General features: G+C 50.7%; 35 protein-coding genes, 3 tRNA genes and 2 pseudogenes. 30 read left to right on the forward strand and 10 right to left on the reverse strand.

What is annotated here, in order from left to right; genetic code table 11:
- Positions 1-338 precede the first annotated feature (338 nt).
- The 3 genes from L3J94_09150 to L3J94_09160 are packed head-to-tail and all read left to right on the forward strand — an operon-like array spanning position 339 to position 5,183.
- Positions 339-1,400: an efflux RND transporter periplasmic adaptor subunit gene (locus L3J94_09150; GenBank protein ID MCF6218904.1), complete on the forward strand. Its 1,062-nt coding sequence runs from the start codon at positions 339-341 to the stop codon at positions 1,398-1,400.
- A complete protein-coding gene (locus tag L3J94_09155; protein MCF6218905.1) occupies positions 1,397-4,444 on the forward strand; it encodes an efflux RND transporter permease subunit in 3,048 nt (1,015 codons plus the stop codon). Before L3J94_09150 ends, L3J94_09155 begins: the two co-directional genes overlap by 4 nt.
- Positions 4,445-4,454: 10 nt before the next feature.
- Positions 4,455-5,183 (forward strand): phosphoadenosine phosphosulfate reductase, encoded by a 729-nt coding sequence (locus L3J94_09160; protein ID MCF6218906.1) that lies wholly within the window; start codon positions 4,455-4,457, stop codon positions 5,181-5,183.
- 34 nt (positions 5,184-5,217) lie between these two features.
- Here L3J94_09160 and L3J94_09165 read toward each other — a convergent pair whose 3' ends face one another.
- Positions 5,218-5,445 carry a SlyX family protein gene (locus L3J94_09165; protein MCF6218907.1) on the reverse strand — a complete coding sequence of 76 codons (228 nt, stop codon included), beginning with the start codon at positions 5,443-5,445 and terminating at the stop codon, positions 5,218-5,220.
- A complete protein-coding gene (rlmKL, locus tag L3J94_09170) occupies positions 5,445-7,595 on the reverse strand; it encodes a bifunctional 23S rRNA (guanine(2069)-N(7))-methyltransferase RlmK/23S rRNA (guanine(2445)-N(2))-methyltransferase RlmL (GenBank protein ID MCF6218908.1) in 2,151 nt (716 codons plus the stop codon). The genes L3J94_09165 and rlmKL overlap by 1 nt, the downstream gene beginning before the upstream one ends.
- 338 nt (positions 7,596-7,933) lie before the next feature.
- Between rlmKL and L3J94_09175 the strand changes: the two genes are divergently transcribed.
- From L3J94_09175 to L3J94_09200, 6 genes are all read left to right on the forward strand, one after another.
- A tRNA-Gly gene (locus L3J94_09175) sits at positions 7,934-8,009 on the forward strand.
- Positions 8,010-8,073: 64 nt separating this feature from the next.
- Positions 8,074-8,147, forward strand: a tRNA-Cys gene (locus tag L3J94_09180).
- A 43-nt stretch (positions 8,148-8,190) separates the two neighbouring features.
- A tRNA-Leu gene (locus tag L3J94_09185) sits at positions 8,191-8,277 on the forward strand.
- Positions 8,278-8,545: 268 nt separating this feature from the next.
- Positions 8,546-9,502 (forward strand): 23S rRNA pseudouridine(1911/1915/1917) synthase RluD, encoded by a 957-nt coding sequence (rluD, locus tag L3J94_09190; protein MCF6218909.1) that lies wholly within the window; start codon positions 8,546-8,548, stop codon positions 9,500-9,502.
- 4 nt (positions 9,503-9,506) lie between these two features.
- Positions 9,507-10,250, forward strand: a complete 744-nt coding sequence (gene pgeF / locus L3J94_09195) for a peptidoglycan editing factor PgeF (protein MCF6218910.1) — start codon at positions 9,507-9,509, stop codon at positions 10,248-10,250.
- 80 nt (positions 10,251-10,330) lie between these two features.
- Positions 10,331-11,113 (forward strand): ZIP family metal transporter, encoded by a 783-nt coding sequence (locus L3J94_09200; GenBank protein MCF6218911.1) that lies wholly within the window; start codon positions 10,331-10,333, stop codon positions 11,111-11,113.
- A gap of 12 nt (positions 11,114-11,125) precedes the next feature.
- Here L3J94_09200 and trmB read toward each other — a convergent pair whose 3' ends face one another.
- The 4 genes from trmB to L3J94_09220 form a co-directional block, all read right to left on the reverse strand.
- Positions 11,126-11,812, reverse strand: coding sequence for a tRNA (guanosine(46)-N7)-methyltransferase TrmB (gene trmB, locus L3J94_09205; protein MCF6218912.1), 687 nt, complete (start codon positions 11,810-11,812; stop codon positions 11,126-11,128).
- 69 nt (positions 11,813-11,881) lie between these two features.
- Positions 11,882-12,673, reverse strand: a complete 792-nt coding sequence (locus L3J94_09210; GenBank protein ID MCF6218913.1) for a thiazole synthase — start codon at positions 12,671-12,673, stop codon at positions 11,882-11,884.
- Positions 12,674-12,789: 116 nt separating this feature from the next.
- On the reverse strand, positions 12,790-13,911 hold the full coding sequence (mnmA, locus tag L3J94_09215; GenBank protein ID MCF6218914.1) for a tRNA 2-thiouridine(34) synthase MnmA: 1,122 nt from the start codon (positions 13,909-13,911) through the stop codon (positions 12,790-12,792).
- Positions 13,895-14,533 (reverse strand): pseudouridine synthase, encoded by a 639-nt coding sequence (locus L3J94_09220; GenBank protein ID MCF6218915.1) that lies wholly within the window; start codon positions 14,531-14,533, stop codon positions 13,895-13,897. Before L3J94_09220 ends, mnmA begins: the two co-directional genes overlap by 17 nt.
- A 305-nt stretch (positions 14,534-14,838) precedes the next feature.
- Here L3J94_09220 and fliJ point away from each other — a divergent pair, with 305 nt between their 5' ends.
- From fliJ to L3J94_09320, 20 genes and pseudogenes are all read left to right on the forward strand, one after another.
- Complete coding sequence (gene fliJ, locus L3J94_09225; protein ID MCF6218916.1) at positions 14,839-15,288, forward strand: flagellar export protein FliJ; 450 nt, start codon at positions 14,839-14,841, stop codon at positions 15,286-15,288.
- A gap of 129 nt (positions 15,289-15,417) precedes the next feature.
- On the forward strand, positions 15,418-16,773 hold the full coding sequence (locus tag L3J94_09230) for a flagellar hook-length control protein FliK (GenBank protein ID MCF6218917.1): 1,356 nt from the start codon (positions 15,418-15,420) through the stop codon (positions 16,771-16,773).
- Positions 16,774-16,815: 42 nt separating this feature from the next.
- Positions 16,816-17,160, forward strand: coding sequence for an STAS domain-containing protein (locus L3J94_09235; GenBank protein ID MCF6218918.1), 345 nt, complete (start codon positions 16,816-16,818; stop codon positions 17,158-17,160).
- Positions 17,161-17,208: 48 nt separating this feature from the next.
- Positions 17,209-17,571: a response regulator gene (locus L3J94_09240; GenBank protein MCF6218919.1), complete on the forward strand. Its 363-nt coding sequence runs from the start codon at positions 17,209-17,211 to the stop codon at positions 17,569-17,571.
- A gap of 7 nt (positions 17,572-17,578) precedes the next feature.
- Complete coding sequence (locus L3J94_09245) at positions 17,579-19,633, forward strand: chemotaxis protein CheA (protein MCF6218920.1); 2,055 nt, start codon at positions 17,579-17,581, stop codon at positions 19,631-19,633.
- A 10-nt stretch (positions 19,634-19,643) separates the two neighbouring features.
- Positions 19,644-20,165 carry a chemotaxis protein CheW gene (locus tag L3J94_09250; protein ID MCF6218921.1) on the forward strand — a complete coding sequence of 174 codons (522 nt, stop codon included), beginning with the start codon at positions 19,644-19,646 and terminating at the stop codon, positions 20,163-20,165.
- A gap of 21 nt (positions 20,166-20,186) precedes the next feature.
- Complete coding sequence (locus L3J94_09255) at positions 20,187-20,924, forward strand: ParA family protein (GenBank protein MCF6218922.1); 738 nt, start codon at positions 20,187-20,189, stop codon at positions 20,922-20,924.
- Between the two features lie 47 nt (positions 20,925-20,971).
- Positions 20,972-22,957: pseudogene (locus L3J94_09260) on the forward strand (PAS domain-containing protein).
- A 66-nt stretch (positions 22,958-23,023) separates the two neighbouring features.
- Positions 23,024-23,779: pseudogene (locus tag L3J94_09265) on the forward strand (methyl-accepting chemotaxis protein).
- Between the two features lie 136 nt (positions 23,780-23,915).
- A complete protein-coding gene (locus L3J94_09270; GenBank protein MCF6218923.1) occupies positions 23,916-24,779 on the forward strand; it encodes a protein-glutamate O-methyltransferase in 864 nt (287 codons plus the stop codon).
- A 38-nt stretch (positions 24,780-24,817) separates the two neighbouring features.
- Positions 24,818-25,423 carry a chemoreceptor glutamine deamidase CheD gene (gene cheD, locus L3J94_09275; GenBank protein MCF6218924.1) on the forward strand — a complete coding sequence of 202 codons (606 nt, stop codon included), beginning with the start codon at positions 24,818-24,820 and terminating at the stop codon, positions 25,421-25,423.
- Positions 25,424-26,485 carry a chemotaxis response regulator protein-glutamate methylesterase gene (locus L3J94_09280; GenBank protein MCF6218925.1) on the forward strand — a complete coding sequence of 354 codons (1,062 nt, stop codon included), beginning with the start codon at positions 25,424-25,426 and terminating at the stop codon, positions 26,483-26,485. It abuts the gene before it with no gap.
- Between the two features lie 111 nt (positions 26,486-26,596).
- The gene (locus tag L3J94_09285; protein MCF6218926.1) at positions 26,597-27,478 is read left to right on the forward strand and encodes a PHP domain-containing protein; all 882 of its coding nucleotides are present in this window, start codon (positions 26,597-26,599) and stop codon (positions 27,476-27,478) included.
- Positions 27,479-27,533: 55 nt separating this feature from the next.
- Positions 27,534-28,157, forward strand: coding sequence for a threonylcarbamoyl-AMP synthase (locus L3J94_09290; protein MCF6218927.1), 624 nt, complete (start codon positions 27,534-27,536; stop codon positions 28,155-28,157).
- A gap of 63 nt (positions 28,158-28,220) precedes the next feature.
- On the forward strand, positions 28,221-28,874 hold the full coding sequence (locus L3J94_09295) for a site-2 protease family protein (protein ID MCF6218928.1): 654 nt from the start codon (positions 28,221-28,223) through the stop codon (positions 28,872-28,874).
- A 97-nt stretch (positions 28,875-28,971) separates the two neighbouring features.
- Positions 28,972-30,171 (forward strand): tryptophan--tRNA ligase, encoded by a 1,200-nt coding sequence (locus L3J94_09300; GenBank protein MCF6218929.1) that lies wholly within the window; start codon positions 28,972-28,974, stop codon positions 30,169-30,171.
- Between the two features lie 15 nt (positions 30,172-30,186).
- Positions 30,187-30,987: a segregation/condensation protein A gene (locus L3J94_09305; GenBank protein ID MCF6218930.1), complete on the forward strand. Its 801-nt coding sequence runs from the start codon at positions 30,187-30,189 to the stop codon at positions 30,985-30,987.
- Positions 30,987-31,541 carry an SMC-Scp complex subunit ScpB gene (gene scpB, locus L3J94_09310; GenBank protein MCF6218931.1) on the forward strand — a complete coding sequence of 185 codons (555 nt, stop codon included), beginning with the start codon at positions 30,987-30,989 and terminating at the stop codon, positions 31,539-31,541. Before L3J94_09305 ends, scpB begins: the two co-directional genes overlap by 1 nt.
- 42 nt (positions 31,542-31,583) lie before the next feature.
- Positions 31,584-32,477 carry a pseudouridine synthase gene (locus tag L3J94_09315; GenBank protein ID MCF6218932.1) on the forward strand — a complete coding sequence of 298 codons (894 nt, stop codon included), beginning with the start codon at positions 31,584-31,586 and terminating at the stop codon, positions 32,475-32,477.
- Between the two features lie 189 nt (positions 32,478-32,666).
- Complete coding sequence (locus L3J94_09320) at positions 32,667-33,863, forward strand: hypothetical protein (GenBank protein ID MCF6218933.1); 1,197 nt, start codon at positions 32,667-32,669, stop codon at positions 33,861-33,863.
- A gap of 20 nt (positions 33,864-33,883) precedes the next feature.
- Here L3J94_09320 and ppsA read toward each other — a convergent pair whose 3' ends face one another.
- From ppsA to L3J94_09340, 4 genes are read right to left on the reverse strand one after another with little or no spacing between them, the layout of a single operon-like run.
- Positions 33,884-36,337, reverse strand: coding sequence for a phosphoenolpyruvate synthase (gene ppsA / locus L3J94_09325; GenBank protein MCF6218934.1), 2,454 nt, complete (start codon positions 36,335-36,337; stop codon positions 33,884-33,886).
- A gap of 9 nt (positions 36,338-36,346) precedes the next feature.
- Positions 36,347-37,117, reverse strand: coding sequence for a zinc-dependent peptidase (locus L3J94_09330; GenBank protein MCF6218935.1), 771 nt, complete (start codon positions 37,115-37,117; stop codon positions 36,347-36,349).
- On the reverse strand, positions 37,114-38,511 hold the full coding sequence (locus L3J94_09335; GenBank protein ID MCF6218936.1) for an MBL fold metallo-hydrolase: 1,398 nt from the start codon (positions 38,509-38,511) through the stop codon (positions 37,114-37,116). Before L3J94_09335 ends, L3J94_09330 begins: the two co-directional genes overlap by 4 nt.
- Positions 38,512-38,514: 3 nt before the next feature.
- Positions 38,515-39,507 carry a TIGR00730 family Rossman fold protein gene (locus L3J94_09340; GenBank protein MCF6218937.1) on the reverse strand — a complete coding sequence of 331 codons (993 nt, stop codon included), beginning with the start codon at positions 39,505-39,507 and terminating at the stop codon, positions 38,515-38,517.
- A gap of 119 nt (positions 39,508-39,626) precedes the next feature.
- Here L3J94_09340 and L3J94_09345 point away from each other — a divergent pair, with 119 nt between their 5' ends.
- On the forward strand, positions 39,627-40,493 hold the full coding sequence (locus tag L3J94_09345; GenBank protein ID MCF6218938.1) for a sulfotransferase domain-containing protein: 867 nt from the start codon (positions 39,627-39,629) through the stop codon (positions 40,491-40,493).
- Positions 40,494-40,733 lie beyond the last annotated feature (240 nt).

A 40,733-nucleotide genomic window follows, 5' to 3' on the forward strand; every position in this document is an offset into this window, starting at 1 on the left:
CTCATTGGGACGGCATCTGGTACGCGTTATTTTTAAAATGCTCAAAGAAAATAGAGATTATTATCTTTGAGGTTTAAAAAAACGGGTGAGTTTGCTGGAAATTTAGAGCGGGATGTTCAAGTCTGTACATAGTGTATTTAGTCGTTTATTGCTTTCTATATGGCTAGACTTTTAAGAATAGGGCAGATTCAACCTCGAAGTGCATCGTTACGCTGGGGCGGAAGGTATCGGCCGTGCAAAGGTCTCTCTCTATAGTGCTTGCATCTGGGGTATTAGTGCAACAAAATGCCGATCTAATGGACTAAAGTCTGAATCCACTCAACTACCATGAGTCCCCGATGATCACACGATACGCCTACTTGCCTCTGCTACTGCTGTTTTTTTCTCTGTCATTAAATGCTGCGCCGCAGGGAGGATACGCCTCGCCTGTGGTGGTTGCCGATGCACAACTGCGAATGATGGCACCACAGGTGTGGGTGAATGGTGAGGTAATTAGCCGTTACGACTCGCGTATTGCGATTGAAATGAGCGGGCGACTTTTGTGGGCGGCCGAGGTCGGTACCCATGTTGCCAAAGGCGAATTGTTGGCACAGGTAGAGACCACTCTGTTACAGCAACAGCTGGATGAGCAGTTGGCGGTGGTCGCAAGGGAAGAGGCCCGCCTCGAATTTCTTGACCAAGAGGTTCAGCGTCTTAACTCGTTGGTTAAACAGCGCAATGTATCACAAAGCAACCTTGATCAGACCCTTGCTGATCGTGCCGTGGTGCGTGGTGATCTGGCGGTGGCCAAATTACGTGTTAACCAAGCGATAGAGCGTCTCGAACGAAGTGAAATTCACGCTCCTTACAGCGGTGTGGTGAGTGAGCAGCTTTTGCAGCTTGGTGAGTGGGCGGATAGTGGTAAGCCTATTTTGCGCCTGGTTAATATTGACAACAGCGAGATTCGTGCGTGGATAACTGCCCAAATGCTCCCTTTTGTTAATAAAGGTGACCGTCTTACTGTCGAACTGGCAGGTGAAAAAACAGTGGCCACGGTTCGCTCAGTTGTTCCTGTGGGTATGGCGGTTTCACGGCTCTATGAGTTACGCCTGAAAGCGCCTGATGGCGAGTGGAATATTGGTCAGGCACTGCGCGTTGCAGTGCCTACGGCAGAGCCGAAATTGCGTCTTAGTGTGCCCAGAGATGCCTTGGTGTTACGTCGCGATGGCCGTTTTATATACCGACTTGCACAAGATGGTACGGCTGAGCGTATAGAGGTGAGCACCGGTGTTGCTATGGGTGAGTTTATTCAAGTAAGTGGCACACTGCAAAGTGGTGACCAGGTTATTGTCAATGGAGGAGAGCGACTGCGCCCCGGCCAGTCGGTGAAAGTGATAAACCCTGCGGGAACGGATAAGTGAGTCTGATTCGCGCCGCACTCAGCAATCCGGTGGCCACGTTAGTGGCTGTTTTGCTCGCGCTGCTGTTTGGTTTGCTGAGCTTAAACCGCTTGCCAGTTCAGCTTACCCCTGAAGTTGAAGTGCCCAAAATCAGCATCACTACCCAGTGGCGCACCGCCTCACCACAAGAGATAGAAGCCAATATTATCGAGCCGCAAGAGAAGGTGTTGCGCGGTATGCCAGGCATGACTGAGATGCTCTCCAGTGCAGAGCGTGGGCGAGGCAGCGTTACCATCACATTGGCGGTTGGGACAAATCTTGACCGAAGTTTGTTGGAGGTCTTAAACCGGCTAAATCGCGTCTCTAGTTACCCGGAAGATGCCAATGAGCCTATTTTGAGCACTGTTGGCGGCAGCAGTCGCCCCATCGCCTGGTTTATTGTTAAAACCCTGCCGGGTAATGATAAGCCGATTGCTCATTATCAAGGTTATGTTGAAGAGGTGATACAGACACGCTTTGAGCGGGTCAGCGGAGTTGCGCTCTCTGAGGTGAGGGGAGGGCGCGAGCAGGAGCTGCGCATCACCTTCGACCCTTATAAGGCCGCCAGCCTGGGAATAGAGCTGCCGGTTGTTGCTGGCATGGCAAGGGGCAATGAAGATGTTACCGCCGGTATAGCTGATGTAGGAAAGCGGCGTTATACCATTCGATTCAGTGGTGCTATGTCTCCCACAGAGTTAAGTGAAATGATACTGGAGTGGCGTGATGGTGCGCCGATCCGCCTGCGCGATGTTGCACAGGTTGAGCTGCTTGCAAAAGAGCGTCAGAGCTTTGTGATCAACAGTGGTGATGATGCCATTGCGGTTAACGCACATCGCGAAGTGGGGGTTAATGTCCTCAACGTGATGCAAGGGCTGCAACAGGCGGCAGATGAGCTGCGTAACGGTTCATTGAAAAATGCTCAGCTCTCATTAGAGCAGGTCTATGATGAAACGCTCTATATCGACCGCTCCATCCAGATGCTGGCCAGTAACCTGCTGATTGGGATAATATTAGCAGTGGGGGTGCTCTGGTGGTTCCTGCGCCGTTTTCGTGCCACGATGATGGTGGCGGTTGCCATTCCGCTCTGTATGACCGTTTCATTTTTTGTTATCGATATTACGGCTCACACGCTCAATGTCATCTCACTGGCGGGTCTCGCTTTCGCGGTAGGGATGGTGTTGGATGCCGCAATTGTGGTATTGGAAAATATTGTCCGATTGCGCGAAAAAGGGTTGCCTGTCTATCAAGCCGCCTCTCAAGGGGCGGCGCAGGTAAGTGGTGCGCTGTTTGCCTCAACCGTTACAACCGTCGCTATTTTTCTACCGATTATTTTTCTCGAAGATGAAGCGGGGCAGCTGTTTGCCGACTTGGCGCTGACCATTGCCGCTGCGGTTTCAGTTTCGCTACTGGTTGCGTTAACGGTGATTCCAGCCTCGGCCCACCAATGGTTTAAAACACTCGATATGAAAGATCGGCACAGCCACTGGTGGGATAACACCACGGCTTTTATTATGCGTATAACGGATAGTAAAAAGCGCCGCACCACCTGGATCATTGCACTCATATCGATCCCGTTACTGGTTAGCTTCTGGCTAAAACCGGATGCGGATTATCTGCCTGAGGGGAATCGGAATCTGGTATTTGCGTTTATTATGCCGCCACCGGGCAGTAATATCGATTTTATAAAAACAGAGATGGGCGACGTGATTGCCGAACGCATGGCACCCTACCTATCTGGCGATAAACAGCCACAAGTGAGCGACTATTTCTTTGTCGCTTATCCATCCGGAGCTTTTATGGGGGCACGTACCGTTGATGAAAATCAGGTGGATGCGCTGGTGCCGGTATTAAATGGCGCTATTCAGGGCTTCCCCGACACCCTGGCCTTTGCCAAACGAACGTCACTGTTTGGGGGCTTTGGTGCGGGTAATACCATTGACCTCAATATTCAAGGCCGCGATATAGACGCGCTGCTAAATGCAGCGGGTGCCGGTTATGGCTTGGTGCAGAAAGCGCTGCCAGGGGCGCGTATCCGCCCCTTACCTGGCTTAGCGCTGGCAGAGCCGGAGCTACTGCTGACACCGGATGAACAGCGCCTTGCAGAGGCGGGGTGGGACCGTAATACCATGGCCCAGGTACTGATGGCCATGGGGAGTGGCCTCTATGTGGGCGACTATTTTGATGGCGAGCAGCGCCTCGACATCATGTTGCGCGCTACACCGTGGCAAAAACCCGAAGAGATGATGGCGATGCCGGTGATGACCGCAGAGGGTGGTGTACTGCCGCTGAGTGAGTTGTTATCGCTTGAGCGCACGGCCGGGCCAGACAAAATTCGCCGCTTGGATCGGCGGCGCACCGTGACACTGCAAATTACCCCACCCGAAGGGGTCTCTCTGGAGCATGCCGTGACCATACTCAAGGAGCAGGTCGAACCCGAGTTACGCATGTTACTGCCCGAGGATGGTGAAATTCGTTATGGCGGCAGTGCTGATAAACTCGATATAGCACTGGCCAACATGGCGGCAACCTTTGCACTGGCAGTGATTATTCTCTACCTCCTGATATCGGCACTGTTTCGCTCTTTCAAAGATAGCCTGCTGGTGTTAATGGCACTGCCGCTGGCCACCGTGGGTGGGATTGCGGCACTCAACCTGATGCCACTTTTTGGGGTGCTACAACCGATGGATCTTTTGACCATGATCGGCTTTATCATCCTGCTTGGTTTGGTGGTGAATAATGCCATCTTACTGGTTCATCAGACCCGCGTAGCAGAGCGGGAGGGCACTGCTCGGCGTGATGCAGTGGAGCAAGCTGTTCGTATGCGCCTGCGTCCCATTCTTATGAGCACACTCACCAGTATTTTTGGTATGTTGCCGCTGCTGTTGATGCCGGGAGCGGGCACCGAGTTGTATCGTGGCATGGCAGCGGTGATTGTTGGTGGTATGCTGGTCAGCACCTTTTTCACCCTGATTTTGCTACCCAGCTTATTACGCTTGGGTGAGGCGAAGCGAGCTCAGCAGCTTTGATGGAATGGGTATGTATATAATTCGCAGTAATTACAGTAACAACGCCATCGCCTTAGTGCAGTGGGCACACCAGCAAGGGCTACAAGATGTGGTGGTTTGTTATGTGGATACCGGCTGGGCAGCCGAAGGGTGGCTTGATTATGTGGCGCAGTGTGAGCGCTATGTCGAAGAGCTTGGCTTTAGGGTTAAACACCTTAAATCACGGCTCCCTTTTGATGAGCTGATGAGTGTTAAAAATGGATTTCCAACAGCACGTTTTCAGTGGTGCAGCCTGCACCTCAAAGGGATTCCGTTACTACAGTGGCTGGAAGAGGAAGACCCCGAAGAGCAAGCCACTATCCTGATTGGCAAGCGCCGTACAGAACATGAAAATGTACCTGAATTCATCGACTGCTGCGAATTTCATGGAGAGCGTAAAGTCTGGCACCCACTGCTTAACCACTCAGATAGTGAGCGTAACGCATTAATTGCACAGACCGGTTTTGAACCACTCTCCACACTGAGCGGAGAGTGCTCCCCCTGCATCAACAGCCGCGTGCCGGATCTATCAAACCTCTCTAAAAGTGACATAGCCAAAGTCGAAGAGCTGGAAGAAGATCTCGACGCCCTTCTGTTCAACCCAGAACAGTGTGCGGGCAACAGGGGTATTGTCAATGTAGTCTCTTGGGCAAAACAGGCGGATAAAGCGGCGCTTGATGCTAAATTTGGGTGCAGTTTTTCATTTGGGTGTGGTGTTTAAGGCGGCCTTGATTAAGTCGGGCTGCAAACGGCTTCTAGTAGTGGGGCGGGGGACTCTCTTCGCTCTGCGCTGCGATATTGGATGATGCTAGGTTTTTTAGCATGTGACGTAAAGTCTGAGTTTCACGCAACAGTGCGCTGATGGTCTGTGACTGTTCGGCAACAATATCATTGAGTTCATGTAGTAGGTCGTCTTGGAATGCCTGCTTGGTTTCTAACTCAATAATGCGGGCCTCTACCTCTAATGCACTCTCTTGGACCATTATTCTTCCCCCTTGCGCGTTATGCGCCAGCAGTTATGAATTTTTTGGTTGCGTTTGAAGTCCTCAGGAATGGTTTGTGCGCTCATGTCGATAATCTCCAGTGCGGGGAGTGCGTCATGGTCCATTTTGAACTTTCGATTGTTGTTTGAGAATATCAGGGTGCCGCCATCACTCAATAGTTGACTTACTTCATCGATCAGTGCCACGTGGTCGCGTAGTACATCGAAGGTCTGCTCCATGCGTTTCGAGTTGGAAAATGAGGGGGGATCGAGGAATATTAGATCATATTGGCCGCCCTGCTTGAACTCTTGCTTGATCCACTCAAGGCAGTCTGCTTTGAGCAGATTGTGCTCTGCTCCTGTGAAGCCATTCAGTTCCATATTGCGTTGTGCCCATGCGATGTAGGTGTTAGACATGTCAATGGTGCGTGTTTCGCTGGCTCCGCCCGCTGCGGCATACAGGGTGGCGACACCGGTATAGGCAAACAAGTTAAGAAAACGCTTTCCTCTGCTCATCTCACCGATCATGCGGCGGGTGAGTCGGTGGTCTAGAAAAAGCCCGCTATCCAGGTAGTCGCTCAGGTTGACCAGGCATTTAATCGGCCCTTCGGTGACCGTATGGAACTGCTCTTTTTGGTCATAGCGTTCATATTGGCTACTCCCTTTCTGTTTGCGGCGCTGCTTGAGAAAGAGCTGAGAATTGCTGATGTCGAGAACCTCTTTAATACTGTGCAGTGCATCTCGCAGGCGTTGTGCAGCTTTGGCCGGATCGATGGAGGCGGGTGCCTGATACTCCTGAACATTGACCCAGAGTCTATCGCCCTGGTAGAGGTCGATGGCCAGTGCGTACTCAGGCAGGTCGGCATCGTAGAGCCGGTAGCAGCTAATCTCTTCACGGCGAAGCCAGTTGGCCAAGCGGCGGCGGTTTTTATTTAATCGATTGGCCAACATCGGTGCGCCTTCACTTTTACCGTCCAACGCTTTACTCAGCTCGCTCTTTCTTGCGCCATAGCAGAGCAAAACACACTGCAAGGTGCCGTTAAACAGCGTCTCTTTTGTCTCGGGGTAGAGCCCGGTATAGCTGGCCATTTTGGGCAGGCCGGTAAAGATGGCGCTGCGCCAGTCAGAGAAAGCTTTGTTGAGTGTGCTGCCCAGCTGGCGATAGAGCTGGGAAAGGTCTTTATTACCACCCAGCCGTTCGCCATAAGGGGGGTTGGTGACGACCAGGCCAGGTGGGAGGTCTGCGGGCACTGCTTGGGTGATGTCTGCTCCAGTGACGTTGATCTGCTGCTGTAGCCCGGCACGCTCAATATTAGCTCGTGCAATACTGATCATTTTTCCATCAATATCGAAGCCTTGAATGGCGGGCAGTGTGGCAAGGCCCAGCTCACGGCGTTGCTCCGCCTCTGCAAGTAGTGAGGCCCACAGGATCGGGTCGTGCTGTTTCCAGAATGTGAAGCCAAAGTGGCTGCGTAGCAAGCCGGGTGCAATATCAGCAGCCATCATGGCGCCCTCTATTAAGAGTGTGGCGGAACCGCACATCGGGTCAACCAGTGAGCCACCTTCTGCTGCAATGGCGGGCCAACCGGCCAGCAGTAGGATGGCTGCCGCCAAGTTCTCCTTGAGGGGTGCGCCGCCACCTTCTAATCGGTAACCACGACGATGTAAGCTGTCACCGGAGAGGTCGATACTGAGGCGACAGATATTTTTTGCCAGATAACAGTTGATGCGTAGGTCGGGGTATTCGGTATCGACTGAGGGGCGTAAGTCATACTTGTCGCGGAATTGATCGACCACGGCATCTTTTACTTTGAGTGCCGCATAGTGGCTATGGTTGATCTTGGAGCGGCTAATGTTGAAGTCGACTGCCAGGGTGCCTTCGGGTGACATCTGCTTAGACCAGTCGGTTCGCTGTATCCCCTCGTAGAGTGCTTCGGGTGTTTTGGCTTCGAAGCTGGGGAGCGAGAGCAGAACACGGTTGGCAACGCGAGACCAGAGGCAGAGTTTGTATGCGGTCTCGAGGGTGCCTGTGAATTCAACACCTGCCCGCACCGGATTCATATGAAAGCCACCAAGCTGCTTGATCTCATCGGCGAGCAGTTGCTCCATCCCTTTGGGTGTGGATGCAAACAGTTTCAGTGCTTCTGGCATAGTGGTTGTCCGGTCAAAAGGGAGGATTTTAACATGCAAACATTCCACCTACAGCCCTAATCCTCGGATAGAAGTGTAAGATGTTGGTTTCACAGTGAAATAAAAAATATAAGCCGCACCCGTTGGCACGGCTATTTTTTGTTTTTCTGTGGGATCAAGCGCTTAAGCTTAATGCGCAGTGTGATTTGGTAATGTCCTGTTTTGTTCGCAAGGGGTGAAATTAGCGTGCTCCATCGTACTTTTATCGGAACAACGGTATCAATTCTGCCAACTATTTTTATGGTTCTTTATAACGGTTGACAACAATAATCCCGGCTATATAATACGCAGCAAATCAGGCGGGAATAGCTCAGTTGGTAGAGCACGACCTTGCCAAGGTCGGGGTCGCGAGTTCGAATCTCGTTTCCCGCTCCATTTTTTATCTTTAAGTCACCACGATAGTATTACGGACTTAAAGCACTACTTAAATATATTATACGGCTGGGTAGCAAAGTGGTTATGCTGCGGATTGCAAATCCGCCGACGGCGGTTCGATTCCGCCCTCAGCCTCCATTTTATCTCCTTTATGGATGATCTTACTGATCAATACCCCTCTGCCCGGGTGGCGAAATTGGTAGACGCAAGGGACTTAAAATCCCTCGGTGGCAACACCGTGCCGGTTCGATTCCGGCCCCGGGCACCACTTTTCAGTTACTTTAAAGTCGGTTGATTTCACTTAAGCCGTTCAAAGTGATGAGTTGCGACCCTCTGTTATTATTCAATAACAGATCTCTCGATAATCTTCTCCACAATCTCCGGGATCAATGCAAGGCGATCTGTAAGGGTGTATTATTGCATCTTCCGGTCACTGCCTCGCCTCTCTACGCGCCGTATTGCCCTTCACTGAGGCTGTTGAAGGTGCGTTTTTCTCTGTCTGGATTTGCAAGCAGATTATTCACAGGATTTATTTGATGTCAGAACATATACAGTTAGATGCCACGCTTCCTGATGCATTGGCAGGTCGGCGCCTTGATCAGGCGCTTGCAGAGGTTTTTCCGGACTATTCACGTTCGCGCCTTAAGCAGTGGCTGGAGGCGGGGAATATCTTGGTCGATGGCCAAAAGCACCGCCCTAAGGATAAGATATGGGGCGGGGAGAAGGTGGTGCTGGATGTGGTGCTGGAACCCCAGCGTGAGTATGTGGCGCAGGCGATTCCGCTCGATATTGTTTATGAAGATGAGCAGCTGCTGGTTATTAATAAGCCTTCGGGGCTGGTTGTTCATCCTGGTAGCGGTAACCCTGATGGGACGATGTTGAATGCGTTGCTTCATCATGCGCCCGAGCTGGAGAATATCCCCCGTGCCGGTATTGTTCACCGCCTGGATAAAGAGACAACGGGACTGCTGGTAGTGGCCAAAACATTGCCTGCGCAAACGGCATTGGTTGAACAGCTACAGGAGCGCGCCTTCGAGCGTGAATATGATGCCATTTCGGTGGGTAAAATGACGGCAGGTGGGCGTATTGAGGCGCCTATTGGTCGCCATCCTGTGGATCGGGTCCGTATGGCGGTGATTAGTAGTGGAAAAGATGCGGTGACCCACTATCGTGTGGCTGAGCGTTTTCGGGGTCATGTCCACATCAAGGTGAAACTTGAGACCGGGCGCACACATCAAATTCGGGTACATATGTCCCATCGTCAATATCCGCTGGTAGGGGACCCGGTTTACGGTGGCCGGTTACGTTTCCCTCGGGGTTGCAGTGATGATCTGCGTCAAGTATTGCGTGCATTTAAGCGCCAGGCACTGCATGCGAGTAGGCTGGGGTTGGTACACCCCGAAACAGGCGAGCATATTGAGTGGCACGCAAAACTGCCGGATGATATTGAGCAGTTGATGGCCGCTTTGCGACTGGATGCAAAGGGAGCGTAATGGTATGGGGTTGGCCTCCTCTTTTATTATCCCCGACTGGCCAGCACCTGAATGTGTGCGGGCCGTTAGCACGACTCGACAGGGGGGTGGCAGCCAGCCACCCTATGCAACCTTCAACTTAGCCACGCATGTAGGAGATGATCCGCAGCAGGTGGTTGAAAATCGTGATCACTTACAAAAGCAACTCAATTTCCCATCCTCACCAGCCTGGATGAGGCAGGTGCACGGTATCGATATTCACACCTTGGCTGATCCGCCGCTGGCTTCGCTTCAAGGGGATGGGGCTGTTAGCTTTAAGGCGGGTTTGGTGTGTGCGGTAATGACCGCAGATTGCCTTCCTGTGCTGCTTTGTGACCGTTCGGGGCAAGTGGTTGCTGCCATTCATGCCGGATGGCGGGGGCTTTGCTCGGGGGTTATTGAGCGCTGTATTCAGCAGATGCAGCGACCGGGTGATCAGCTATTAGCGTGGCTCGGCCCGGCGATTGGCCCGGATGCTTTTCAGGTGGGAGCTGAAGTGCTTGATCGCTTTGTAGCCCATGACCAGGCAGCGGTGAAGGCTTTTGTGCGCCAGGATGAAAGCCACTGGTTGGCTGACATCTATCAGCTTGCCCGGCTGCGGTTGTTGTCTCAGGGGGTTACGGCTATTTACGGCGGTCAGTACTGTACATTTCAGCAAAATGATCTATTTTTCTCCTATCGCCGAGAGGGTGAGACAGGGCGTATGGCCAGTTTGATCTGGTTGCAGTGAGTTTATTGCTGGATATTCCCTGACACTCTTCGACCTTTCGCGTATCATTCGGCTCTCAAAAAAATCTCTTCTAGGCTGCTATGACCCTGCTATACATCATTCTTTTTTGTCTGTTAGGCGGCTTGCTGAGTGTGGCGGCTGCGGCCACCTTTTTGCTGATAAACGAAAAAATCCGTATCCGTATTTTGCCCCATTTAGTCAGTTTTGCGATTGGTTCGCTGCTGGGTGCGGCATTTTTAGGTTTGCTTCCCCATGCGTTGGAGTCTGCCCATGTGACAGATGTTCACGATATAACGCTGGCGGTATTGGTGGGTTTATTAAGTTTCTTTATTTTGGAGAAAATGGTGTTGTGGCGGCACTGCCACTCTCACGAATGTGAAGTGCATGGGGATGCTGAGCACAGCACAGAGCACGCAGCCCCTGCGGCAACATTGGTGATTGTGGGTGACTCTATCCATAATTTTGTGGATGGTGTACTGATTGCGGCGGCATTTTTAACGGATATTAAATTGGGTATTGTGACTGCGTTAGCGGTCGCGGCGCATGAGATTCCACAAGAAGTTGGGGATTTTGTGATACTGCTTAATAGCGGCTATAGCCGTTCAAAAGCGCTGTTATTTAACATGCTGACCACGCTGGGCACCGTGGCGGGTGGCGTGCTGGCTTACTTTACACTACAGCAAATAGAGCCGCTTATTCCCTATGTATTGGCGGTTGCGGCATCCAGTTTTATCTATATTGCAGTGGCTGATCTGATTCCTAGCTTGCACAAGCGAACCCATTTAAGTGCCACTTTTCAGCAGGTGGCGCTCATTGTTTCTGGGGTACTCTTGATCTATTTTGCCCACACCCTGTTGCACTGACCGTTCTTTGGATTACTTCCGGTAGAATATGAGATCCCATACACCATGTCCCAAACGGTGCCCGCGCTGTTCAAAGTGGGTAAGGGGGCGGTAATCGGGGCGTGGTGCAAACTGATTATCTTCTTGGCTGTTTTCAAAATCCGGGTGTTTGTTTAGCTGCGCCATCATCTGCTTGGCGTAGTTTTCCCAGTCGGTTGCCATGTGAATGGTGCCACTTTTTTTCAGTTTTTTGGCGAGCAGATCCAGCAGTGGTGGCTGTACAATACGCCTCTTATGGTGGCGATTTTTTTGCCACGGATCAGGGAAAAAGAGTTGAAACTGATCCAGGCTGTTATCGGGGATCTGCTGCTGTAATACCTCCATGGCATCGTGATAACAGAGCCGAATATTGGTGATCTCCTGAGTTTCAATTTGTAATAACAGGTTTCCGATGCCGGGTCGGTGTACTTCAATGCCAATAAAGTCACTCTCCGGCTGGCTTTTTGCCATTGCAGCCAGTGAGCTGCCATTGCCAAAGCCCACTTCAAGTACGCGCCGTGCCTGACGCTTGAAAAGTGTCTCAAGATCAAGCAGCTGCTCGCTATACTCGACGCCATACACGGGCCAAATTTCATCCAATGCACGCAGCTGGCCTTTGGTTAGCCTGCCTTGGCGGCGCACAAAGCTGCGAACCTTGCGAAGGTGTTTGAGGGTACTCATGGGAGTGTCTCGATATAAAAAAACGGGCTGCCGGGCGAGAGTGCCCAGCACCTGAGTATCTGCTCTGCTTTAGAAAAAGGCACCATCAATCGGTGAGGAGGCACTGGCATACTGTTTGCGGGGCATACGGCCCGCCAGGAATCCTTCGCGCCCCGCCTCTATCGCTTTTTTCATGGCGGAGGCCATCAGTACGGGCTTTTTTGCACACGCAATGGCGCTGTTCATCAATACACCATCACAGCCCAGCTCCATGGCAAAGGTGGCATCGGAGGGAGTGCCAACACCGGCATCAACCAGGATGGGTACGGTTGCATTTTCGATGATTAGTTTGATGTTATAAGGGTTGCAGACCCCCAGTCCGGAGCCGATAAGTCCTGCCAGTGGCATCACCGCAACACACCCCATCTCTTCAAGACGCTTGGCGATAATGGGATCATCATTGGTGTAAACCATCACCTCAAAACCATCGTTTATTAAAACTTCGGCGGCCACCAGTGTCTCGGTTATGTTGGGATATAGGGTTTTTTCATCACCTAATACTTCAAGTTTCACCAAGTTGTGGCCATCGAGCAGCTCGCGCCCCAAGCGACAAGTGCGAATGGCATCATCAGCGGTATAGCAACCTGCGGTATTGGGTAAAATGGTGTATTGGCTAGGGGGAACAACATCCAGCAGGTTAGGCTCCCCAGGGTTTTGACCAATATTGGTGCGGCGAATGGCGACGGTAATAATTTCAGCGCCACTGGCTTCCGTTGCCTGGCGAGTCTCTTCGAGGTCTTGATATTTCCCACTGCCAACCAGCAGGCGGGAGCGATACTCTTTTCCGGCAATAATAAGGGGGGTATCTACCGTATGTGACATCTGATTAACCTAATGTTTGTTGATGATGGATAGCGCCTGATTATATCACTGTGGCAGCTGACTGTGCGACTTTTACAGGGAACCCTAATCCCCGGATAGAGATACCTATTGTGTTCCTATCCGGGAGTGAGGGCTGGGGCATCGGAGTTTTCGATGATGCCACCACCAAGGCACTCTTCACCCTGGTAGAGAACAATGGACTGTCCCGGGGTGACGGCACGTTGCGGCTCATCGAACTCAACGGTCATGCGCCCCTCTTTCAGTGAAATGATGGTGCATGCTTGATCGGGCTGGCGATAGCGGGTTTTTGCATAGCAGCGCAGCGGTATGCTCGGTGTGATACCGGTGCACCAGTGCAGCTGGTTTGCTTCAAGTCGACGGCTGAAGAGCCACGGATGATCGTGGCCCTGGGCAACGATGAGGCTATTATTTTCCATATCTTTACCCACCACAAACCACGGCTCACCACTGTTGTCATGAGATCCACCGATGCCTAATCCTTGTCGTTGGCCTAGGGTGTAGTACATCAACCCTTGGTGCTCTCCCATCGAAACACCTTCGGGAGTGAGCATTTCACCGGGCTGGGCGGGTAAATAACGACTGAGGAACTCACGAAAATTGCGCTCACCAATAAAGCAGATGCCGGTGCTATCTTTTTTGCGGGCGTTGATGAAACGGTGTTTTTCAGCAATACGACGTACTTCTGGCTTATCAATATCATTGAGTGGAAAGAGGGTGCGTGAGAGAGCCTCTTGCCCCAGTGTATACAGAAAATAGGTTTGATCTTTGTTCTTATCAAAGGCTTTCATGAGACGAAAGTAGCCGTCACGCTCTTCAATGCCGGCGTAATGGCCTGTTGCAATGTAGTCGGCTCCCAGTTCGAGGGCGTGCTGCAAGAAGAGTTTGAATTTAATCTCTTTGTTACACATTACATCGGGGTTGGGGGTTCGACCGGCACGGTACTCTTCAAGAAAATAACTAAACACCTTATCCCAGTACTCTTTTACAAAGTTGCGTGGAAAGAGGGGGATATCAAGTTGTTGGCAAATCTTTTTGACATCAATTAAATCTTGCGCGGAGTCACAATAGTCACCCTCATCGTCTTGATCCCAATTTTTCATAAACAACCCCTGAACGCTGTAGCCTTGTTGCTGTAGCAGCAAGGCGCTCACAGAGGAGTCGACACCACCAGAGAGGCCGATAATTACGCGTTGTTGGTTATTATTGTGTTCGTTCATGTCTATTCCAGAGGTTGACTGTCGCTCTTTTTGTGCGCTGTTTTGGCGGTTTTTTATTTTGTTGCCCCTTGACTGGGGGCATTTTAATATCGAGAGTGCGGTGCTGTGCTGGTTCGATATTGTCCAGCGTCCACTCACCTACGGCGTAGCGCACCAAGCGCAGTGTGGGGTGGCCTACCGCAGCCGTCATTCGCCGCACCTGGCGATTTCGGCCTTCACGAATCTTGATCTCCAACCATTGCGTCGGGATGTTGGCGCGTTCACGGATGGGTGGGTTTCGCGGCCAAAGAGTGGGTGCATCAATCGCCTGGATTTTCGCGGGCAAGGTAATGCCATCTTTAAGTACGACACCTTTGCACAGTGTAGAGAGTGCCGCTTGTGTGGGGATTCCCTCAACCTGTACCCAGTAGGTCTTCTCTGTTTTTCTTTTCGGGTGAGAGATCTGGTGTTGCAGTGCACCACAATCGGTTAGTAACAGTAATCCCTCACTCTCTTTATCCAGTCGCCCAGCCGGATAAACATTGTCTATACTAATATATGCGGAGAGCGCAGTGCCGTGCTCACTATCAGAAAATTGGCTGAGAACACCATAAGGTTTATTAAAAAGTATCAGTTTTGCCATGGAGGGATTTTACACGGGGTTAAGTCCTTTTTTCTAATGTTTTTTGCTAGAAGAACGATGCAGTAGGGTAGATTAAAGCGTTGTTAGCAATCAAATGGAGATCTTTGCACGATTTATATTTTATGCCCCAGCCGCATTAAAAATGGCCTCAAAATCCCCATTTACTACCAGTAAACTACGGTTTTTTGATCATTTTTTCCTTGCTGGAACAAAAACTATTTTTCGTGCAAAGGTCTTAAATGGTGTGAAAATTGCTCTTGGTTTTCGGTAGCTTTCTTTAGAACTATTCGGGGTGAATGGCCACAATGAAAAAATCAGTACGCTTAGCATCGGTTGTGAAGATTGCCGAGTCTGAAGAGCATAAGGCCATTCAGGCATTCGGGCATTGCCAGCAGCAGCTGGAGATGCATAAAGGGCGGCTGCGACAGTTGATGGAGTACCGCAACGAATACCAGCAACAGTTTGATCAACGTGCCAGCAATGGAATTTCAGTCGCTCAGATGCAGAGCTACCGTGCTTTTATCTCTCAACTCGATCTCGGAATAGAAGAGCAAAACAGGGTGATTGGCTCAACGACTCTGGAGGTTGAGGCCAAGCGCCGCGAGTGGTTTACCAAGCGAACCAAAACAAAGGCGATTGATAAAGTGATCGAGCAACATATCACTAAAGAGCAGGCACAAGAGAGCAAGCGTGATCAAAAGGAGTGTGATGAACGCTCACACAGCAGTTATCGTGGCCAGATTATGTTGGATTAACGGATGTTCGACTTAACCACTAAAAAGCCCGCTAGCACGGGCTTTTTTTATGCTTGAATTCGCCTTTTTGACCAAGTGTGGCATGAATAGTGAAAGATGCTAGGCATTATCATCTGATCAGAGGTCACTATGCCAGAACAGCTCACACCAACGACGAATACCCCAGCGGCGGGTATTTTATCGGCACCTGAGCAGAAGGGTGGTCAAAGTGGATTGTTTGCACAAATCCTGGAAGAGGGTGTGGTTGCACAAAAGCAGCCTGAATCAGTTGCAGCAGTTCGTGACGCTGTAACCACGCCGGAGCAGGATGACTTTGAGCAGCTCGTGACAGAATTGCGCGCGCTTTTTTCTAACTCAGATGAGCTTGAGGGTGCAATGGAGGGTCGGCAACTTCCACTCCAAAGCGGCAATCAGTTGCCACCCTCTTCAGAGGAGCAATCAACAGCGTCACTGTTGAAAAAAGTTGATGAACTACCCCCCGAACAGTTTGATGAGCTTATGTTGCAACTGCCTGAAATGGCTGCACTGTTAAAGAGTAGCCCGACGGTAGAAGGGCATCCAACACTGTTAAATGTGACGTTGAAAAACATTACCGTAGTCAATGGGCAGCTGGTGAGTGGGCGTGCTGCTGCTAAAGAACAGGCGGTACTTACTACGGAGGGGATGGCCGCCGAGACAGCCGCTAAGAACCCCCAGCGTGAGCAGCGGGTTAATCTCCAGGCGAGTGGTCACTCTGCAACGGTATCTGCGACACAATATCGAGCGCAACAATTACACGATAGCCGCAATAATAGTGTCGATAAAGTGGCCACTAAGGGTGATAGCACCCTTGCGACTTCACTTGAGACAGGCCTCGGAAATAAAGCGCAGCAGCATGATCGCCTGATGGCCACGCTCTCCGTATTGCGCCAGGAGTTGGCAACAGACCGGCGCTCACTTGACTCTCGTGTCAGTCGCTCAACTGAGCAGTTGAGCCGCTCTCTGCTCAGTGAAGTGAGTGGGGAGGGTGATGGGTATACCACCCTATCCTCGCCGCTCACCTCGCAACAGGCGGTCACTACCCATATTAGTCTGCCGGTACCACACCCACGCTGGGGTAACGCGGTATCTGAAAAAGTGGTCTGGATGATGAATGCCCAAATAAAAGAGGCGGCGATTAAATTAAACCCGGCCAGTTTGGGTTCTATCGAAATAAAGATATCACTGGCTGATGATCAGGCAAGCGTGGCATTTAATGTGCATAACTCACAAGCAAAAGAGGCGTTAGAGAGCGCCCTGCCACGGCTGAGGGAGATGTTGGCAGAGAGTGGTATTGCGCTGAATGATACCCATGTTTCCGACCAATCAGAGCAGCAAAGCAGTGAGCAGCACGAATCAGCGAGCAATACGGCTCACTTGCAAGGTGAGCAGCTTGCCCATGATGAAACCATCGCTCGAGGTGTTATCGATATAAATACCCAGCAAGGGGTTGATATATATATCTGAATAGGGCTAAAGCTATTTCTATTTAAAACGATAAGAGAGTGAGTGATTTGTAGTGGGTCAGAAGCGTCTGAAATAACTAAGCAAAACGAGGGTGAGCAGGTGGGTGATGCCGAAATATTAACCGTTAATTGCGGCGAAATATTGGATATTTCGCGAGTCAGTGAGTTTTACACTGAGCTGGAAATGATTATCAATGAAAAAAAATCGATTGAGTTTGATGTGAGTGAAGTAGAACGTATCGATATTTCAGGTTTACAGCTATTGCTCTCGTTTTATCAGAAAATCAACAGCTCAGGCCTTGATTTTCATTGGAAAAATCCATCAGAAAATCTACTCCGTTCAGCCAGTTTAGTGGGATTAGACGGTGCGCTGGGGCTTGCGGAATAACGTTGACTATCAAGGCTGAAAAGCTGAGTTTTATGAGGAATTTAAAAAATGGCAAAAATACTCGCAGTTGATGATTCAGCATCTATGCGTCAAATGGTCGCCTTTACTCTGAAGAGTGCAGGCCACGAAGTGGTCGAAGCGGTTGATGGAAAAAATGCACTGGATATTGCCAAAAAGCAATCTTTTAACTTGGTAATAACGGATGTCAATATGCCAAACATGGATGGCTTAACCCTGACGAAAGAGTTAAGAGGACTCGCAAACTTTAAATTCACCCCAATCCTTATTTTAACAACTGAGGCGGGGGGCGATAAAAAGGTTCAGGGAAAAGCGGCAGGTGCAACCGGGTGGCTGGTCAAACCATTTAACCCTGAGCAGCTACTTTCAACGATTAAACGTGTCTTAGGTTGATATTGCCGTGAGCATTGATCTATCACAATTCAAACAGACCTTCATAGAGGAGAGCCTTGAGGGGCTCGACATTATGGAGTCCTCGCTGCTTAACCTTGATGTGGGTGAGGCAGACCCCGAAGTGATCAACACTATATTCAGGGCCGCCCACTCCATAAAAGGGGGCAGTGGAACGTTTGGGTTTAATGATATTGCATCCTTTACCCATGTGTTAGAGACACTGCTAGACCAAATGCGAGCGGGAGAGCGTGATGTCACCACGCCGGCTATTGAGGCGCTGCTGGCTTCCGTCGATTGTCTGCGAGATATGATCAATGCGCTGCAGGATGAGGGCAGTTACGACGAAGAGCGGGTTGCCAGTGTACAGAAAGAGCTGGAAAAAATGCTCGGTAGTGAGGTGGACAGCCCAGCAACAGCTGAGAGTGCAGATGCCATAACGCCCCCGGAAGATAAGCTGCCGACAGCAACCGGATGGCTGATTAAATTTTCACCCCACCCGGATATGCTGCGTACGGGCAACGACCCGGTGTTGATGTTTCGTGAGCTTGAAGGCTTAGGCTCGTTAGAGGTGAAGGTCGATATTGAGGCGCTGCCTGGTTTTGAAGACCATCTTGCAGAAGATGCCTATTTAAGCTGGGAGATCAAACTCACAACAGATGCGACAGAAGATCAGGTGCAAGAGATTTTCTCTTGGGTTGATGATGAGTGTGACCTGGAAATAACAGCGATCAGGCCAGATGCTGAACCGGTGGTTGCTGTTGCGGAAGCGCCGGTTGCGGCAGGAGTAAAAGAGGCAGCGCCCAAAAAAGAGCAGCCAGCGGCTAAAAAGCCCGCTGCAAAACGCGCGGCTAAATCAACTGAGGCAACCTCGATTCGAGTGGGCACCGATAAGGTTGATGCGTTAATCAATCTGGTTGGAGAGCTGGTTATCACGCAGTCAATGCTGAGTCAGTTGGGTGAAGATTTTGATATGAGCAAGCTGGAGAAGCTGCGTAATGGCCTCGCACAGCTTGAGCGTAATACCCGCGAAATGCAGGAGAATGTACTGCGAATTCGTATGCTGCCGATCAGTTTTTCGTTTAATCGTTTTCCGCGCCTGGTTCACGACCTTACCCAGAAAATGGGTAAAAAAGTTAGCCTTAAAATGTCAGGTGAGCAGACCGAACTTGATAAAACAGTGATGGAGAAAATAGGTGATCCTTTGGTTCACCTAGTACGAAATGCACTCGACCATGGCATTGAAAGCCCTGAAGATCGAATTGCCGCTGGCAAAGACCCGGTCGGCACACTTCAGTTAAATGCTTACCATAAAGGTGGCAATATCATTATCGAAATATCCGATGATGGTGCGGGTATTAACAAGCAACGTGTTCTCGAAAAAGCGGTGCAGAGCGGCATCATCAATTCACCCTCTGATATTACTGACGATGCGCAGATTTTCGACCTTCTTTTCGCCCCCGGCTTCTCAACTGCCGAAGTGGTCAGTGATGTCTCTGGCCGTGGTGTGGGTATGGATGTGGTCAAGAAAAACATTAAGGCGCTAGGTGGTGCTATTGAAATCGCCTCCCGCGAAGGCGTTGGTAGCACCTTCAGTATTCGCTTACCACTGACGCTGGCCATTCTCGACGGGCAGTTAGTGCGCGTGGGCGAAGAGGTCTACATTATTCCGCTTATCTCCATTGTGGAGTCGTTACAGATAACTAAACAAGCGGTTAATCGTTTGGCAGGCAGAGCAGAAGTGTATCGCTTGCGTGATGATTATATCTCCATTATTCGCCTCTACAACCTCTTTGGCTCAAAGCCTGACAGCACCGATCTTGAAAAAGGGTTGCTGGTAGTTGTGGAGGGTGATGGTCAAAAAGTGGGCCTGTTTGTGGATGATTTGCTGGGGCAACAGCAGGTTGTCATCAAGAGCCTGGAGTCGAACTTCAAACAGGTTGAAGGGGTCTCCGGTGCCACAATATTAGGCGATGGCACGGTGGCGTTGATTATGGATATTGGTGGTTTGATTGACCTCTCCAACTCTGCACAAAAGAAATTTAGCGATGGCGCAGTCGCCTGAGGAAAAGTTTATGGATACCGCACAATTACTTGATAGCGACAGTATTATTGCCGATGGCGACGGCCATGAGCAGTACCTGACTTTTATGCTTGCGGGCGAAGAGTATGGCGTTGATATCTTGAGGGTACAAGAGATCAAGGGGTGGGATAATGCCACACGCATTCCTAATACACCTGACTATGTCCAAGGGGTGATTAATTTGCGTGGCACTATCGTGCCCATTATCGATTTGCGTATGCGATTCAACCTTGAAAAGCTGGCATATGGCCCGACCACCGTGGTGGTGGTGTTGAAAGTTACATCAACCAGTAAAAACCGCACCATGGGTATCGTTGTTGATGGTGTGTCGGATGTCTACAGTATCAGTGCTGACGAATTAAAGCCTGCGCCCGAGTTTGGTGATGAAATAAATGCCGAATTTGTTAAAGGGTTGGCCACCATCGATGAAAAAATGGTGATCATGCTGGATATAGACAAACTGCTTAATTCCCGTGAATTGAGTGTTCTGGACAGTGTCGCCAGCGAGAAATAAGCGGTGCGGATTATTGCCGTAATGAACCAGAAAGGGGGGGTGGGTAAAACAACCACAACACTTAACCTGGCCCATGCACTGGCTAAGCGTGATCAACGCATACTGGTTATCGACTTGGATCCACAAGCACAGCTCGGTTTAGGTTTTGGTTACAGAGAGGGTAAACAGGGAATTGATAACGTATTTATGGAGCAGGCTACCATCCCAGAGGTGCGGGTCAATGTACGAAAAGGGATTGATTTCATTGCAGCCGGCAGGTCGCTGGCAGAGGTTGAATCACTCAAGCACGACAACCAAAGCCGCCTGGGTTGGCGACTGCATGATGCACTCAAGTTCAAAGAGGTGGATTATGATTTTATCTTGATGGACTGCCCACCGTCATCCGGTGTTTTAAGCATGAATGCGCTGTTTGCAGCAAAAGAGGTCATTATCCCTGTTTCGAGTGACTACCTGGCACTGCACGGTGTGTCGCGAATGCTCTCAATTTTTATTCGTCTGGAAGCGGCTTTAAAACGCAAATTTACCAAACACTTTGTGATGACGCGCTATCACAGTCGTCGCAAGCTTTCAAAAGAGGTTTTACTCAAATTGCAGGAGTATTTTTCAGGGCAGCTATTAGCCACGTCGATCCATGAATGTGTGGCATTGGCAGAGAGCCCCAGTTTTGGAAAAACCATTTTTGAATACAGCGCCACCAGCCGGGGCGCTGAAGATTATCGGCTTTTGGCAGATGATCTGTTGCAGGGGAGAACCCTCTAATGGCGACAAAAAAAACCAGCAAAATAGGCTTCGATCCGCTCTCCTGGATGCATGATGACGACTTTGAAGCGCTTCAGGAGAGTGTCGCCACAGCGCGTGAGCCAGGTGAAAAAAAGAGCACACAAAAAGCCGTGGCAGAGCCGAGTGCAGAGCAGCCAATATCAACCGCTGCCACGCCACCCAAACGTCGTGCCACGGCGCGAAAGCGAACCCCCGCAAACCGACGCCGCACAGCAAGAAAAAAAACCGCGCCAAACGAAGGGGAAAAGTTTGAGTTGATTGCGGCCAGTTTTGCCGCCTTGTCACAGCGGACAGACGAGCTGGTGACGCGTTTTTATGAAGCGCTGTTTGCTCGATACCCAGAAATTAAAGCGCAGCTACAAAGCGTTGCGATCGATTTACAAAAAACCGAGCTGACCACCGTACTTTCACAGCTTATCAATAATTTTAACAAACCTGACGCTAGAGTTGCGGCATTACAAGCAATGGGCGTGCAGTATCAGCAGTATGGAGTAGCCGCAGAACACTACCCAAAAGTGGCTTCTACTTTGCATGACGTAATGGGGGAGATGGCAGGCGAGTTGTGGCGTGGTGAGGTTGCCGCCGTTTGGACTGACACATTGAATGTGGTTATTAAAACCACGACTGAAGCACACAAAGAGGGGGCGGTAGAAATGGCTACCAAAAATGACAACTTAATGGCGCAGACGGGATTGATAAATGACATCCTAGAGCATTCGCCGATGAACATTATGCTGGCAGATATTGATGAAAATATCGTATTTGTTAATAAAAGAGCACGTGAAACGCTACTCGGCCTCGAGTCTGAGCTTGGAAAATACTTGCCTGGCTTCAAAGCGGACGAAGTGGTGGGTGGCAGTATTCACCGTTATCACAAAGACCCGGCCGCCATTAAGGCACTGCTGGCGGGGCTTGGCCCGGGTTCAAAGCGCAATGGTTTCATCACGCCCGGCCCCTTTATGTTTGAGCATGAAACCCGCCCACTCTATGACGAAAAGGGTGAAAAAACCGGCTACATTGTGCAGTGGCATGATGTCACCAAACAACGTGCTGAAGAGGAGCAGGCTCAACGTCTACAGCGCGCCATCGATCGTGCACAAACCGCGATGATGATGATCGATCGGGACTTGGTAATCACCTATGCCAATGACTCGACAGTGCGACTGATCTCCAAATATAAAGAGCCACTGAGTGCACTTTATCCGCGTATCGATTTTAACGACTTGGTGGGTGTCTGTATTGATGACTTCCACAAGAACCCTTCCCATCAGCGGCGAATTCTGGATGATCCAGGCAACTTACCTTTCGATACCGATATTCATGTGGGTGAGCTGGTTTTTCATATTTTAGTCAATGCGATACATAACCTTGATGGCGAATATGTTGGCTGTACACTGGAGTGGGAGGATGTCACCGAGTTGCGCGCCCGAGAGCTCGAAGTCGCTCGCCTCACCTCTGCTGTTGAAGGCTCAACCACCGCCATGATGATGTGCGATATGTCGGGGGATATTACTTATGCTAACCCGGCAGTTATTCAGCTTCTCACTCGTCATCAAGAGACACTGCGCCAGTTTTTCCCCCATTTTGATGCGCGTAGTATTGTGGGGTCGAACTTCGATCAATTTCATAAAAATCCGGCACATCAACGTGCCTTGATTACCGATCCATCAAAAATGCCGCACGCCAGTAATATTAAAGTTGGCACAGTCGAGTTCAAGCTGACATTGAGCGCTATTATCGATCCACAGGGTCAACAGATCGGTTGTGCGCTGGAGTGGGTCGACATCACAGAAGAGATGGATGCGCAGCGTCAGATCGAAAAGCTGATTAATGATGCCATTAACGGTGCGGTTGATGAGCGTATTGACACCTCAGCATACCAAGGATTTATGCAGGGCCTGGGTGAGGGTGTTAACCAGCTGCTGGATGCAGTGATAACCCCTCTGCGTGAAACCATGCGCATTGTTCAGAGCATGTCAGAAAATGATCTAACACAACTCATGGATGGAGAGTACAAAGGCGAATACGCCGTTCTTCAGGAGGCGATTAACGGCTCAATCGCAACGCTGCAATCGACGGTTTCTGAAATACGCCGCTCATCGAAAAACATCTCGACCGCCTCATCCGAGATCGCCCAGGGGAATACCGATCTAAGTCAGCGAACCGAAGAGCAGGCGGCATCACTGCAAGAGACCGCCTCATCGATGGAACAGCTGACCAGCACCGTCAAACAGAATGCAGATAATGCGCGGGAGGCTAATACATTAGCCGCAACCACACGCCAGCAGGCAGAGAAGGGTGGGGAAGTGGTTAACCACGCCATTGAAGCCATGGCCGAAATCAACGACAGCAGTAAGAAAATTTCTGACATTATTGGCGTTATCGATGAAATTGCTTTCCAGACTAACCTGTTAGCACTGAATGCGGCGGTTGAAGCGGCCAGAGCAGGTGAGCAGGGGCGAGGCTTTGCAGTGGTGGCATCCGAAGTGCGCAATCTGGCGCAGCGCAGTGCCGCCGCAGCGAAAGAGATCAAAACCTTGATCAAAGACAGTGTCTCCAAGGTTGAGGATGGTACGCGGCTGGTTGATGAATCGGGCAATACATTGCAAGAGATTGTCACCATGGTGAAGAAGGTGAGTACTATTATTGCTGAAATTGCCGCCGCAAGTCAGGAGCAATCGCAAGGTATCGAGCAGGTTAATAAAGCGGTCACACACATGGATGAGGCGACCCAGCAAAATGCAGCCCTAGTGGAAGAGGCCGCAGCAGCAAGTGAGTCTCTGGATGAACAGTGTCACTCACTGGACCAGATGGTTCGCGTATTCAAACTAAGGGATATGGGTGATGAAGAGGACGATGCGACACCCATCAAAACGGCCCCCTCTATTGCCACACCAACGCCTGCAGTGCACAAGCCAGTAGTCAAACAGGCCACTGCGCCTATACGTAACGTTAACATGAGCTTGGAAGATGATAATGAATGGGAAGAGTTCTAGATCTGATCAGGATGGTCACGAGTTTGATCTGAGCGATAGAGAGTTTGAGCAGTTAACAAAGATTGTCAGTGAGCAGACGGGTATTGTGCTGACCGACGCTAAGCGCAATATGGTGTATGGGCGTTTGGCACGCCGCCTGCGCGCCCTGAAAATTGATAGCTTTACCCACTACATCCAGTTAATTGGAACGGATGAAAATGAGCTCGTCAATTTCATCAACTCAGTGACGACAAATTTAACCGCTTTTTTTCGAGAAAAGCACCATTTTGAATACCTTTACGATAAATTACTTCCCCAGTTGCTGGCTAATAATCAGCAGAGTCGCAAGATTCGCATCTGGTCTGCGGGCTGTTCGACGGGAGAGGAGCCTTACTCACTGGCGATTACCGTAAAGCGATTCTTTGAAAACCACCCGGGCTGGGATGTGACTATCCTGGCCACCGACATTGATACCAATGTCATCGCAAAGGCGGCTAGCGGAATTTATACCGCAGATCGCATTGAAGGCCTCTCACAGGAGCTGATTAAACGCTGGTTTGTAAAAGGCAAAGGTGAAAAAAGTGGTATGGTTAAGGTGCGTCGCGAGCTGCAAGAGATCATCAACTTTGATCAGCTGAACCTATTGCAACAGTGGCCCATGCAGGAGTCATTCGATCTGCTTTTTTGTCGTAACGTGGTGATCTATTTTGATAAGCCGACCAAGGTTAAGTTGTTTGATAAATATGCCGACATACTAGTGAGCAAGGGACACCTGTTTATCGGGCACTCTGAAACTCTATTTCAAATCAGCGACCGCTTTGATGCGTTAGGTGGAACAATCTACCAGAAGAAAGTGTAATTGTGACGGATAATGGATTCAAAAACCCCACTCACCCAATGCTTGACCCCTTGCCTGGTTTTGAAGGTGTCAATCGATATTGGGATAAATACCATGGAAAATATGTCGCAAAAATTTTACCCGGAGAGTGTTATGTCACCACCCATGACGAGCTAGTGGCAACCGTTTTGGGTTCATGTGTTTCTGCTTGTATCCGGGATAAAATTTTTGGTATTGGCGGTATGAATCACTTCATGCTGCCGGGTTCAAGTAGTAGCCGCAAGGGGAGCTGGCTGAGTGAGGCCAACCGCTATGGTAATTTTGCCATGGAGCACCTGATTAATGAGATTCTTAAAAATGGTGGCGAACGGCGCAACCTGGAAATAAAACTGTTTGGCGGCGGAAAAATCGTCAAAAACATGTCTAATGTCGGTGAGCGTAATATTGAATTTGTAATCGACTACCTGAAGACGGAATCACTGAATATTCATGCTCAGGACTTGGGCGACATCTACCCCAGAAAGGTGATTTACTTTCCACTGACCGGGCGGGCAAAAATGAAGAAATTTCAGAGCATGCATAACGATACCATTATACGGCGTGAAGTGGATTATCAAGAATCACTCAAGGAAAAGCCAGTGGGTGGTGATGTTGAGTTATTTTAAATGACGGATTCTAATAATAAAATAAAAGTATTGATTGTTGATGACTCAGCACTTGTTCGGCAAATACTGAGTGAAATCCTGAATGCGGACCCCGGCGTGGAAGTGATTGGCACTGCGGGTGACCCATTAATTGCAAGAGAGAAGATAAAGGCACTCAATCCTGATGTGATTACATTGGATATTGAGATGCCAAAGATGGATGGCATCACCTTTTTGCGTAATCTGATGCGCCTGCGGCCAATGCCGGTGTTGATGATCTCCACCCTTACCGAAAAAGGTGCTGATGTCACCCTTGAAGCCCTGGAACTTGGGGCAATTGATTACATTGCCAAACCAAAAATTGACCTGCGTGAAGGCTTGGCTGCATTTAGCCAAGATATTATTGAGAAGGTGAAATCGGCGGCAACCGCCAACCTGCGACACCATCAAAATACGGCAAAGGAGTCTGCATTAAGAGCCCCGGTTGAGTGCAAACGTAGCTTTAAATTCACCAACCGCATGATTGCCATCGGCTCATCAACGGGTGGGCCAGAAGCCTTAAAAGAGGTGCTGATTCGTCTTCCCGCTGACTCACCCCCGGTGGTGATAGCACAACACATACCCGAGGCATTTAGTGGTCCTTTTGCACGCCGCATGAATGGCTGTTGCTCCGTGGCGGTGTGTGAGGCGGAAGAGGGTCAAAAAATTCTGCCAGGACATGTCTATGTCGCGCCGGGTAACAGCCATTTAAGAGTTGAAAAGAGCAGTGAAGGCTTTGTGTGTCGTTTAGGTAGTGATGAAAAAATAAACCGTCACCGCCCCTCAGTTGAAGTGCTGTTTGACTCGGTGGCCGAGCATGTGGGTAAAAAAGCGGTCGCTATTATGCTGACGGGTATGGGGGCCGATGGTGCAGACGGCATGAAGAGGCTCCATGATCGAGGCGCTTACTGTATCGCTCAGGATGAAAAAACATCGGTGGTGTGGGGCATGCCTGGTGAAGCGGTAAAACGCGGTGCAACCGACGAAGAGCTGCCGCTGGAAAAGATAACTCAACGCATTATGGCGATTGTCTCACAGGATTAGTTTTCCAGAATATCTGCATAACCTATCGCCCAATATTTCAATTTAGAATTACTCCAATATTTTTATCACTATCCACAACACGGTTGTGCTCGGTTGAGTTACAATAGTGTCATGTCAAAAAAATACGATCTACACTGTCACTCCACCGCATCAGATGGCACCTTAACCCCCCAAGAACTGATTCAACATGCGGCGCTGCAAGAAGTTGATGTACTGGCGTTAACTGACCACGACACCACAGCGGGGCTGGATGAGGCGAGGGTAGAGGCGAAAAAACATGGCATCGAGCTGATTAATGGCCTCGAGCTCTCTGTGAGCTGGAATAACCAGACACTGCATATAGTGGCGCTGGGTATTGACCCTGAATACCCCGCATTGCGTGATGGACTGGCTCAGTTGCAAATATATCGCCAGTGGCGAGGCGAAGAGATCGCCCGTCGTCTGGAGAGCAAAGCCAATATCCCCGATGTACTGGCTGGCGTAACGGCACTGGCAAAGGGAAAGCTGTTGAGTCGCACACATTTTGCACGTTTTCTATTACAACAAGGGTATGTGAAGGGGATGCAAGAGGCTTTTACCCGCTATCTTAAAAAAGGCCGTCCAGGCTTTCTCTCTAGTCAGTGGGCCGATTTTGAAGATGGCTTAAAATGGATTGTCGATTCCGGTGGGCAAGCCGTTGTAGCCCATCCGGCACGTTACGCTATGACCGCCACCAAACGCCGTCGAATGCTGGGCGAATTTAAAGAGTGTGGCGGCGTTGGATTGGAAGTGGTGTGTGGTAGTCATTCCAAAGATGAGTCTTTTACCATGGCAAATCTCGCCAATCAGATGGGGTTGCTGGCATCGGTAGGCTCGGATTATCATGGCCCGGAAAATCGCTGGGTCGAGCTGGGTCGACTCGCTCCACTGCCCGATGATTGCACTGCGATTTGGGAAAGTTGGGGGCTGCAACAGGGTCGCCCAATGTCGGGGTGTCCAGCAGAGCTTCCTTAGAGTGGCAGCGCTGTTTTCACTGTTTTTACAATATTATTTAAGTGGCAAATTTTAAATGAGTCAATTCTTTCAAATTCACCCAGATAACCCGCAAAATCGTCTGATAAGCCAAACAGTCGATATTCTTCAACGTGGCGGGGTTATCGCTTATCCGACAGATTCGGGTTACGCGCTGGGTTGTTGTCTGGGAGACAAGGCGGCTCAGGATACTATTCGTGATATTCGTCGTGTCGACAAAGAGCATAACTTTACCATTGTCTGCCGCGATCTTACTGAAATATCAACCTACGCCAAAGTGGGTAATAGCGCATTTCGGCTCATTAAAACCTTAACCCCAGGCCCTTTTACCTTTATTTTACCTGCCACCCGAGATGTACCGCGACGGCTCCAAAACCCCAAGCGAAAAACCATCGGCCTGCGTATTCCGGATAACCGTATTGCACAGGCGATTATTGAAAGCCTGGGCGAACCGTTGATGAGTTCCACACTGATCTTACCCGAAGATGAGTTGCCGTTGACCGACCCCTACGATATTCGACAAACCCTAGAACACCGGCTAGAGCTAGTGATTGATGGGGGTTTTTGTGGTTTTGAACCCACCACGGTCATCGGCCTCGAAGAGGAGCTGCCGATACTGCTCCGCCAGGGGCAGGGTGACGTGAACGGTGTAATTGACTAATGATCGTACATCGGCGCGCAATAAGTACTAACAAGCACCCGCTTATCTAGGTATAATTTCCCGATGTTAGGACTCTCGATACCCCAAACCATTGCAATCTCCATATTGCCGCTGTTATTTGCAATTGTACTCCACGAAGTGGCCCATGGCTGGGTTGCCAAGCTGCTGGGTGACCCAACGGCAAAAATGCTGGGTCGGTTGACCTTAAACCCCATTAAACATATTGACCCTATCGGCACCATCCTGGTTCCTCTGGTGTTGCTGATGCTGGGAGGGTTTATTTTCGGCTGGGCAAAACCGGTCCCGGTCACCTGGGAAAACCTGAAAAACCCCAAGCGTGATATGGCATTGGTTGCCGTGGCGGGACCTGCGGCCAATCTTTTGATGGCACTGTTTTGGGCACTGATGGCAAAAATCGGCCTCAGCCTAGGGGGGGATGCTGCCTGGTTTGCCACACCACTGGTGTTGATGGGGATAGTGGGTATTACCTTCAACCTGATATTGATGGTACTCAACCTGTTACCGATCCTGCCCCTTGATGGTGGCCGAATTATTGAAAGCCTGCTGCCTGGCCCACTTTCATACACATTTGCCAAGCTCGAGCCCTATGGTTTTATTGTACTGCTGGTGCTGCTGATAAGTGGCCTGCTTAGTAACGTATTGGGTGTGCCGGTGCAATTTTTCGAACAGATTATCTTCAAAGTATTTAATTTATAACCCTAATTTTCAGAAAGAGATGATGTGGCATCAAGCGGTTGTGCAGCCTATGCGTTTTGATCTGCGAATGAGGGTATAACAAAGGTAAAATTTCATAATGAAAAATCAGCGAGTCCTTTCTGGAATGCGACCCACTGGAAAGCTTCATCTTGGTCACTACCACGGCGTACTTAAAAACTGGCTGGCACTGCAACATGAGTATGAGTGCTTCTTTTTTATAGCCGATTGGCATGCGCTGACCACCGAGTATGAAAACCCAAAAAACATTCAGAATAGCTGTATTGAGATGGCGATTGATTGGCTGGCGGCGGGGGTAAACCCAAAAGATGCCCGGATATTTGTGCAGTCACAAGTGCCAGAACACGCTGAATTACATCTATTGCTCTCGATGATGACCCCTCTGAGCTGGTTGGAGCGAGTGCCTACCTATAAAGACCAGCAGGAAAAGCTGCGTGAAAAAGATCTGGCAACCTATGGTTTTCTGGGTTATCCGCTGTTACAGAGTGCGGATATCCTCATCTATAAGGCGGGACATGTGCCGGTGGGCGAAGATCAGGTTTGCCATGTGGAGTTAACGCGGGAAGTGGCCCGCCGCTTTAACCACCTTTATGGTCGTGAGCCAGACTTTAAAGAGCGGGCGGAGCAAGCGGCCAGCAAAATGGGTAAAAAGGCCAGTAAGCTCTACCATAAATTACGCAAAGGCTACCAAGAACAGGGTGATGTCGATGCACTGGCCACCGCACAAGCCCTGCTGGGCGACCAACAAAACATCACCCTGGCAGACTGTGAACGCTTGATGGGCTATCTGGAGGGCGGCTCTAAAATTATTCTGCCAGAGCCACAGGCACTGCTCACCGCCGCCTCGAAAATGCCTGGGCTGGATGGACAGAAAATGTCCAAATCATATGGCAATACCATCTCGTTGCGTGATGATATCGATGCAATTGCCAAAAAAGTACGCACCATGCCCACCGACACCAAGCGTGTGCGCCGCAATGATCCGGGTAACCCAGAAGATTGTCCGGTGTGGCAGCTGCATGAAGTCTACTCATCTGAAGAGACCAAAGAGTGGGCTGATAAGGGTTGTCGTAGCGCGGGCATTGGTTGTGTTGATTGCAAAGCGCCGATTATTGAAGCGGTTCAGGCTGAACTGGCCCCCATTCAAGAGCGAGCCAAAGGATTTGAAGAGCAGCCCGACCTGGTGCGTAATATACTTGAAGAGGGTGCTGAAGCAGCGCGAAGCGTTGCACGCCAAACCTTGGCAGAGGTGCGCCAGGCGATGGGCCTATATCGTTAACCTGAGGCGACTCAAATGAACAGCCTGGTTGCACCACCCGCAGAGGCGTTGCTGGCGAAGGTGAATGGCAAGCCGGTCGTGCGTCTGCCGAAAGGGCTCTTTATACCACCTGATGCACTGGAGGTTTTTTTAGAGACCTTTGAGGGGCCGCTGGATCTGCTGATCTACCTGATTCGTAGCCACAATCTCGATATATTGAATATTCCCATTGCCGAGGTGACTCGCCAATATATGAAATACGTTGCGTTGATGGAGGCGATTGACCTGACGCTAGCCGCGGATTATCTCGTCATGGCGGCGATGCTGGCCGAAATTAAATCGCGCATGCTGCTGCCGCCTGCCGCACAAAGTGAAGCGCAGGATGAGGTAGACCCTCGGGCCGAGCTGGTTCAGCGACTACAGGCATATGAACGCTATAAAAAGGCCGCCGAAGCGCTGGATCAACTTCCCCGCATGGAACGCGACACTTTTGAGGTGAAAATTGATCTACCCCCCCTTCAGCAGCAGAAGCAGCACCCAGAGGTTGAGTTAAAGAGCATTCTCTTAGCCTTTCGTGACGTAGTGCAACGCACCGCGCACACGACTCACCACACAATAGAGAGAGAACGGCTCTCGGTGCGTGAGCGCATGAATGCTATTCTTGCACGGGTTACCCCGCATAGCTTCACCGCTTTTAGTGAACTGTTTCAACAGGGCGAAGGGCGTGGTGGCCTTATTGTCACGTTGCTGGCGATTCTTGAGCTACACAAAGAGCAGTTGATTGAGGTAGTGCAAGTTGAGCCTTATGAGAACATCCACGTAAAAGGTATTGCTTGATGCCCACCGCAAGCGCATCACTCAAAAATATTATTGAAGCGATGCTGCTGGCAGCGGGTCAACCGCTCAGTATCAAACGAATCACGCGGCTCTTCTCGGATGAGTGGCAGCCCAGTGAAGCCCAAGTGCGCGAAGCCCTTGCAACACTACAACAGGAGTACCAAGGGCGTGGCGTGGAGCTGAAAACAGTCGCAACGGGTTACCGCTTTCAAGTCGCTCAAGAGGCTGCGCCTTGGGTATCCCGGCTCTGGGAAGAGCGACCACCACGCTACTCCAAAGCACTACTGGAAACCTTGGCGTTAATCGCCTACCGGCAACCGATCAGCCGCGCTGAAATCGAAGATATTCGCGGTGTGGCCGTTAGTAGCAGTATAATTAAAACCCTGACAGAACGAGAGTGGGTGCGGGTGGCTGGACAGCGAGAGGTTCCGGGAAAGCCGGCACTCTATGCAACAACCGATACTTTTCTTGATTACTTCAATCTGCAAAATGCAGATCAACTGCCATCACTGATGGCGGCTCAAAAACTGGATACGATCAGTGATGAGCATTAACAGCGAGACAACGGCAGGTAAAACCTGCCACGGTAGACAATAATGAGTGAAAGAATACAAAAAGTTCTGGCACGGGCTGGCATCGCCTCCCGCCGAGCCATAGAGACCTTGATCAGCGACGGAAAAATCAAGGTGAATGGTCGCACCGCCGTGCTGGGTGATCAGATCGGCCCGGAAGATAGAGTTCAAGTAGATGGCCAGCCGGTTAGCCAAGATAAGCTGATCCAGCAACCCTGCCAAATACTGCTCTACCATAAGCAAGTGGGCGAGGTTTGTACCCGTCACGACCCTGAAAAGCGTCCAACCATTTTTAAAAAGCTACCCAAGCTGAAAAAAGGAAGTTGGATCGCCGTAGGCCGTTTAGATATCAACACCAGTGGTTTGATCATGCTGACCACTGACGGTGAGCTGGCAAATCGCCTCATGCACCCCTCGTCAGAAATTGAACGCGAATATGCGGTGCGGGTATTTGGCCAGGTCACTGAAGAGATGGCGCAACGCCTGCTACAGGGTGTGATGCTGGATGATGGGCTCGCCAAATTTGAAAAAATAATGGACAGCGGCGGTGAAGCCTCCAACCACTGGTACCACGTCACGCTAAAAGAGGGGCGCAACCGTGAAGTACGCCGCCTTTGGGAGTCACAAGGCATTGCGGTAAGTCGCCTGGTACGTGTCCGATATGGCGACATCTGGTTAGAGCGCAGCCTGCGTCCTGGGCGCTGTGAGTTACTTGACGAGAAACAGGTCAACCTTTGCCGCAAATGGGTTGGACTGACACCCATAGCAGAGCAGCGCGCGATTATTCGCCGCGCCAAAGAGGTCATCGAAACCAAACGCAACCCGGTGAAGCTGAGAAAAAGTAAAGCCAGATCACCCAAAAAACATACCCCGCGTGCGCGCATACGCCGTGAAAATCGCAAGAAAGGTCGCAAATAGTACTGTTTTGGTCACTGTTCAGCGTGTTTATGTTTTGACTCAAATCAAGGCGCTTTCCCACAGAAAGAGGGAGTATGTGGCAGGTTGAGTACAAAAATAACCAAGCGTTGTAGCAAGAGCCTCCAATAGTGAGCTGTTTTGTAGATTCGAGGTGTGAAGCCCTCCCATTGAGACTTATAGGTAGTTGTTATGTCGAAAATGTATAAAAAATCCAATATTTTAATTATCACAACGCTCTTCATACTGAGCGGTTGTGGTGGTGTTACCGCAAAAGCCGGGGCAGAGCACCCCACCGAGGTGGCGGTGACAGAAGTTATTGCTCCGCCTAAGCCGGTTGCGCAGGTGGCGGCATTGGGTGGACGACACGATACCTTTCTGATGGAACAGTTGGGTGCTAAAAAGGCCACCGCCAATTATCCCACTATCGAACGTATAGAGTTTAATTCTGACAACGCCATTGTGCTGGCCCAGGCACCGACCGAGCCAGCCGGTGCCCCAGTAGGAATGGGTAGAGCACCGGCCAATGCCGAGGCGTTGAAGGCCATGGTCTCCGAATATTCAGTTAATAAAGCACCCGTGGTTGCACCGGCCAATAAAGTCGATGTCGCGAGAAAGCTGCGTTTTGCACGCATGATGTTGATGACCAAGTCAGGCCGTCGCATCTCCAATAGTGATAACCAGGAAGCAAAGTTAATCCTCAAAGATGTGGCGAATAAACTGGATAAAGTCGAAAGGCAGATAGCCCGTGATCAACTTCTTGAGGCCGATGCCACGCTGGGTGAAGCACTGCGTCTGTTCAACTTGGCCGGTCGCATGGTGCCGAGCGAAGAGTTGAAAATGAAATGGGAAAATGCATTCCCCGGATTAAAAGAAGAGGTCGCCGTTGCCAAAGATCTGCATAAGCGCAATTACGAAAAGCTGACCGCACAACACGGTATGGGTGCCGGCGTAAATTACGATCATAAAAGTGTGAAGCGACTGGAGCAGCAGGCGGAACAGCAGGCGAGTAAAGGTGATTACATCCGCGCAAATGAGAGTCTGGGTGTCGCACGGGACATGATTCAGGCGGCAATTCGCCAAATGATGACAGGGCGAAAAATCGTCTATGAACTCAACCTTGATACACCCGAGGCGGAGTTTAAATATGAGCTGAACAAGTATATTGGCTATGAAGAGCTGATACCTATCGCAATTGAACAGAAAAACCCAAGCAAAGGGATCAGAATGCTCGCCATGCGCCATGTACATGAAGCAAAACGAATGGCAGACACCGCACGAAAAACGGCCACGGAAACCGACTATCCCAAAGCAATCCGCATGTTGCAGGATGCCACCGCCGAGATCCGCAAAGCACTCAAGCTATTAGGTGTGCCCAGTATTGGCTGAGTGGCAAAGGGGGTTTTATCTTACGGGGTACAAGAGGCTCTGGTTCCTACACTCCCCTGTGAGCCCGCTTCTACTGCCAGCACGTGCTGCAGCGTGGAAAGAACAGTATCTGGCGTGAGGCTGATGGAGTCGATGCCGATGGAGACCAAAAACTCAGCCATATCCGGGTAGTCTGAGGGTGCTTGGCCACAGATACCGGAGTGGCAGCCGTTGCGACGTGCGCCTTCGACTGCCATGCGGATCATCTGTTTCACACCGGGGTCACGCTCATCAAAGTCGAAGGCGACGATCTCTGAGTCACGATCCACCCCCAGCACCAGTTGAGCCAGGTCATTAGAGCCTATGGAGATACCGTCAAACAGTTGGGCAAAGGCATCTATTTGAATCACGTTATTGGGTATTTCACACATAACGTATATCTCCAGCCCATTTTGACCACGGCCAAGCCCCTGTTTAGCCATTGAGGCCAATACCTTTTTGGCCTCCTCCACCCGACGGCAAAAGGGGATCATCAGCTTGACATTGGTCAGGCCCATTTCATCACGTACCCGCTTCATCGCCGCACACTCCAGTGCAAAGCCTTCCATATATGCGGGGTGGGTATAGCGAGCGGCTCCGCGAAAACCGATCATCGGGTTATCCTCTTGTGGCTCAAAAACTGCGCCACCGAGCAGGCTGGCATACTCATTACTCTTGAAATCACTCATGCGCACCACGCAGGGTTTGGGATAGACCGCCGAGGCGATGGTGGCAACCCCTTCAGCGAGGGTTTTAACAAAAAACTCTATCGGGTCTTGGTAGGCGCTACTGAGTGCCGCGATCTCGCTAGCTACCGCATCGTCTACTTTTTCCGGGTGGATGAGAGCCATCGGGTGCACCTTGATGTAGTTATTAATAATGAACTCCATCCGTGCTAGGCCGATGCCATCCACCGGCAGTGAGGCCAGACTAAACGCCTGATCGGGGTTTCCCAGGTTCATCATGATGCGGGTTTCAGGTTGCGCTAGCTGACTGAGGTCTGTTTGCTGGACTTCAAATTCGAGCACCCCACTGTAGACACTCCCAATCTCGCCCTCAGCGCAACAGACCGTAACGGCTTGTCCATTTTTGAGCCGGTGGGTGCCATTACCGGTACCGACAATAGCCGGTACTCCCAGCTCCCGCGATACGATTGCAGCGTGGCAAGTACGGCCACCCCGGTTGGTAATAATGGCCGCAGCCATTTTCATTATTGGCTCCCAATCTGGCGTGGTGGTATCCGCAACCAGCACCTCGCCAGGCTGAAAATCATGTAGAGCATTCATATCGTTAATGATCCGTACCCTGCCTGCGCCAATACGGGTACCCACCGCTTGGCCGTGCACCAATAGGGGCGACTTCTCTTTGAGGTGGTAAATTTGCAAAATATTGCCGGTTCTCTGGGACTCCACCGTTTCGGGGCGGGCCTGTACCATATAGAGTTGGCCATCAATACCATCTTTAGCCCACTCCATATCCATCGGCTTGTGGTAGTCGGCCTGCCTGGAGTAGTGATTTTCAACTTTTATGGCGTAATCGGCCAAAACCATCACCTCCTCATCCGAGATGCAGAAGTGGCTTCTCTCCTCGAGAGAGGTCTCAATATTTTGGGTGTACTCCAGCGCAATGCTTTTGCTGCTAAGGGTGTCGGAAAAAATCATCTTCTGCTCTTTACTGCCCAGCTTCCGTTTGAGAACGGCGCGAAACCCTTGATTAAACGTTGGCTTGTGTACATAAAAGCTATCCGGATCAATGGTGCCCTGTACAATATTTTCTCCCAACCCCAACGCCCCGTTGATAAACACAACATCGTTAAAACCGCTCTCCGTATCCAGTGAAAACATCACACCGCTGGCACCTATATCGCTGCGCACCATTTTCATAATCACCACCGAGAGGTGAACCTTGTAGAGGTCATAGTGGTTATCATGTTTGTAGTGGATAGAGCGGTCGGTGAAATTGGAGACTAGACAACGCTGGTAAGCATCCAGCAAGGCATCTTCACCGCTGATATTGAGGTAGCTATCGTTTTGACCGGCAAAAGAGGCCTCGGGCGAGTCTTCGGCGGTGGCGGAAGAGCGCACCGCCAGAGAGATATTTTCGCCATACTGCTGCTTAAGTTTTGCATAGGCGGCTAAAATTTCACCCCTTAAATCTGCGGGTAGGGTGCAGCCATAAATAATGGCTCTGGCCTGCTCGCCGCGCTGTTGTAGGTCGTTAATATTATCGGGGTCAAGCCCGTCAAGTGCTCCATGTAACGACGACCAGGCGCTATTATAGTCCAGCACATATTGATATGCCGTTGCGGTGACTGCAAAGCCGTTAGGCACGCGAACCCCTTCAGCCGTCAGATTTTGATACATCTCCCCCAGTGAAGCATTTTTACCGCCCACCAGCGGTACATCATCGATGGTCAGCTCATTAAACCAGCGGGTATAAAGCGGAGAATCAGTCATGGTTTTTCCTTATAAATGCCTTGTTGCAGGATTTTGCCGATAAAACTGCACCAGCTGTTCATAAACTTCAGGGTAATGACTCCGTAGGCGATGCGGGTCGGTAAAAAAACCTTCACTCACCACGGAAAAAAACTCGGCAGGTGCTGTTGCGGCGTAAGCATCTACCCAAGCGTGTTGATGGTGTATCAGTTGCTGTTGTAGATGGCTAAAGGCGCGACTGAAAACCGCTGTCCACTGCTTTCGTACCATATCGGAGTGCAGTGGCGGCATGCCATTGGCTCGCCCATTAAGCATGTCCAGTTTGTGGGCAAACTCGTGCACCACCACATTGTGGCCGTGGGCGGCTACTCTCATGCCGGCAGCCACCTCATCCCAAGAGAGAATCACCGGCCCTCGTAACCACGACTCACCACTCAAAGTTTGCTCTTGATGTGTGACCAGCCCCCTCTCATCGCTACTCTCTCTCTCTACCCGAAAAGCCCCGGGATAGATCACCACTTCAATCCAGTCATTATAATAATCCAGCCCCAGTTCCAAAACGAGCAGCGTGGCCTGCGCTGCCACGCTCATCGCCATTTCGATTGAGACCTCCAGCCCCTGAACACCACTGAGGGTTTTGCGCTGCAAAAACAGCGTTGTCAGCTCCCGCAGGTGCGCCCTTTTCACCGCACTCAAGCCGCTAAAAAGGGCCGATTCGTGCATCAAGCGCCCCCAGGCCCGATGAGGAACCGGGTGGTGTCTGAGCGTATAGCGGATACGCTGTCGCTCAAGCCATTTCACCTTGATAGCGAAAATGCCTGATGTAACTTTGGCATAATCACTTGGCTGGGCTTAAGTTGATCTGCAAACGATGCCATCACCTGTTCTTCACCATGAACCAAATAGGTGGTGTCCGGGTTGCCAATTTGCTGGTGCCAAGCCAGTAGCTCACCCCGATCCGCATGGGCAGAGAAACCACCAATGGTATAGATGCGGGCGCGCACCTGTATCTCCTCTCCATAGATACGCACCTGCTTTGCACCATCAACAATTTGGCGCGCCAATGTGCCACGGGCGGCAAAACCGACAAATATTACACTACTGTCACGCCGCCACAGATTATGTTTAAGGTGATGGCGCACCCGTCCACCAGTACACATACCTGAACCTGCAATAATCACCGCACCTGCCGTGATCTGATTAAGGGCCATAGAATCTCTTGTCTCGCGGGTAAAGTGCAGGCCGGGAAAGCCAAAAGGATCCTCCCCTTTGCGGAACAGTTTGCCGGTTTTTTTATCGTAACACTCAGGGTGACGTTGAAAGATTTCGGTGGCGGAGATGGCCATCGGCGAATCAAGAAACACCTGCATTGCCGCTGGCAATTTGCCACTCATTACTCCCTCACGGAGGGCGTATAGAATCTCTTGAGTACGCTCCAGAGCAAAGCTGGGGATAATCACATTGCCACCCCGTTGAAAGGTATCGGAAACTGCTTCATACAGCTCATCAATAGAGGGTTGCAGCGGCTTGTGTAAGCGATCACCGTAGGTAGTCTCCATCACCACCACATCGGCTGCGGGGGGTGGTGCCGAATCACGCAGAATAGCTCGGTTACTGTAGCCCAGGTCGCCTGAAAAAAGTACCCGCCGTTGCTGGCCATCCTCTTCCAGCTCCAGCAACACACAAGCAGAACCGAGAATATGCCCGGCATCGACAAAAGTGGCCTGAATACCCTCATCCAGTTGCAGCGATTTTCCGTATCGTGCACTGCGCCCAAAATAGTCCAGGCTGTTCAAGGCATCCAGCAACGTGTAAAGCGGTGTAATCTGCTCGCCCTTTTTTCCATGACGAGCCGCCTTGCGCGACTGCCACTCGGCCTCCTGCTCTTGGAGGTTTGCAGAGTCCAGCATCACCAGTCTAGCCAGCTCACGACTGGCCGCCGTGGTGATAATTTCACCCTTAAAGCCTTGCTGAACCAACAATGGAATACGCCCACAATGGTCAAGGTGAGCATGGGTCAGTAGTAGATAATCCACCGCAGCGGGATCAAAGCCGAAGGGCTGGCGGTTCTCCTCGCGCAGCTCGTGCCCTCCCTGATAGAGGCCACAATCGATCAGCACCTGCTTATCACCACACTGTACCAAGTGACAAGAGCCGGTAACACCACGGTCAGCACCGTGAAAGGAAATATTCATCCACTACTCCTTGTTGTTTGTATGATTTATCAGTGGCTTACCACTGGCCCGATGCCACTCTTGAATACCCTGCCAAATTTCATCTGCTGTTTCGGCGTACCAGAACAGCTCTCGATCCTCCGCATCAATCACCCCTTCATCCACCAGGAAATCCACATTCACCGCCTGTCGCCAGAAAGATTCACCCACCAGCACCACCGGCAGTGGCGCAATACTGCGGGTTTGAATCAGCGTCAGGGTTTCAAACAGTTCATCCAGTGTGCCGTAGCCCCCGGGGAAAGCCACCAGCGCCTTGGCACGTTTAACAAAGTGCAGCTTGCGCACCGCAAAATAGTGAAACCTAAAGCAGAGATCGGGGGTGATATAGGGGTTAGGATACTGCTCATGGGGCAGGGTGATATTAAGGCCGATGGATTGAGCGCCCACATCGAAAGCGCCTCGATTTGCCGCCTCCATAATGCCCGGCCCACCGCCGGTGACCAGTGTTACCTTGCAGTCATCAGGCCCTCTCCCTGAGGTTGCAACCAGCCGTCCCAATCTCCGTGCCTCGTGATAGTAGCCACTTTTTGCCTGAATAGAGCGGGCCACACTCAGGCGCTGTTGAAGCCGCTTATTTTCAGGGTCGACCAATAGCGCCTGCTGCAACGCATCCACCTTGCGCAGTGCCGCTTCAGGCTCTTGCAAGCGAGTACCCCCAAAGACCACAATCGTGTGCTCAACACCTTGCTGTTGCAGCAGCAACTCAGGCTTAAGGTAGTCAAGCTGCAAGCGCACACCACGGGTAGCATCCAGCCCCAGAAACTCCACATCCTGATCGCCCTGGCGATACCCGGGGCTGGCCATAATCGTCTCCACCCGTGCCGCCGCCTGTGGGTCATCTTGCCATGCTTTAGGTTTATGCCACGGCAGTGGCTCGCGCCGCTCATCACAACAAGCAGGCGAGGGAACAGCAGACGAAACACCTTTTTTTGCAACACCCATCGTGACAGTTACCATTAGTGGGTTACCAAGAGTGCTATAGTGCACGATTTCGCAAGCACAATCTGTCACCTGAGTTACACTCATCAAAAAGGGCATGCGTAGATAAAACCCCCTACATGAAGAGGCGATACATTATGGATTTCAATAGAGAAAACCCATCACTCGAGCCACGCTGGGGAGAGAGCACACCCACCCATGACCCTCGAATACTGGCTCACTTTGAACCGCGCCACAGTGACATTCTCATCACCACCGCACCCAAATCAGGGACAACCTGGATGCAACAAATACTGCATCAGCTACGCAGTGGCGGCGATGATAGCTTCAGATCAATCAACGACGTAGTGCCCTGGCTGGAGAAACCACACCACCATCAGACGTGGCAACAACGGCTGCAACAGTTTGCAGCGTTGCCAGATCCGCGTATTTTCAAAACCCACTGCACCGCCGAACAGACCCCCGGCATTGATAGCGTAAATATCATTTTGTCATCACGCGACCCCCGTGATTGCTGCGTCAGCATGTATCACCACATTATCAATATGACCGATGCCACCCGTGCACAAACCGGCATACCCTACCCACAATCATTTGATCAACATGTCGAGCAGTGGCTCTCAGATGGCGCGTGGTATCGCAATATCAAAAGCTGGTGGCCTTATCACGACCACCCCAATGTACTGTGGTTACGTTACCAGGATATGAAACAAAATCTCGCCGCCTGCATGGAACAAATTACCGACTTTTTAGCGTGGCAGATCACCGCAGAACAAAAGGCCCGCGCACGTGAATACAGCTCATTTGAGTGGATGAAACAACACGATGAAAAATTTTCACGCCAGGATTCAGCAGACAAACCGTTATTCAAACCGGGGCAATTCATCCGCAAAGGTGAAGTAGGCAGCCACCATACGTTAATGACAACAGAGCAGGGAGAGAGCATCCTCAACCAGGCACACCAATGGCTGGATAAAGATTGCCTGCGCTTTCTTGAGCTATAACCCAAGCGTTGAAGAAAAGGTGAACAGGCTGGGTCGTTACGCTGGGGGTTTGTCACCCTGCGTCGCTTCCTCCATCTGCTGTGCCAACGCCGCCCAAGCTTCAAGCCCGCCCTTCATTCGTCCCTAATAAAGGTTGAAACCACCGCCTTTAGGCGGTCAGATTTATCTGCGATACTGTAACTAAGCACAGAGGGGGTGTTGTGTTATGGAGTATCGTTACGGTAGTCATACAGTTTATAA

The sequence above is a fragment of the Gammaproteobacteria bacterium genome (assembly GCA_021647245.1).
GTDB lineage: Bacteria > Pseudomonadota > Gammaproteobacteria > RBG-16-57-12 > RBG-16-57-12 > JAFLJP01.

Coding starts and splice junctions, on each gene's coding strand:
- scpB (MCF6218931.1), top strand. CDS start 30,987: ATGCCCACCGCAAGCGCATCACTCAAAAATATTATTGAAGCGATGCTG.
- L3J94_09220 (MCF6218915.1), bottom strand. CDS start 14,533: ATGGCAAAACTGATACTTTTTAATAAACCTTATGGTGTTCTCAGCCAA.
- L3J94_09320 (MCF6218933.1), top strand. CDS start 32,667: ATGTCGAAAATGTATAAAAAATCCAATATTTTAATTATCACAACGCTC.
- mnmA (MCF6218914.1), bottom strand. CDS start 13,911: ATGAACGAACACAATAATAACCAACAACGCGTAATTATCGGCCTCTCT.
- trmB (MCF6218912.1), bottom strand. CDS start 11,812: ATGAGTACCCTCAAACACCTTCGCAAGGTTCGCAGCTTTGTGCGCCGC.
- L3J94_09305 (MCF6218930.1), top strand. CDS start 30,187: ATGAACAGCCTGGTTGCACCACCCGCAGAGGCGTTGCTGGCGAAGGTG.
- L3J94_09315 (MCF6218932.1), top strand. CDS start 31,584: ATGAGTGAAAGAATACAAAAAGTTCTGGCACGGGCTGGCATCGCCTCC.
- L3J94_09210 (MCF6218913.1), bottom strand. CDS start 12,673: ATGTCACATACGGTAGATACCCCCCTTATTATTGCCGGAAAAGAGTAT.
- L3J94_09200 (MCF6218911.1), top strand. CDS start 10,331: ATGACCCTGCTATACATCATTCTTTTTTGTCTGTTAGGCGGCTTGCTG.
- L3J94_09240 (MCF6218919.1), top strand. CDS start 17,209: ATGGCAAAAATACTCGCAGTTGATGATTCAGCATCTATGCGTCAAATG.
- L3J94_09270 (MCF6218923.1), top strand. CDS start 23,916: ATGATAATGAATGGGAAGAGTTCTAGATCTGATCAGGATGGTCACGAG.
- L3J94_09335 (MCF6218936.1), bottom strand. CDS start 38,511: ATGAATATTTCCTTTCACGGTGCTGACCGTGGTGTTACCGGCTCTTGT.
- L3J94_09300 (MCF6218929.1), top strand. CDS start 28,972: ATGAAAAATCAGCGAGTCCTTTCTGGAATGCGACCCACTGGAAAGCTT.
- fliJ (MCF6218916.1), top strand. CDS start 14,839: ATGAAAAAATCAGTACGCTTAGCATCGGTTGTGAAGATTGCCGAGTCT.
- rlmKL (MCF6218908.1), bottom strand. CDS start 7,595: ATGCCAGAAGCACTGAAACTGTTTGCATCCACACCCAAAGGGATGGAG.
- L3J94_09255 (MCF6218922.1), top strand. CDS start 20,187: ATGAACCAGAAAGGGGGGGTGGGTAAAACAACCACAACACTTAACCTG.
- L3J94_09290 (MCF6218927.1), top strand. CDS start 27,534: ATGAGTCAATTCTTTCAAATTCACCCAGATAACCCGCAAAATCGTCTG.
- L3J94_09340 (MCF6218937.1), bottom strand. CDS start 39,507: ATGGTAACTGTCACGATGGGTGTTGCAAAAAAAGGTGTTTCGTCTGCT.
- ppsA (MCF6218934.1), bottom strand. CDS start 36,337: ATGACTGATTCTCCGCTTTATACCCGCTGGTTTAATGAGCTGACCATC.
- L3J94_09345 (MCF6218938.1), top strand. CDS start 39,627: ATGGATTTCAATAGAGAAAACCCATCACTCGAGCCACGCTGGGGAGAG.
- L3J94_09165 (MCF6218907.1), bottom strand. CDS start 5,445: ATGGTCCAAGAGAGTGCATTAGAGGTAGAGGCCCGCATTATTGAGTTA.
- L3J94_09160 (MCF6218906.1), top strand. CDS start 4,455: ATGTATATAATTCGCAGTAATTACAGTAACAACGCCATCGCCTTAGTG.
- cheD (MCF6218924.1), top strand. CDS start 24,818: ATGCTTGACCCCTTGCCTGGTTTTGAAGGTGTCAATCGATATTGGGAT.
- L3J94_09295 (MCF6218928.1), top strand. CDS start 28,221: ATGTTAGGACTCTCGATACCCCAAACCATTGCAATCTCCATATTGCCG.
- rluD (MCF6218909.1), top strand. CDS start 8,546: ATGTCAGAACATATACAGTTAGATGCCACGCTTCCTGATGCATTGGCA.
- pgeF (MCF6218910.1), top strand. CDS start 9,507: ATGGGGTTGGCCTCCTCTTTTATTATCCCCGACTGGCCAGCACCTGAA.
- L3J94_09250 (MCF6218921.1), top strand. CDS start 19,644: ATGGATACCGCACAATTACTTGATAGCGACAGTATTATTGCCGATGGC.
- L3J94_09230 (MCF6218917.1), top strand. CDS start 15,418: ATGCCAGAACAGCTCACACCAACGACGAATACCCCAGCGGCGGGTATT.
- L3J94_09150 (MCF6218904.1), top strand. CDS start 339: ATGATCACACGATACGCCTACTTGCCTCTGCTACTGCTGTTTTTTTCT.
- L3J94_09280 (MCF6218925.1), top strand. CDS start 25,424: ATGACGGATTCTAATAATAAAATAAAAGTATTGATTGTTGATGACTCA.
- L3J94_09285 (MCF6218926.1), top strand. CDS start 26,597: ATGTCAAAAAAATACGATCTACACTGTCACTCCACCGCATCAGATGGC.